The sequence below is a fragment of the Rhizocola hellebori genome, from assembly GCF_016862955.1.
Classification (GTDB): Bacteria; Actinomycetota; Actinomycetes; order Mycobacteriales; family Micromonosporaceae; genus Rhizocola; species Rhizocola hellebori.
Window position 1 is genome coordinate 1 of the sequence record NZ_BONY01000068.1, and the last position, 50,060, is coordinate 50,060.

The 50,060-nt window shown below is 65.8% G+C and carries 45 protein-coding genes; 32 read left to right on the forward strand and 13 right to left on the reverse strand.

The window, feature by feature from the left end:
• Positions 1-993: serine/threonine-protein kinase (locus Rhe02_RS37170; RefSeq protein ID WP_203913163.1), on the reverse strand; the 993-nt coding region annotated here is incomplete at its 3' end.
• A 137-nt stretch (positions 994-1,130) separates the two neighbouring features.
• On the opposite strand from Rhe02_RS37170, the gene Rhe02_RS37175 reads away from it, so the two are divergent.
• Both Rhe02_RS37175 and Rhe02_RS37180 read left to right on the forward strand, forming a co-directional pair.
• Positions 1,131-1,442: a hypothetical protein gene (locus Rhe02_RS37175; protein WP_203913164.1), complete on the forward strand. Its 312-nt coding sequence runs from the start codon at positions 1,131-1,133 to the stop codon at positions 1,440-1,442.
• Between the two features lie 2 nt (positions 1,443-1,444).
• Complete coding sequence (locus tag Rhe02_RS37180; RefSeq protein ID WP_203913165.1) at positions 1,445-2,527, forward strand: WXG100-like domain-containing protein; 1,083 nt, start codon at positions 1,445-1,447, stop codon at positions 2,525-2,527.
• A gap of 8 nt (positions 2,528-2,535) precedes the next feature.
• Here Rhe02_RS37180 and Rhe02_RS37185 read toward each other — a convergent pair whose 3' ends face one another.
• A complete protein-coding gene (locus Rhe02_RS37185) occupies positions 2,536-4,335 on the reverse strand; it encodes a multicopper oxidase family protein (RefSeq protein WP_203913166.1) in 1,800 nt (599 codons plus the stop codon).
• Positions 4,332-4,772 carry a DUF6220 domain-containing protein gene (locus Rhe02_RS37190; protein WP_203913167.1) on the reverse strand — a complete coding sequence of 147 codons (441 nt, stop codon included), beginning with the start codon at positions 4,770-4,772 and terminating at the stop codon, positions 4,332-4,334. The genes Rhe02_RS37185 and Rhe02_RS37190 overlap by 4 nt, the downstream gene beginning before the upstream one ends.
• A 164-nt stretch (positions 4,773-4,936) precedes the next feature.
• Here Rhe02_RS37190 and Rhe02_RS37195 point away from each other — a divergent pair, with 164 nt between their 5' ends.
• The 18 genes from Rhe02_RS37195 to Rhe02_RS37280 all read left to right on the forward strand — a co-directional run bounded on the left by Rhe02_RS37195 (position 4,937) and on the right by Rhe02_RS37280 (position 31,771).
• Positions 4,937-6,136: a sensor histidine kinase gene (locus Rhe02_RS37195; protein ID WP_203913168.1), complete on the forward strand. Its 1,200-nt coding sequence runs from the start codon at positions 4,937-4,939 to the stop codon at positions 6,134-6,136.
• A complete protein-coding gene (locus Rhe02_RS37200; protein ID WP_203913169.1) occupies positions 6,133-6,789 on the forward strand; it encodes a response regulator transcription factor in 657 nt (218 codons plus the stop codon). Before Rhe02_RS37195 ends, Rhe02_RS37200 begins: the two co-directional genes overlap by 4 nt.
• Before the next feature lie 95 nt (positions 6,790-6,884).
• The gene (locus tag Rhe02_RS37205; RefSeq protein ID WP_203913170.1) at positions 6,885-8,903 is read left to right on the forward strand and encodes a discoidin domain-containing protein; all 2,019 of its coding nucleotides are present in this window, start codon (positions 6,885-6,887) and stop codon (positions 8,901-8,903) included.
• 101 nt (positions 8,904-9,004) lie between these two features.
• Positions 9,005-9,331: an ArsR/SmtB family transcription factor gene (locus Rhe02_RS37210; RefSeq protein WP_203913171.1), complete on the forward strand. Its 327-nt coding sequence runs from the start codon at positions 9,005-9,007 to the stop codon at positions 9,329-9,331.
• Entirely contained in the window at positions 9,328-9,795 is a 468-nt protein-coding gene (locus Rhe02_RS37215) for an SRPBCC family protein (protein ID WP_203913172.1), read from the forward strand. Before Rhe02_RS37210 ends, Rhe02_RS37215 begins: the two co-directional genes overlap by 4 nt.
• Entirely contained in the window at positions 9,795-10,424 is a 630-nt protein-coding gene (locus Rhe02_RS37220; RefSeq protein ID WP_203913173.1) for a dihydrofolate reductase family protein, read from the forward strand. The genes Rhe02_RS37215 and Rhe02_RS37220 overlap by 1 nt, the downstream gene beginning before the upstream one ends.
• Positions 10,425-10,522: 98 nt before the next feature.
• Complete coding sequence (locus Rhe02_RS37225) at positions 10,523-10,918, forward strand: DUF7144 family membrane protein (protein WP_203913174.1); 396 nt, start codon at positions 10,523-10,525, stop codon at positions 10,916-10,918.
• A gap of 680 nt (positions 10,919-11,598) precedes the next feature.
• Positions 11,599-12,447, forward strand: coding sequence for an FHA domain-containing protein (locus tag Rhe02_RS37230; protein WP_203913175.1), 849 nt, complete (start codon positions 11,599-11,601; stop codon positions 12,445-12,447).
• Positions 12,444-14,027 (forward strand): serine/threonine-protein kinase, encoded by a 1,584-nt coding sequence (locus Rhe02_RS37235; RefSeq protein ID WP_203913176.1) that lies wholly within the window; start codon positions 12,444-12,446, stop codon positions 14,025-14,027. Before Rhe02_RS37230 ends, Rhe02_RS37235 begins: the two co-directional genes overlap by 4 nt.
• On the forward strand, positions 14,024-14,746 hold the full coding sequence (locus tag Rhe02_RS37240; protein WP_203913177.1) for a hypothetical protein: 723 nt from the start codon (positions 14,024-14,026) through the stop codon (positions 14,744-14,746). The genes Rhe02_RS37235 and Rhe02_RS37240 overlap by 4 nt, the downstream gene beginning before the upstream one ends.
• Positions 14,743-20,760 carry an Ig-like domain-containing protein gene (locus Rhe02_RS37245; RefSeq protein WP_203913178.1) on the forward strand — a complete coding sequence of 2,006 codons (6,018 nt, stop codon included), beginning with the start codon at positions 14,743-14,745 and terminating at the stop codon, positions 20,758-20,760. The genes Rhe02_RS37240 and Rhe02_RS37245 overlap by 4 nt, the downstream gene beginning before the upstream one ends.
• Positions 20,761-20,807: 47 nt before the next feature.
• Entirely contained in the window at positions 20,808-21,776 is a 969-nt protein-coding gene (locus tag Rhe02_RS37250; protein ID WP_239124300.1) for an AAA family ATPase, read from the forward strand.
• Positions 21,773-23,077, forward strand: a complete 1,305-nt coding sequence (locus tag Rhe02_RS37255; RefSeq protein ID WP_203913179.1) for a DUF58 domain-containing protein — start codon at positions 21,773-21,775, stop codon at positions 23,075-23,077. The genes Rhe02_RS37250 and Rhe02_RS37255 overlap by 4 nt, the downstream gene beginning before the upstream one ends.
• Positions 23,074-25,389 (forward strand): transglutaminase-like domain-containing protein, encoded by a 2,316-nt coding sequence (locus Rhe02_RS37260; protein ID WP_203913180.1) that lies wholly within the window; start codon positions 23,074-23,076, stop codon positions 25,387-25,389. Before Rhe02_RS37255 ends, Rhe02_RS37260 begins: the two co-directional genes overlap by 4 nt.
• Positions 25,386-29,699 carry a type VII secretion EssC family protein gene (locus tag Rhe02_RS37265; RefSeq protein ID WP_203913181.1) on the forward strand — a complete coding sequence of 1,438 codons (4,314 nt, stop codon included), beginning with the start codon at positions 25,386-25,388 and terminating at the stop codon, positions 29,697-29,699. The genes Rhe02_RS37260 and Rhe02_RS37265 overlap by 4 nt, the downstream gene beginning before the upstream one ends.
• 129 nt (positions 29,700-29,828) lie before the next feature.
• Complete coding sequence (locus Rhe02_RS37270) at positions 29,829-30,098, forward strand: WXG100 family type VII secretion target (protein WP_203913182.1); 270 nt, start codon at positions 29,829-29,831, stop codon at positions 30,096-30,098.
• Positions 30,099-30,191: 93 nt separating this feature from the next.
• On the forward strand, positions 30,192-31,112 hold the full coding sequence (locus Rhe02_RS37275; RefSeq protein ID WP_203913183.1) for a hypothetical protein: 921 nt from the start codon (positions 30,192-30,194) through the stop codon (positions 31,110-31,112).
• 14 nt (positions 31,113-31,126) lie between these two features.
• Positions 31,127-31,771: a hypothetical protein gene (locus Rhe02_RS37280; protein ID WP_203913184.1), complete on the forward strand. Its 645-nt coding sequence runs from the start codon at positions 31,127-31,129 to the stop codon at positions 31,769-31,771.
• On the opposite strand, the gene Rhe02_RS37285 is transcribed toward Rhe02_RS37280, so the two are convergent.
• Genes Rhe02_RS37285 through Rhe02_RS37310 form a run of 6 tightly spaced genes read right to left on the reverse strand, consistent with a single transcriptional unit; the run spans position 31,772 to position 38,049 of the window.
• Positions 31,772-32,647, reverse strand: a complete 876-nt coding sequence (locus Rhe02_RS37285; RefSeq protein WP_203913185.1) for a class I SAM-dependent methyltransferase — start codon at positions 32,645-32,647, stop codon at positions 31,772-31,774. It abuts the gene before it with no gap.
• A gap of 37 nt (positions 32,648-32,684) precedes the next feature.
• On the reverse strand, positions 32,685-33,617 hold the full coding sequence (locus tag Rhe02_RS37290) for a hypothetical protein (protein ID WP_203913186.1): 933 nt from the start codon (positions 33,615-33,617) through the stop codon (positions 32,685-32,687).
• Entirely contained in the window at positions 33,614-34,282 is a 669-nt protein-coding gene (locus tag Rhe02_RS37295; RefSeq protein WP_203913187.1) for a hypothetical protein, read from the reverse strand. The genes Rhe02_RS37290 and Rhe02_RS37295 overlap by 4 nt, the downstream gene beginning before the upstream one ends.
• Before the next feature lie 59 nt (positions 34,283-34,341).
• Positions 34,342-34,884 (reverse strand): AAA family ATPase, encoded by a 543-nt coding sequence (locus Rhe02_RS37300; protein ID WP_203913188.1) that lies wholly within the window; start codon positions 34,882-34,884, stop codon positions 34,342-34,344.
• A 4-nt stretch (positions 34,885-34,888) separates the two neighbouring features.
• Positions 34,889-36,304, reverse strand: a complete 1,416-nt coding sequence (locus Rhe02_RS37305) for a phytoene desaturase family protein (RefSeq protein ID WP_203913189.1) — start codon at positions 36,302-36,304, stop codon at positions 34,889-34,891.
• On the reverse strand, positions 36,301-38,049 hold the full coding sequence (locus Rhe02_RS37310) for a DUF3556 domain-containing protein (protein WP_203913190.1): 1,749 nt from the start codon (positions 38,047-38,049) through the stop codon (positions 36,301-36,303). The genes Rhe02_RS37305 and Rhe02_RS37310 overlap by 4 nt, the downstream gene beginning before the upstream one ends.
• A 166-nt stretch (positions 38,050-38,215) precedes the next feature.
• Between Rhe02_RS37310 and Rhe02_RS37315 the strand changes: the two genes are divergently transcribed.
• The 5 genes from Rhe02_RS37315 to Rhe02_RS37335 all read left to right on the forward strand — a co-directional run bounded on the left by Rhe02_RS37315 (position 38,216) and on the right by Rhe02_RS37335 (position 41,101).
• Complete coding sequence (locus Rhe02_RS37315; RefSeq protein WP_203913191.1) at positions 38,216-39,196, forward strand: AraC family transcriptional regulator; 981 nt, start codon at positions 38,216-38,218, stop codon at positions 39,194-39,196.
• Positions 39,197-39,199: 3 nt separating this feature from the next.
• The gene (locus tag Rhe02_RS37320; RefSeq protein WP_203913192.1) at positions 39,200-39,391 is read left to right on the forward strand and encodes a hypothetical protein; all 192 of its coding nucleotides are present in this window, start codon (positions 39,200-39,202) and stop codon (positions 39,389-39,391) included.
• A 34-nt stretch (positions 39,392-39,425) separates the two neighbouring features.
• Entirely contained in the window at positions 39,426-39,764 is a 339-nt protein-coding gene (locus tag Rhe02_RS37325) for a helix-turn-helix domain-containing protein (RefSeq protein ID WP_239124301.1), read from the forward strand.
• A 14-nt stretch (positions 39,765-39,778) separates the two neighbouring features.
• Positions 39,779-40,339, forward strand: a complete 561-nt coding sequence (locus Rhe02_RS37330) for an ImmA/IrrE family metallo-endopeptidase (RefSeq protein WP_203913194.1) — start codon at positions 39,779-39,781, stop codon at positions 40,337-40,339.
• A gap of 96 nt (positions 40,340-40,435) precedes the next feature.
• A complete protein-coding gene (locus Rhe02_RS37335) occupies positions 40,436-41,101 on the forward strand; it encodes a DNA alkylation repair protein (protein WP_203913195.1) in 666 nt (221 codons plus the stop codon).
• 64 nt (positions 41,102-41,165) lie between these two features.
• On the opposite strand, the gene Rhe02_RS37340 is transcribed toward Rhe02_RS37335, so the two are convergent.
• Positions 41,166-41,657 (reverse strand): hypothetical protein, encoded by a 492-nt coding sequence (locus Rhe02_RS37340; protein WP_203913196.1) that lies wholly within the window; start codon positions 41,655-41,657, stop codon positions 41,166-41,168.
• 216 nt (positions 41,658-41,873) lie between these two features.
• Here Rhe02_RS37340 and Rhe02_RS37345 point away from each other — a divergent pair, with 216 nt between their 5' ends.
• Positions 41,874-42,314, forward strand: coding sequence for an NUDIX hydrolase (locus Rhe02_RS37345; RefSeq protein ID WP_203913197.1), 441 nt, complete (start codon positions 41,874-41,876; stop codon positions 42,312-42,314).
• 7 nt (positions 42,315-42,321) lie between these two features.
• Here the strand turns inward: Rhe02_RS37345 and Rhe02_RS37350 are convergent, their stop codons facing one another.
• Together Rhe02_RS37350 and Rhe02_RS37355 are read right to left on the reverse strand one after the other, a co-directional pair.
• A complete protein-coding gene (locus tag Rhe02_RS37350) occupies positions 42,322-42,921 on the reverse strand; it encodes a histidine phosphatase family protein (RefSeq protein WP_203913198.1) in 600 nt (199 codons plus the stop codon).
• A gap of 10 nt (positions 42,922-42,931) precedes the next feature.
• A complete protein-coding gene (locus Rhe02_RS37355) occupies positions 42,932-44,134 on the reverse strand; it encodes a PEP/pyruvate-binding domain-containing protein (protein WP_203913199.1) in 1,203 nt (400 codons plus the stop codon).
• A gap of 59 nt (positions 44,135-44,193) precedes the next feature.
• Between Rhe02_RS37355 and Rhe02_RS37360 the strand changes: the two genes are divergently transcribed.
• Together Rhe02_RS37360 and Rhe02_RS37365 are read left to right on the forward strand one after the other, a co-directional pair.
• Positions 44,194-44,577: an SANT/Myb-like DNA-binding domain-containing protein gene (locus tag Rhe02_RS37360; protein WP_239124298.1), complete on the forward strand. Its 384-nt coding sequence runs from the start codon at positions 44,194-44,196 to the stop codon at positions 44,575-44,577.
• Complete coding sequence (locus Rhe02_RS37365) at positions 44,574-45,203, forward strand: transcriptional regulator (RefSeq protein WP_203913200.1); 630 nt, start codon at positions 44,574-44,576, stop codon at positions 45,201-45,203. Before Rhe02_RS37360 ends, Rhe02_RS37365 begins: the two co-directional genes overlap by 4 nt.
• On the opposite strand, the gene Rhe02_RS37370 is transcribed toward Rhe02_RS37365, so the two are convergent.
• Positions 45,190-45,729 carry a dihydrofolate reductase family protein gene (locus Rhe02_RS37370; RefSeq protein ID WP_203913201.1) on the reverse strand — a complete coding sequence of 180 codons (540 nt, stop codon included), beginning with the start codon at positions 45,727-45,729 and terminating at the stop codon, positions 45,190-45,192. The two genes, Rhe02_RS37365 and Rhe02_RS37370, sit on opposite strands and share 14 nt — an antisense overlap.
• Before the next feature lie 660 nt (positions 45,730-46,389).
• On the opposite strand from Rhe02_RS37370, the gene Rhe02_RS37375 reads away from it, so the two are divergent.
• From Rhe02_RS37375 to Rhe02_RS50195, 4 genes are all read left to right on the forward strand, one after another.
• Positions 46,390-47,094 (forward strand): hypothetical protein, encoded by a 705-nt coding sequence (locus tag Rhe02_RS37375; protein WP_203913202.1) that lies wholly within the window; start codon positions 46,390-46,392, stop codon positions 47,092-47,094.
• Between the two features lie 157 nt (positions 47,095-47,251).
• Positions 47,252-47,803, forward strand: a complete 552-nt coding sequence (locus tag Rhe02_RS37380; RefSeq protein WP_203913203.1) for a carboxymuconolactone decarboxylase family protein — start codon at positions 47,252-47,254, stop codon at positions 47,801-47,803.
• A 7-nt stretch (positions 47,804-47,810) separates the two neighbouring features.
• Positions 47,811-48,611 (forward strand): helix-turn-helix domain-containing protein, encoded by an 801-nt coding sequence (locus tag Rhe02_RS37385; RefSeq protein WP_203913204.1) that lies wholly within the window; start codon positions 47,811-47,813, stop codon positions 48,609-48,611.
• 78 nt (positions 48,612-48,689) lie between these two features.
• Positions 48,690-49,841 carry an RICIN domain-containing protein gene (locus tag Rhe02_RS50195; RefSeq protein ID WP_239124299.1) on the forward strand — a complete coding sequence of 384 codons (1,152 nt, stop codon included), beginning with the start codon at positions 48,690-48,692 and terminating at the stop codon, positions 49,839-49,841.
• Positions 49,842-50,060: the final 219 nt, after the last annotated feature.

Sequence of the window (50,060 nt, forward strand, 5' to 3'; positions counted from 1 at the left end):
GGCGGCGGGGGATGGTGGCGTGGCTTGGGAGGGCTGGGGAGGCGGCGTGGTCTGGAATGGCTCGGGGGCCGGGGGAGCCGGTGTGGCAAGGAAGGGGTCGGGTGGGGTGGCGAGGGGTGGGGTGGGGGTTGGCGATGAGGGAGGACCTGGGGTTGCCGGAGGCGGTATCGGTGGCGCGGGGTGGGCAGTGGTGGGGAGGCCGAGCAGGTTGGCCGCGTCGGCGGGGGTTAGGCGTTTGCGTGGGTCCTTCTCCAGCAGGCCGTCGAGGAGGGGGGTCAGCACGGGGCCGGCGTGCTGGGGTCGTGGGTGGGGGTGGATGGCTGCGGCGAAGGCGCCTGCCATCGCATCCTCGTGGGCGAACGGGCCCACCCCCTCGGCGGCGAAGTAGAGCGTTGCCCCGAGGCCGAATAGGTCGGCTTCTGGGCCAGCGACGCCGGTGACGACCCTTTCCGGGGCTATGTAGCCGGGCGAGCCCACGATCAGGCCGGTGTTGGTGGCGGTGCCCTGGCCGATGGCCCTGGCGATGGAGAAGTCGGTCAGCATCGGCTCGCCGTCTTCGGCGATGAGCACGTTCGACGGCTTGATATCGCGATGCAGGACGCCGCCGCGATGCGAAGCCGCGATCGCCTCAAGCAGGCCGCGGGCGAGCCGCAGCACGTCGGCCGGGGCCAGCCGCCCGTCCGCGACGATCTGCTGTTCCAGCGATCGGCCTGCGATGTAGCGCATGACGATCCACGGCCGTGCGTCGTGGATCACCACGTCATAGATGGGGACGATGCGCGGGTGCTCGAGGCGCGCGGCATGCCGCGCCTCGGCGACGGCTCGCGTCGTCTGCGCGTTCCTTTCGGCGTCGGACAGCTGCGCGGAGTATCGAACCTCCTTGATCGCCACTTGTCGATCAAGGAGCATGTCGTGAGCCCGCCACACGGTCCCCATGCCACCTGAACCGACGACGGTCTCCAGCTGGTATCGCTCCGCCAGCAAGCCTTCCAAAACAGCTCCTTAGGCCGGGCCGAAGGCAGTCTATGTCCCGAGTGGACCAAGCGGAAGCAGCGATCTGACACACAGGCGGCGCGATGGCAGGGATTTCCCTTGGGACAGGCCCATCGGCCGAATTCATAATGGATCCCGTGGTTGCTCCCGACGACGGGTTCGTGGTCAAACCCGACGAGCTGATCGAGATGATGTCGTCCGTTGCCCGGGCGGGCTCGGATCTCTCCAACGGTCTGGACAAGGTCCGTGACGGCCTGATGCTTCCGTCCACGGTGGGCGCTGGATGGGAGGTCGACGCACCGCTGGCCCGCTGTGCCAATGACTGGCTGCAGCAGATGCTGGCACTCAAGGCCGCCACTTCACGCGCTTCGGAAAATCTGGCCAAAAGCGCTCAGTCCTATATGGACACTGAAGGCGATGTCTGTGTACTTCCTGAAGAGGAGCAGTAGTCGTGGTCACCTACCGGCGGTTGCAGGGGATCGACCCGGGGGAGTTCCGGGCGGTGGCAAGACAATGGGCGACCGGTGCGCAGACGGCTCAGGCGGCGCAGCAGGAACTGACCCGGGTCACGGTTCATCTGCCGGACAACTGGCAGGGGGTCGCCGGGGACGCGGCCGCACAGCACTTCATCCAGCTGCGTGAGGAGCTGACCGAGGCCGGTGCGAAGGCGGCGCACGTCGCCGCAGTGCTCGATCATCTTGCCGATGAGGTGGCGGCGGCGAAGACCAAACTGGCCGATGCGGTACAGATCGCGCGCTCGCGGTCGCTTGACGTTAGCGATGCTGGGGTTGTGTCCGCGCCCAACGCGGACAATCAGGTCGAGGTTTCGCCTGCTCAGGCGCGGATCAATCACGCCGTCTCCGAAGCGTCGATGGCCGACCACCGCGCGGCGAAGAGCCTTAGCGATCCACAGCCGCTCCGGTCCATCTTCCTTGAGTCCGACACCGATTTGGGAAAGTTTTCCCACGGCAACTTCGACTACAACTACGACCCGAATGAGCCATCGGTCACCATCGTGGTCCGGGTGAAGTACGACTTCGAAGAGGGCATCAGCGAGGAAGAGAAGCTCAAGTTCAAGGCGATGACCGAGGCTGCGGTCCGGGACGGCTGGAACGAGCGGGCCGAGCTGGTGCCGGCCGACGGCACCGGCCCGTCGATCCCGGTACGGGTGGTGGTGCAGGAGAACAACGACAGCTACCACAAGGTGATCGACGTCGAGCAGCATCGCTCCCGCCCGTGGGTGGGCATGGACCTCAACACCGGCATCGACGACGGTGAAGGCAACCGGCACACCAAGGCCACCATGGTGCACGAGTTCGGCCACGTGCTTGGTAACTACGACGAATACGACGGCGGTTTCTTCGAGAATCGCGCCTGGTGGCACGACAACGACCACCATGACGAGGAGAACTACTCGCTCATGGGCGGTGGCTCACAATTGCATCCGCGCTATTTCGACCACATCGCCAATCAGACCTCGACCGTGGCGGGCGAGCGTTACGAGCCAAGGATCGTGGCCCAGCCGAGCATGTGAACCGAAGGTCATCTGGCAATTCCCTGGTACACAAGATGTAGAGCCATTCCCTGGTCGGCGTGGGCGAGGTTGTGGCAGTGGTTCATCCACACGCCAGGGTTGGAAGCGCGGAACGCCACTCGCCATACCTCACCGGGCCGCACGTCGAAGGTGTCCAGCAGCAGCGGACTCCCGGTCACCAGCCGGCCGTTCTTGGCCAGCACCAGCACCCGGTGACCGTGCAGGTGCCAGGGGTGCGTTTCGAGCCCTCGGTTGACCACGGTGAAGGCGACGAGATCGCCTTCCGCGACCACCTGGTCCGGGATGTTGGGATGGGCTTTCCCGTTCACGGTTTGCGCGTAGGCGGGCTTTCCGTCCACCAAAGCCAATCCACGATCCAGCACCAGCGTGAAGTCTTTGTCGGGCCGGGCTTGCAGATCGCTGCCACCGGTGGGTGTCCCATAGGAGGTCAGGTCCAGCTCGGGCCAGGCCGAGGTGTCCGGGTGCGGGCCGGGGGAGAGGGCCAGGCCCACCGCGCGGTCGTCGATCCGGAGTGCCACGGGGCCGGACGGCATGGTGAAGGCGAGATCATAGCGGGCGCCGGCGGCGATCCGCAGCGCCACCTCACGAACCTCGCCCGGCCCGTTCAGGTCGTTGCCGTCCGCCGCGACGACTCGAAAACTGGTTCCACTCAAGGTAAACCGATGCGGAGTGTTGTCGGTGTTGATGAGCCGCAACCTCACCGATGCACCAGGTGGCTGCGGATTGTCCGCCATGCCGTCGTGGGTACCAATCGCCAGCGCCCCGCCAAAGGTGTGCACCGGCACGGTAAGGTCGGTGCCCGAAAGCGGCGAACGCGGCTGCACGATCAGGGTGCCATACAGGCCAAGGCGCACACCGCGATCGGATACCTGATGCGTGTGGTACCAGTAGGTGCCGACCTGATCGGCACGGAACCGGTAGACGAACTCCTCGCCGGGCCGGACCGCGTCCTGCGTCACGCCCGGCGCGCCATCCTCGCCGTTGCGTACGTCGTAACCGTGCCAGTGCAGGGTCACCCCGTCCGGGATGTCCACATTGGTCAAACGAACCTCCACCAGATCGCCCTCGGTGGCGGTGAGTGCGGGTCCGGGCACCTGACCGTCAAAGGTCCACGCCGCCACCTTGCGGCCGGAGGCGAGCGTTATCTCGGCCTGCCGTGCGGAGAGCGCATAACGTTTCACGGTGCCGCCGGGTGCGGGCTCGGTCGGGCCGCGCAGATCGGCGACGGAAACGGTGTGGTGCGGCGGTGTGGCGGTCGCCGATGGTCCGGCGGGCAGAAATCCCAGCGTGGCGGCACCCAGCCCGGCGGCGAGGGACACCGCGCCGGCGACGGTCGCTGCCCGCTTGGCCGCCGGGTGCCTGAGCCACCAGGTCACCGCCGTCGCCACGCCGACGAGCGCGACGCTTGCCATGGCTTGGGCGGGGCTGGCCGGGTACCCAAAAAGAAAAAGAAATAGTAATCCACAGATGCCTGCGTATCCGGTCATGAACAGCGGCACCACCGCCCGGGAAAGCCCACGAGCCATTGCGGTCACGCCGGCCGCGGCCGCGGCCAAGCCCAGCAGCGGCAGGGCGAGAGTCACCTTGTCCTGAACGAACCACCATCCCTGGTCGGCCAGCGCGACGACGGTCCCGACCCGCGCAAGCGTGGCGACCCCTGCGGCGATCAGCGCCGCCAGAGCTATCCGGCCTCGTCCGGAAGCCACCGCGATCGCAGTGCCCAGCCAGGCGGCAGCGCTCACCGCCGCCGCCAGAAGGTCGACGGCGATGAGCTGTTGGGCATTCATCGGGCTGGCTCGGCTGTGGCGGCAGGAGCGATCGTGGCATGGGCGCGAGCCCGCATCAGCACCCTGCTCGCGACGCCGAGGATGGCCAGGCCGTTGAGCGCGTGCAAGCCAATGATGGCAAGGGAAACGCCGGTGGTTTGCTGCTCGGTGGAGCCGCCGATGACGTTGCCCAGCACGACAATCAGCGTCTGCACGATGGTCAGGCCAAGTGTCAGTGCGGTCAGCCCGATCAGCCGGCCGGGTGCGCGGGCAAGGGCGGCGGCCAGCGTGGCCACCAGAGCCAGCAGGGCGAAGATCCGGCCGTTCATGACGTGCAGGGCGAAGGAGTCATCGGTCTGCGGTCGGCTGAACGCCCCGATGGCGGCGAAATAGAACTGCAACGCGCCTGAGGCGAGCAGAAGTCCCACGATTGCTACGTAGATCCGGCGCATCATCATGGGATTGATCCTCTGCCGCGGTGCGGTGTTACGCGTCGCCTGTGGGGCGGCAGTTGGCTACGCCCCGGCGAGCGAAGCTTGCCTGGTCGATTACGTTTGATGACGTAGCCGGGTGCGCCTTGCGCAGGATTCGGGCGGTTCTGAGCTGCGGATATCATCTGCGCATGAACCCCGTGTTGGGCCGCCTGGTCCGGTTGCCGCTGTGGGCGCAGGACACCGCGCTTGCGATCTTCGTCGCGCTGATGCAGTGGCAGGGGACCAAGCAGGTCGCGACCCATCGGGGGGAGGTCTTTGACCCGGGGCAGACCGTGTTCCCCGCGGTGGTGCTGCTGGGCGGCGGTCTGCTGCTCGCTGTCCGCCGCCGCTGGCCGGTCGCCACCTTCGTGGTCATCGGCGGGATGAGCGTGTGCTACTACGCGGCAGGCTATCCGGACGGCCCGGGGTGGGTGGCGTTTTTCGTTGCGGCCTATACGCTGACGGCCTATGGCGACGGAGTCCGCTCGATGCGGATCGCGGTGGGAGGCCTCGCTGCCTTGACAGTCGGCTGGATTCTCACCGCCGACATCTCCGAGGGCGGACAGATGGGCTGGCTCATGTTCCGGATAGGCACCGCCATCATGGCCACCATCCTGGGCGAGTCGGTCCGGATGCGCCGAGTCCTTGCGGCGCAAGCACAGGAGCGAGCAGAGCGAGCGGAGCGCACCCGCGAGGAGGAGGCCCGCCGGCGCGTGGACGCCGAACGGATGCGCATCGCGCGGGAGGTCCACGATACGGTCGCGCACGCGATCGCCATCATCAATGTGCAAGCCGGCGTCACCGCACACGTGCTCGACAGGCGCCCCGAGCAGGCACGCGAGACGCTGACCACGATCGAGCGCACCAGCGCGCGGGCGTTGCACGAGCTGCGGGCCACGCTCGGGGTGCTGACCGACGGCTCAGATGATTCCAAAGCGCCCGTGCCCGGGATGGCACAGGTCAACGATCTGGTCCGGATGGCTCGGGAGGCCGGTCTGTCGGTCAGCGTCGAGCTTTCGCCGGAGGGAAGCCAGGACCTGCCCAGCGCGCTGGACAGCGCGGCCTACCGGATCCTGCAGGAGTCGCTGACAAACGTCATCCGGCACGCCGGTCCCGGAGTCACCGTCCGTGCGTCGGTCGAGCGAAGCGAGGACGAGCTTGTGGTCGAGGTCAGCGACGATGGGCTGGGCTCGCCCTGCCCCGAGGTGGGCAGCGGGCGCGGCATAGTGGGCATGCGCGAAAGATGCGAGCTGCTGGGCGGTTCGCTGACGGCCGGGCCACGGCCCGGAAACGGGTTCGAGGTGCTGGCTCGGATTCCGGTGCGGGCCGGTTTGGCGCCCGCCCGATGATCAAGGTCGTGCTCGCCGATGATCAAGCCCTCGTCCGCGCCGGATTCCGCATGCTGCTTGACATCGAGGAGGATATCGAGGTCGTCGGCGAGGCCGCGACCGGTGCCGAAGCGTTGGCGCTGGCGCACTCGCAGCGGCCCGAGGTGGTGCTCATGGACATCCGGATGCCCGTTCTCGACGGAATCCAGGCCACCCGGCGGATCAGTCAAACCGCTGGGCTCGACCGGGTGAGGGTCATCATTCTCACCACCTATGACACAGATACCTACGTGTTCGAGGCATTGCAGGCCGGTGCGAGCGGCTTTCTGCTCAAAGACTGCGGCCCGGCCGAGCTGCTGCACGGCATCCGTGTGGTGGCGGCCGGAGATGCTTTGCTGGCGCCCAAAATCACGCGCCGCCTGATCGGCAGGTTCGCCGCGGCCGGGAATACGGCGAGACTGGCCGAGGACCAGCTGTCCGTCCTGACCACCCGGGAAAGGGAGATCGTGGCGCTGGTCGGGCAGGGATTGTCCAATGAGGAGATCGCCGCCAAGCTGGTACTCAGCCCGGCGACGGCGCGCACGCATGTGAGCCGGGCGATGACCAAACTGCGCGCCCGTGACCGCGCCCAGCTGGTGGTCATCGCCTATCAGACCGGCCTCGTCACCGTGTAGAAAACGGTGCCCCGCGCCGTCGGCGGACCTCGGCTAGCATCATGCTTCCGACGTTCATGTTCCGGCGTCGATTTACGGGGAAAGGAACGAAATCCATGGCAAGGTATCGCATTTTTGCGATCTACTCTGTTCTGGCATTGCTGAGCGCCGGCCTGGTAGTGGCCGACCCGAGCCCAGCGATGGCCGACTACACGACCACGGTGGTCAACTTCAATACCGCCGGCAATCAGGTCACCCGCTATGACACCGAAGGCAACGCGGTCGACGCCCACGACGGTGACCTGGCGCTCTTCGGTGAGACCTACTACCTGTACGGAACGAGTTACGACTGCGGTTACACGCTGACCACCGCCGGCACGAAGTTCTGTGGCTTCAAGGTCTACAGCTCACCGGATCTGGTCCACTGGACCGATCGTGGGCAGCTGTTCGAGGCCTCCGGGGCGCTGTGGCAGGGCCGGTGCGCCCCGCCTCAGTACGGCTGCTACCGGCCGCACGTGGTTTACAACCAGAGCACCTCGAAGTATGTGCTGTGGATCAACGGGTACGACAATGCCAGCGGCTATCACGTGTTCACCTCCGATTTCCCGACCGGGCCGTTCGCCGAGCTGGCCGCGCCGACTCTGGCTGTGCAGGGCACCGGCGCTGGATTCAACAACGGGGACATGGACGTGTTCGTCGACGACGACCTCGCCAAGACGGCGTACCTGGCCTATACCGACATCCGTGGCGGGCACGACCAGATCGTGGAAAAGCTCAACGCCTCCTACACGAGCGGCACGGGACAGTACACGAGGCTCAATATCAACTCGACCGAAGCGCCGTCGCTGTTCAAGCGCGGCCTCATCTATTACCACCTCAGTGGACCCAACTGTCCATATTGCACAGGAACGGCCACGCAATACCGCTATGCGGGCGGCCCGTTGGGTCCGTGGTCGGCGCCCACCACTATCAACACCAACTCGTGTGGCGGTCAGCCTTCCTTCGTCTCGGCGATCCCCACCGCCTCCGGCACCACCTACCTGTACGGCAGCGACCTGTGGAACGGCGAGTTCAACGAGGCGCTGGCCAACTATCACTGGGCGCCACTGACCTTCGCCGGCAACGGCTCGATCTCCTCCTTCAGCTGTCTCGCCAGCGTCTCCATCGCGCTGACGACCGGCTCGGCGGGCAGCCAAATCGTGCCGGCCGACCGCGATCAGGCCGACGGCGTCGACGGCTTCCGGCACTGGTGTGACATTCATTCGACCGGGTTCCGCCGGATGCAAACCTTCGTCGCCTCCCGCACCGGGACGCTGACCAGCGCTTCCTACACCAGCTTCCGCAAAGGCAACCCGAACGCCGGGCTGACTTTCAGCATCGTGGCGGTCAACGCCTCGCTGCAGCCGGTAGGCACGCCGCTGTTCACCACGACGGTGCCGGCCGATGCGGTGGGCTGGTCTCCGCGTAACGTGACAGTGCGGCCGCACATCCCGGTCACGGCCGGAATCCGTTACGGCATACAGGTTCAGTCGACCACCACGGCCGGCTGCTATGGACTGACCTATAACGACACTGCCCCTTACCCGGGTGGTGGCGAGGCTTACAGCACCAACGGCACCACCTACATTGCGGAGACAAACCGTTCGTCCAAGTTCGAGACCACGATCGGGGCACCCAATTTCGCCGCCGTGGCCACCAGCACTGCCAGCAGCAGTGTGGAGGCGTGGGGCTGGGGCCGGGTCAAAGCCCATGACGGACAACGCATCACCAGTCCGTCGGCCGCGGGCTGGTCGACCGACAGCAACCTGGGTGCAGACCATCCCGAATGGATTCTTCTTGATCTGGGTACGAGCCGGTTGGTGCAGCGAGTCGATCTGTACCCGCGCAACGACCCCGGCAACGTCGGCCAGGGCTTCCCGAAGGCACTGAAGATCGAGGTCTCAGTCGACGCCGTGACGTGGACTGAGGTGCGTAACGAAACCGGGCTGGGGCTGCCCAGCGCGGCGGTGCAGAGCTTCCCCTTCGCCACTGGCCACAACGCCCGGTACATCCGTGTCACCGGCACCAGTCTGCGCAACAGCAACCCCAACGACGCAAGCTATCGGCTGCAGCTCGCCGAGGTCGAGGTCTACTGAACCGCAGAGCCGGGGCGGCCATCCGCCCCGGCTCCTTTATTTGGTGGCGAATGTTTACTTAGCCCTTGCGCTAAGTGTTCTGGCTCGCAATACTAAGCCTTATGGATAACCATCCTGCGCTGGATGACGCCTTCCTCGCACTCGCCGATTCGACGAGACGCAGCGTGCTGACACGGCTTGCCCGTGGCCCGGCAAGCGTGTCCGAGCTTGCGGCGCCGAGTTCCATGGCGCTGCCTTCCTTCATGAAACACATCCGCTTGCTTGAGCGCAGCGGCTGGATCCGCACGCACAAGTCGGGCCGCACGCGCACCTGTGTCTTCGAGCCGAGCAAATTGCCGGTTGTGGACGACTGGCTGGCCCAGCAGCGGGCACTCTGGGAGGCGAGGACCGACCGTCTCGAGCGATTCATCGACCTGGAGACCGAATGAACCCCGAGTTGGATCTTGAGATTTCCCGAGTCATCCGGGCGCCACGCATACGGGTGTGGCGGGCGTGGGCCGACCCGAAGCGGCTCGAGCAATGGTGGGTGCCGGCTCCCGCGCAGTGCCGGGTGGAGAAGCTGGAGCTTTCGCCGGGCGGCTCCTTCCGCACGAGCATCCGCGAGGGTGCTGCGGAGTTCCAGCCGCACCTGAACGCTTGCGTGCTGGCGGTAGACGAGGAACGTCGGATCGTCTTCACCGACGCCCTGCTCGCCGGTTGGCGGCCGAGTGACTCCCCGTTCATGACCGCAGTGATCACGATGCGTGACCACCCCGACGGGACCGAGTACGTCGCCTGTGCGATGCATCGGGATCGCACCGCCCGCGACACCCATGAGCGCCTTGGATTCTTCGACGGCTGGGCCACCGTCACCGCGCAACTGGCCGAGCTGACCGAGCAGGAGGAGTGGTAATGAGGCTTACCCTGACCCAATTCGTGACGCTGGACGGCGTATATCAGGGTCCCGGATCGGCCGACGAGGACACCAGCGACGGCTTCGCCCGAGGCGGATGGATGGTCCCGCACATGGACCAGGCCTTCATCGAGCTGGCCGCGGGCTGGCTCGCGCAGGCCGATGCGCTGCTGCTGGGCCGCCGCACCTACCAGGCCTTCGCTCGCGACTGGCCGCAAATCACCGATCCGGACGACCCATTCACCAAAAGCATGAATGGATTGCCGAAGTATGTCGCCTCGAACACGCTCACTGAGGCGACCTGGGCTCCGACGACGATCCTACGCGGGGATGTGGTGCAGGAGGTGGCCAAGCTCAAAGCTGGACCGGGACGAGAGTGGCAGGTGCACGGTTCCGCGCGGCTCGCGCAGAGCCTGCTCGCCGCGGGTCTTATAGACGAGGTTCGGATGGTCATCACGCCCACCGTGCTCGGGCAGGGACGGCGTCTCTTCCCCGACCACGGGCCGGCCATCGGCATGCGCGTCACCGGCCACTCCACTACACCAGGCGGCCTCACGATCTTGATTCTTGAGGCCACCAGCGCGCCCCAATTTGCCACCTACGAAGGTGTGGGCGCCGTGCCGCGGTGAGACGGTCTTGGCACAGCGAGATCGACCATAGTGCCTGCGTCGCCACCCGCGGTCGTGTAAGACGGAGCTGAGACCATCGACAGGCGGGGGGTTTGACGGTGACGAGTGATACCAGCAAGGCGGTGGCGCGAAGCGGGATGGTGCTGGCCGCGTTCTTGATGATGCTGGCCGGAGCGTTCCAGTTCTTCCAGGGCATCTCGGCCGTGGTGAAGGACGACATCTACCTCAACGCGCCCAACTACATATACAAATTCGACACCACCACGTGGGGCTGGATCCACCTGATCCTCGGCGCGATCGTGGCGATCAGCGGCTTCTTCCTTTACCAGGGCAAGGACTGGGCCCGCGGTGTCGCGATCGTCCTGGCCGGTCTGGCTGCCTTGAGCCAGTTCTTCTTCATTCCGTACTACCCGCTGTGGGCGATTCTGATCATCGCCCTTGACATATTCATCATATGGGCGATCGTGAAAGCGCCAGCGGGAAACAACTTTTAGCCGATAGGAAATCCGCGAGTCCGGCTCGGCCACAGTTTGGCCGGGCCGGACTCTTCCATACCTGATCCAAAAAGCTCGCAAGGGGAACATCGCAAATCTGACACTTTGGCGACCCCGTCGTGGTCGGCCGTCCGGCCACGGTGTTCCGATGGTGAGAGTGTCGGGTGCCGGTGTATTGGCGAATGCATCGATGCGTTTGGCCCGAAGCTCGCTCTTTTTGCCGACTCTGTCCGCGGGCCCCTGCGGGCTAGCCTGGCTTCGCGACAAAGGACGACTAAGTTGCGACTCTGCTCGCTTCGGGACAGACGCAGGATGTTGGATTGGGTGGGAAAGTGGCGGATGCTGCTACGGCTGCCTACTCAGGGCACGGGAGTACAGGGCTAGTCGGGGCGCAGGTGGTGGCACTCTTTCGGTGCGATCCAGCCGACGATTTGGTGACAATGTTGTGGCCGGGTGTGGCTCAATCGGACCTGCCCACACTCCTCATAGTTCTCAGTTCGCGTTTCGCGTCACTACCCGATTTCGGTCTGGTGTGGGTGGGTGAGGGCAGCGTCACGGTATTCGCCAGGGGATCGGTTCATATCGAGGTCTTTCAGGGCGGCCGGTCACTGGCGTCGATCACGGCTGGGCCGCGCGCCACCTGGCACGAAGAATCGTTCGAAAGAGCGGATCGTGTCGTATTGTCCACATCGGACAGTGGCGGCGAGATCGGACTGCCGTTGCAGGGCGGCATCGTGCGGGCGGGGCGAATCGAATGCGGCGCAGCGGCGCTGACCGCACAGCCATCGGCCCGGCCGAGGGTGTCGCACTCGGTGGTGCCCGTCATGCCGGCCAACATTCCGCCGGTACGGCCCGAGGTTTCGTCAACACAGCAATGGGCTGATCCCGAGGAGCCGCTCAAGAAGGCGGAACCGTTCAAGATTCCGGATCAGCTACGCGAGCAGTTGCTGCCGCCGCCAGATGCGCCCAATGTGCGGCCAGCGCCCAGGGCGGAACCTTTCCGGCTACCAGACCTCAATATCTCTCCGCACGGTGGTGACACCGAGAGGTCGTCGCGGTCGAAGCCGGAGGGAAAACGCTTTGTCGCCATACAGTGCCCAAAGCTGCATCTCAACGAGCCGGCCGCGCCCGCGTGCCGCATCTGCTATCTGCCGCTTGAGCTCGATGCGCCGCAGCTGGAGACTCTGCAGCCCGCACTGGGCTGGCTGCAGCGCGCCGGAACCAGCGAACGCTGGGAGGTCGTGAACCCGGTCATCCTGATTGGGCGAGCACCGGGCTTCAGCGCGGTGGACAGACTGGCACTCACCCTCTCCGGTGTGTCGGCCGCAATCGCCGACCTCCACGTGGAAGCGCGGTTGAGTGGCTTCCGCATGGAGGTCATGGACCGCTCCGGGCGGCGCGGTACCCATGTGATCAATCCTGATGGGCGCAAGGTGCGGCTGGAACCGGGCGCGCCGATACGGCTGCGCGAGACGGGAAGCATCGTGCTGGCCGACGAGGTCACCCTCACCTTCGAGGTGGACCGATGACCGCGCCCGGCGGCGAGCCACCAATAATCGGTGGCTTCGCGCACATGAGGTATCTCGGCTCGGGTGGGTTTGGCGAGGTGCATCAGTATGTGCGGGAGGCGTCGGGCGCCTCGGTCGCGATCAAGGTGCTGCGTGTAGACAGGCTCACCGGTGGCGGCATAGAAGACGTGATGCGGGAGGCGCAGGCGCTAGGCCGTCCCTCGGACCGGGGTGCTCATCCGAATATCGTTGCCGTTCAAGAGGTCGGGCTCACCGAGAAGTCGCGACGGCCATTTCTGGTGATGGAGTATTGCCCCGGCGGCAGCTGGGCGCAGCACATCGAAAAGGCCGGCCTGGTCGATCCCTGGGCGGTGCTCAATGTGGGCATCCAGATCGCTGGTGCGCTCTACACACTCCATCAGCGTGGGATAGTGCATCGCGATGTCAAGCCGGGCAACATTCTCTTCGGGCGGCAGGCGGTTCCGAAGCTCGCCGACCTCGGTATCGCGACACTGACCCGCGACGAGGTAAACCGCGGATCCGCCTGGCTGTCAAGGGACTACGCGGCCGCCGAGGTGGTCGTCTCCCGGGTCTCCAACGAGCTTTCGGACCTGTTCTCGTTGGCAGCCACGCTTTACCATGCGCTGGCCGGCCGGTCGTGGGTGCGCCTGCCCAAGGGCGACAACTCGCCCGAGGCCATCGATGAACGGATCATCGCCGGCCGGGTACCGGAAATAGCAGGAAACGACATTCCGGATCGGCTGAAACGGCTCATCATCGGCGCGATGCATCCCGACGCCCGGACCCGCGCTGGAAACGTGGGTCTGGCCAACCCCAACGGCGATCGGCGCGTGGAGGCGCTCAAGCTGTTCGCCTTCCGGCTGCGAGACATTCAGGAAGAGCAGAACTACACTACCCTGACCCGGGTACCCATCGACGACCTCGATGACTGGACAGAGCCCGCCGAGCCGGCCGTAGCGCCGATCCTCCCGCCGGAACCAAATTCTATTTGGGCGCCTCCGGTCAGCGACCCGGCGGAAGCCACCTTCGACTCCGACCTTATCGGCGGATGGGATCTGCCCAAGGGCGACACCGAGCACGCCGGTCCTATCGGGCGAAGCGCGGTGCGGCAGCGGGATCCGGAAGCGACCCGCACCGAGGAAACCTCGCTGGTGGTGCAGATACGGAATCGTCGGCCACGCAACAAAAAGGTGTGGCTGGCGATCGCCGGGGCGGCGGCGGTGGTGGCGGCCGTGGTCGGGATCAACGTTCTGGTGAAGCCGGTCGACGGCAGCCCCGGTGGCGGGCAAAGCCAGCGACCACAAGGGGAGGACGCCATCCCCGATCGGATGGCTCTGCCGGTGCCGGTGGTGACCGGTAAACGCGACAGCGAGGGGACCGTCACGTTTCAGTGGACTTACGCCAATCAGGAGACGGGCGACAAGTTCAACGTGCAGCGGTCGGGTCAGGAAAAAAGCGAGCTGGCTGATCGTCCCCAATGGACATTGGCCGGGGCCGCTCCCGGCGTCGAGGTGTGCCTACGAGTCAGCCTCATTCGCCAGAATCTGGTTGGTTCGCCGAGTGTGCAGGTCTGTGCATGAGTGCTGTTCGGGTGCGGTTGTGTGGTGAGGAGTTCATAGCCACCGAGCGCCAGCCCCTGTTGATCGGGCGTGAAGCCGACATCAGCGTGGACGACAATAGATATCTGCATCGCCGTTTCCTTCAGGTGGCCTGTGTGGAGGGACTGTGGGTGCTGCGCAACGTGGGCGCCCAGCTGACGGCCACCGTCTCCGATCTGCAAGGGCTGTTCCAGGCCTGGCTCGCGCCGGGCGCACAGGTGCCTTTGCTGAGCACCCACACCATCGTGTACTTCACAGCCGGGCCGACCACCTACGAGATTGACATCCTGCTCGACGAACCGCCGTTCACCGTCACCCCGGTCATCTCCGATCCCGATTCCAGCGACGGCGGCCCGGTGACCATGGGCGGCATGTCGTTGACGACCAAGCAGAAGCTGGTGTTGCTCGCGCTCACCGAACGGGCGTTGCGGCGAGGCGACCGGGGTGCCACCTCCATTCCCAGCTCCAAGGTAGCGGCCCAGCGTCTGCGCTGGACCCTGGTGGCGTTCAACCGTCAGCTGGACAACATCTGCCAAAAGCTCGCCGCCTTCGGGGTGCGCGGGTTGCACGGCGACAGCGAAAATCTGGCAGCCAACCGGCGTGCCCGTCTTGCCGAGTACGCGTTGGCAGCGCGCCTGGTTACCCGTGCCGATCTGGCATTGCTGGAAGGCGTCGAAGCCGATGGAGAGGAACTGGCGTGATCAATCCGTCGAAATGGCTGGGCCTTGCCGGCCGGCTCAACCGCAGGAACGTTTCCTGGACGGCGTTGATAGCCGTGCTGGCTGGGCTCGTGGTGTCTGTGCTGTCGTCGGAGGGTTTCCCGGCCGCAGATCTCCGGCTCAACGACGGCGGGGTGTGGGCAACCTATCGCAACCAGAACCTCTTCGGCCGGTTCAATTTGCCCGCGCAGCAACTCGATGCGTTGCTCTACCCGGGCGGGAACCAGCCGGACATCGATGTGCTGCAGGAGGCCTCCACGGTGTTCCTGGTCGACCGGACGGCCGGCCTGCTTCGCCCGATCGACGTGTCCAATCGCGACTACCAACACGAGGACGCCGCGTTGCCGGCGGTGGCGCGAGTGGCGCTGGGTGGCGGTGTCGTGGCCGTGCTTGACGAGCAGACTGGCAAACTCTGGGTGCGCACAGCCGAGTCGGCCAAAGCCTTGGACGTGTCGCAGGACGCTCCGACCGCCGAAGTCGGCAAGGCGGCCTCGATCGCGGTAGGCCTCGACGGCACGGTGCATGCGGTCTCCTCTGATACCAATAAGCTGCTTTCGGTAACCCGAAGCGGCGAGCGTGAGCAGCGTGACCTGCCCGATGTCGAGGGGGCCTCGGTCACCGCGGTGGGTTCGGTACCGGTGGTGCTGAGCAAAGGCGGCAAGCTGGTGCTGCCGGACGAGGTCGTCTCCGTTGACGGCAGTGCACGCCTGCAGCAACCCGGCCCGGAGTCCGAGTCGGTCCTGCTCGGCACGGAAAAGCAACTGCTGCAGGTCGATCTCTCCGACGGCGAAAGCGCTTCGCTTTCCGAAGTTGGCAAGGGTGGGCCGGCCGCGCCGGTGCGCTTGGGCGACTGCGTCCACGCGGCCTGGGCGGGATCGGCACCAACCTACATTCGCTTGTGCGGCCCGGGCAAGGCCGACCAGCCGGTACCGCTGGAAGGGCTGTCACCCAATGCGGAGCTGGTATTCAGGGTGAACCGGGACGCGATTGTGCTGAACGACGCGGCCGAGGGCAACATCTATCTGTTCGAACGCGGCGGAGCCGATCTGGGCAACTGGCAGGAGCTCATCGAGCGGCTCAAGGAGAACCCGACCAAGCCGCCGGAGAACTCACAACCCAACAGGCTGGTCAACAACAAACCCGAAGCGATCGATGACACCTTCGGCGCCCGTCCCGGACAGGCGGCGCTGTTGCACGTGCTGGACAACGACACCGACCCGGACGGCGACGTGCTCACCATTGTCGCCACGACCGCGGTCAAACCGGCCGGTGCGGGGCGGCTATCGGTCATCGCCAACGGGCAGGCGCTGCAGTTCGTGCCCTCACCGGGTGACTACCGGCAGGCGGTGACTTTTCAATACACCATCAGCGACGGCAATGGCGGCACAGATCCGGCCGGAGTGACGGTCAACGTCAAACCGGATGGCAATGCGCCACCGTATGCGCGGCCGTCAAATCGCGTCCTCGAACTGGAACGCGGAGGCACGCTGACTTTCAACGCGCTGCGGGACTGGCGCGATGCCGATGGCGATGCGCTGCTGCTCGCACAGGCGACCGTCCCGCTGCCGGACAAGGTGCGTTTCACGCCGGGGGGAGAACTGACCTTCACCGCCGCGCCGAATTCCTCGCCCGGCCCAAAACTGGTGTCCCTGAAGGTTTCTGACGGAACAGTCCTACAGGACGGTTCCGTCACCGTCAACGTCGTAGACCGCGACCGGCCACCGGTGGCGGAGAACGACCTGGTGACCGCCGTGGCCGGGCAGAAGGTGACGATCCGCCCGCTGGACAACGACTCCGATCCGAACACCACGGTCCCGGGCAGCGAGCAGCGGCTGCGGCTCAGCTTCGTCGGGCCGTCGAAGGCGGGTTCGTCCGCGACACCCGATTATGTGGCCGGTACCATCACCTTCAAGGCCGATCTGGTGGACGCCTATTATCTCGACTATCGGGTGACCGATGGCAAGGCGGAAGCGGCCGGCCGGATCCGGATAGACGTGCGCAAGCCGACGTCTGCCTACGCGCCGGTGGCAGTCGCGGACCAGGTCGCCCTCAGAAGCGGGACCCCTTCGGTAGCCGACGTTCTTGCCAACGACGTCGACCTCGATGGCGACGTTCTGGTCGTGCGTTCGGTGGAAGTGCCGGAAAACTCGGGCCTGAGCGTTTCGGTCATTGAGCACCGCTGGCTTCGGGTCAGTGCGACTCGCTCCGACGTCGGATCGCCCCGCTACACCGTGCGTTACGTCGTCTCCGACGGCGAACGCGACGACATCGGCGTGCTGACGGTAACGAGATTGGAAAGTGGCGATCAGAATCAGCCGCCCGTCACCGTGGCCGACATCGCGACCGTGCGCGCGGGTGACATCGTCGACATCGATGTGCTGGCCAACGACTCGGATCCGGAAGGCGCCGCGCTTGGGCTCAAACCCAAGGTGGTGGACGACAACGAGGCGAGCAAGCGCGGTTTGTGGCTGGTCTCGGCGGGCCGGGTGCGATTCCACGCGCTTGACAAGCCCGGCACCTCCACCGCCAGCTACACCGCGCTGGACGAACGCGGGCAGTCGGCGGTCGGCCAGATCACCGTCACCGTCATCGCCTCCACCGCGGCCAACCAGATCCCGCAGCCAAAGCCGGTGCAGGCCAGGGCTTTCGCCGGTGGGAAGGTGCGCATCCCGATTCCGTTGACCGGGGTGGACCCGGACGGTGATTCGGTTTTGCTTCTCGGCCCGATGCTGGCTCCGCAACTGGGCCGTATCGTCGACCAGGGCATCGACTACTTTGACTACGAGGCGTATCCCGGCGCGGGTGGCACCGATGAGTTCACCTATCGGGTGCTCGACGGGTTTGGTGGTCTGGGTACGGGCAGCGTCCGGATCGGCGTGGTGGCGTTCCCGGATCGGGACACGGCACCGGTTGCCGTGGACGACGAGTTCGTCGTGGCGCCCGGCGCGACGGTTCGCGTTCCGGTGCTGACAAACGATTCCGATGTGGATGGCGATCCGCTGACCGTCGAGGATCTGAAGCTGCTGAATCCGAGACTGCCCGAGGGCACGTCGCTCAATGGCAGCGTGGTGGTCGTCAAGGCGGGCCCGAACGAGCGGGACGTGGTTTCGGTCCGATACGGGATCTCCGATGGCCGCGGTCAGCGGGCCACTGCCACGGTGCGAATCACGTCGCGTGCGGGCGCGAACCTGCCGCCGATCGCCCGCGATGACATCGCCGGCCCGGTGGCCGCCGGAGCGACCAGCGTCGAAGTCGAGGTGCTGCTCAACGATGACGACCTCGACGGCCCCAAGTCCGAGCTGACCGTCGAGCCGATCAACGTTGGGGACGCCGCGCCGGTCACGGTTTCCGGCTCCAAGTTGCGCATCCCGTTGACGAAAAACGCGAGGCAGGTGTCCTACCAACTCAAGGATGCCCATAACGGGGTGGCCGTGGCCTTTGTGCGGGTCCCCGGGACCGGCCCGCAGCCGCCACGGCTCAAGGACAACCCGGAGCTGGTCGTCACGAGCGGCGCCGACCTTACCGTCAATGTCGCCGAGCTTGTCGTCGATCCGCAAGGCCTGCCGGTGCGCCTGATTGACACCCTGAGCATCTCCACTTCTCCGTCTGGGAGCCTTTCCTTGGTACCAGGGACAAGCACCCCGACCTCATTCACCTTGCATGCCGCGGCCGAGTTCTCCGGACGGGCGGCGGTGGTGTTCGCGGTAGAGGACGGCCAGGCATCCGCATCGCTGAGCCTTCGGGTGAAGGTGGTCCCGTCAGGCAAACAGCCGCCGGTGTTTTCCTGCCCACCGGTCGAGCCGGCGGCCGGTGCGCCACCGGTGACCGTCGAGTTGCAGCGGTGCGTCCGGTCGAACGCCGGTGAAGGCCTGTTGTTCAGTCTCGACAGCAAGGCCCCAGCCGGGCTGACCGTCGAGCTGGCCGGCTCCAAGCTGAAGATCTCGGCCGCGCCCGACGCGGAGATCGGCGACCGAGGCAAACTGAAACTCACCGTCACCGATGAGGCGAAAGCGTCGGCGCAAGGCGAGCTCGCCATTGTGGTTCGCCCCTCGGGTCTAGCCGTGGCCAACACCGATTACGCCAACGCGAAAGTGGGCGAAGAGGTCCATGTCAATGTCATAGGCAACGACGTCAACCCGTTCCCGAACTCCCCATTGAAGCTGGTGTCGCTGGAGGCGCCGGGCGCTCCCGGCGCGCGCATCGACGAGGGTAAGGGTGAGGTGATTTTCACCCCGGCAAAACACGGGAAGGTGGCGTTGCAATACACCGTCCAGGACGCGACCGGCAAGCCGGACCGCCGGGTCAACGGCTCGGTCGAGGTGACGGTCATCGACAAGCCGCTCGCGCCGGGTCAGCCGATCGCCCGCAGCGAGGGGGACAAGTTCGCCGTTCTGGTCTGGTCCGAGCCGGACAATCAAGGCTCGCCTGTCGACCGGTACACGGTGACCGGCAACGACGGGTTCTCCCAGACCTGCGCGGAAACCGTCTGCCGATTGGACGGCCTGACCAACGGAAAGACCTATCGGTTCAAGGTTCGGGCGATCAACGCGGCGGGAAATGGGCCGGAAAGCCCGGAGTCGGCGGACGTGCACCCGGACGCCAAACCTGACCAGCCACAGGCGCCGACGACCACGTTCGGCGACTCGAAGATCACGCTTTCCTGGGCGGCACCGAACGGCAACGGCGGATCGTCGATCCAGGGGTACGAGGTTGAGATCTCCCCGGGCGGGATATCGCATCCGGTCAACGGCACCTCGTATGTGTGGAGCGGACTAGACAATGGTGCCGCCTACACATTCCGGCTCAGGGCACGCAACAGCAACCTTTTCAGCGAGTGGAGCGCATCGTCGGCCCCGGAGATTCCGGCGAGGCAACCCGAAGCACCGCAAGCGCCAACGGCGGCCGGGGTGGCCGATGGGATAGGCCAGCAGATCGTCGTCAATTGGATCGAGCCTGTCGTGAACGGGGCGGCGGTCACCGAGTACCAGTTGACGGTGATAAGGGCAGGCGTCACCGAGCGCACCATCACCGTGCCGGGCGACACCACCGGCGCAACTGTCAACGTGGACAACGGTGTGGACTATCGCTTCACCGTGGTGGCGGTGAACAAAGCCGGCCCGTCGCAGGCGAGCCCGGCGTCGGCGGCCACCATCGCCCACGGCAAGCCGTTCCCGGTGCTGACCCACAGCTACTCCGACAACAGCGGTGGCACCGGCTATGACGGCCGGGTCAGCTATTCGCTGTCGCCTCCGGGCGACAACGGCCTGGCCATTTCGTCCTACGAGTTCGATGTGGACGGCAACGGGTCGACCGACTTCGGCAGCGGAAGCGCCTCCGGCTATGTGACCGGCCTTGCCAATGGCACGGATTACCAGATCCGGGTCAGGGCTTGCAATGACATGTGCGGTGACTGGTCGGGCGCGGGCAACGTGGTGCGTCCCTATGGCCCGGTTCGCCAGCCGAACGCGGGCGCGGCCAAGAGCGGCGCGACGAGCGTGACTCTTTCCTGGAGTTCGGCCGGTGAGAACGGGCGGCCGCTGGACCGGATCGAGATTCGGGTCAACGGCGGCGGCTGGGAGAACGTGGGGACCGGGGCGGGCAGCCGCGGCTGTGGCAACGGCTATGACCAGACCTGCAGTATCGACGTGAGAGCGTTCGACATCGCGGGCCAGGTATCCCCGACCGCTTCTGCCTCTGCCCGTACCGATCCGCCGCCGGGCGTGGTTACCGTCGCCAAGGGGGCAAGCGCTCAAGGGCAGCCCGGTTGCAGCAGCCCGCCCTGCGCCTACGTCGTGGTGACCCTGTCGAATTTCTCGCCGAACACCGCCTATGCCTGCGACATCAACTCCGCCCACGGCGACCTGTTCGATGTCACGGTGACCACGAACGGCAGCGGGAACGGCAGCAGGCAAGCCCTTAGCTATTACGGCTACCCGACCGGTTGGGTCTCGGCGACCTGCAACGGCATCACTGGTACCAGAAATCCTTGGAACTAGGCCCCTTCAGTTCCGGACCGACCACAATGGAGAGACACGTGACGATCATGACCACGCCAGAGGATGCGCAGCGTTTCCACAAGGATTTCGCTCAGCTGGTGGCCAACATCGAGCAGGCCGTGCTGGGCAAGCAGGACTGCGTCAAACTCGCTCTGGCCTGTCTGTTCACCGGGGGACATCTGCTGCTTGAGGACAAGCCTGGAACGGGAAAGACGTTGCTGGCCAAGGCGCTGGCGCGCAGTGTCGAGGGCCGCACCAAGCGGGTGCAGTTCACCCCGGACCTGCTGCCCGGCGACATCACCGGCGGCATGATCTTCGACTTAGAAAAGCAAGAGCTGCAGTTACGGCGAGGCCCGGTCTTCACCAACATCCTGCTCGCCGATGAGATCAACCGTGCCTCGCCCAAGACACAGTCGGCTCTGCTGCAGGCGATGGAGGAGGGGCAGGTATCCATCGACGGCGAGAACCATGTGCTCGATCAGCCCTTCATGGTGATCGCCACGCAGAACCCGATCGAACAGGCGGGCACCTATCCCTTGCCGGAGGCGCAGCTGGACCGCTTCCTGGTGCGGACCGAGCTGGGCGACCCCGCTCCGCGCTATGCCATTCAGCTGATGCACGAGGCGTTCCGGATGGACAGATCGGAATTGGTGCAGGAGCTGATCGGGGTAAGGGGTGTGGTGGACCGCAAGCACATCGCGGCCGGCGTTCACGTCGAGACGGAGGTGTTGCAATACGTCAACGACATCGCGGTGAAGACACGCGCGGACAACCAGGTCCAGGTCGGGGTCAGCATGCGGGGCTGTCTGGCGCTGGTGCGGCTGGCGAAGACGTGGGCGGCAGCCGAGGGACGGCATTTCGTCATCGGGGACGACATCAAAGAGCTTGCCGTCGAGGCGCTGGCACATCGGCTCGTGCTCACGGTGGAAGCGGAATTCCGTGATGTCAAGGCGGTAAGCGTGATCCAGCGCATCGTGGACTCGCTGCCTGTCCCCAACGGTGGTCCGCGGCGATGACCGCCATCGCCAACGCGGCACAGGATCCCGGCGCGACACGAATAGTGTCGGTGTCGGGCATGGCTGGTTCGCTGGTGCGATCCGTGGTTCATTCGACGGTTCTGCGCCGGACCCGCATCGCGTTGCGGGTGCCGACCCAGCTCGGGTGGACGGTGATGGGCACCGGCGCGGCCGCCGGAGTGCTGGGCTGGTTCCTGGCCTGGACCGAGCTGAGGATGATCGCTCTGTTCTGTGTCGTCCTCATGGTTTATGCCGGGCTCTACACGTTCGGCAAAGCCGATCTCGAGGTGGATGTCGACGTCGAGACACCGTGGGTGGATCGGAAGGAGAAGGCCACCGTCAAGGTCGATGTCGTCGCCAAGAACAGGCTGCGCGGTGGCGCATCGCTCGAGGTGCCGATCGCGGTGGGAAGGCAGCGGCCCGAAGTGAAGACTCCGCCGCTTGGCTCCCTGTCCCGGGGCGCGCTGAAAACCGTGGATCTGAGCGAATTTATCCCCACCGCGAAGCGTGGTGTGGTGGCGATCGGCCCGGTGCAGACGGTACGCGGCGATCCCATCGGGCTGCTGCGCCGCCCAATGTCCCTGGCCGAACGGAAAGAACTGGTCGTCAAGCCGGATACCGTCGTCATCGCCAGTCTCGGTGCGGGCATGTTGAAGGACCTGGAAGGCAAAGCCACCAACGAGCGCTCGGCCAGCGATGTGTCCTTCCACTCGCTGCGCGACTATGTTCCGGGCGACGACCTGCGGCACGTACACGCGGTGACTTCAGCCCGTTTCGGCAAACCGATGGTGCGTCAGTTCGTTGACACTCGCACCGCCCATTTGTCCATTGTGGTCAGTGGGGCGGAAGCGGAATACGGCAGCGAGCAGGAGTTCGAAGACGCCATCTCGATCGCCGGGTCGATCGCGGTTAGAGGCGTAGACGACGACCAGCGCGTCGCGGTGCTCGCCGCGGGACAGCACACTCCAACGAGATCCCGGCAGTCGCGTTCGCTGATCCTCGACCCGTTCGCCCGCGCCGAATTCGGGGCCGGCCTGGCCTTGGTGGCCGGGTCCCGGCGAATGAAACGGCTCGTCCCGGATACGAGCATCGCCGTTCTGGTCACCGGCGGCCGGGCGGGGGAGATGGAATTGCGCAAAGGGGCTCGGGTGTTCGGGCCCGACGTGCGCTGCATCGCCATACAGGTCAAGGCGGGAAGTGACATCGACGTGGCCCGCGCCCGGCGGCTGCTCGTGGTCAGTGTGCCGTCGCTCGGCGGATTCGGCACGATCGGCTCGATTTTCGGGAAAGGCTGGTCATGAAACGCGACAGCTATCCAACCGCAGTCTGGGATGTCGCCACGATCGCCGTCACCACTGTGGTCGCGCTGACGGCGCTGGACTCGGTCTACGCCGGACGCCGGTACCTGCTGACCGGGGCGATCGGGTTGGGTCTGGGCCTCGGTCTCGGGTGGCTGGCCAACCGGCTGCGCTGGATGCCGCCGACTGCCATCCTGGCGGGCCTGGCGCCGGTTACGGTAGCCGCCGGACTGCTCGCGCTTCCGGAGACGATGCTGTTTTTCGTGGTACCCAGTCTGCGTACCCTGGACGGGCTTTGGGCGGGTGCGGTCGACGGCTGGCGCGGGCTGCTGACCACGGTGCCGCCGGTGGTCGACGACGGACCCCTGCTGCTGGTGCCCTACCTCGGCGGGTTTGCGGCAGCGTTGAGCGCGGTGCTGCTGGCCGGCCGGGTGAAGCTGCTCGTCGCCCCGGTGCTGCCCGGAGCGCTGCTGCTCGTGGCGGGGCTGTTGCTCGGGACCCGAGAGCCGGTGTCTGTCCTGCTGAACGGAACAGCTTTCGCGGCCCTGGCGCTGGTGGCGGTCACGGTGCGGGATCGCCGCCGTAGCGGAACGAAGGTGCCGGGCCGCAGTCAGGTGGCGAGGCAGCTGGGTCAGTCCACCACCATGGTGGCGGTGGCGGCCGGGGCGGCGTGGATGCTGGCCCTGCCCCCGGCTGTGTCCGGGGTGGATGATCGCTATGTCTTGCGCGAGCACATCGAGCTGCCCTTCGACGCGAACGTCTACCCGAGTCCGCTCGCAGGATTCCGCCGGTACGAAGTCCTGCAGAAAGACAAGGTGCTGTTCAACATCGTGGGGCTGCCCAACGACGCCCGCCTGCGGTTGGCGGTGATGGACAACTACGACGGTCTCGTTTGGACAGTCGCGCAAGGTGGCGGACGCCGGGCGGCTTCCGGGGTCTTCGAGCGCATAGGTGCCCGGATTCCGGCCACGGTCAAGGGCACCGAGGCAAGATTGCAGATCACCATCCGGGAGCTGGGCGGCGTGTGGGTGCCCATCGCGGGCGAGCCGACCGCCATCACGTTTCCCGGTCAGCGCGGCGGTGAGCTGACCGACGCGTTCCGCCTCAACCGCGCGAGCCAAACCGGGGTGATGGCGGGACATTCCCTGCTGCGCGACGGCGACACCATCGCGATGGATGTCGTCGTGCCTCCGGCAATGGACTGGCAGTCGAAAGGCAAAAGCCTCGCCGGACAAGCGGTACAGGCGGTGTCGCTGCCGACGTTGGAGGGCGTGCCCGATCGGGTCGGCGCCGTGGTGGCCGAGCGCACCAGCGGCATGACCGGTGCCTACGAGATGCTCGACAGCCTGTACAAGGCGCTCCAAGGCGGGGACTTCAGCGATGGCACCGGTCTGGCCGGTACCGGGCTGACAGTTCTTCCGGGGCACTCCGCGGGACGCATGCGCGAGTTCCTCACCGGCCCCAGACCGGTTGGCGATCCGGAGCAGTACGCGGCCGCGTTCGGCCTGTTGGCCCGCGAGCTTGACCTGCCCGCTCGGGTGGTCCTGGGGGTGCGCCCCAAAGAGCGTAACGGTGCCACCGACATCACCGGGGGCATGGTGACCGCCTGGGTGGAAGTCAAATTCGCCGAAGCCGGCTGGGTGGCTATCGATCCCACACCCGAGGTGCACAACAAGCCGAAGCCGCCGGACCCGCCTGCGCGCCACGAAGGCAACGCCCAGCTGATCCAGCCGCCGATCGTGCCCGAGATGCCGCCGGCGCAGATGCCGCCGCCGGGCGAGGAGGGAATCGACCCCCCACCGGAGCCACCGTGCGGGTTGTGCGATGCGGCGCTTCAGTTCCTGAAGTATGCCGGCCCACCGCTGCTGTTCATCGGGTTGCTCGCCGGGCTGATCCTGGGTCTGAAGGCCTGGCGCAGGCGTCGCAGGCGTCGTTACCCGACCGTGCGCCTTCGGGTCGCGGGTGGCTGGCTGGAGCTGCTGGACCGGTTGCGCGATCATCGTGTGCCGGTCCCGGCCGACCTGAGCCGACGGGAGACGGTGACTGCGCTCTATCGCATGAGCGACAAGGATTTGGGCCCGGCGCACAAGCGGGCCATCCGGGAGCTCGCGCATCTGGCTGACAGATGTGTCTTCGCCCCTGACCAGTTCGAGCCCCCGGAGCAGGACCAGAAGTTCTGGTCCACTATGGACGACGCCTTGCGTGCGCTCTCCCGGGAAACGTCATTCTGGCAGCGGCTAGCCGCCAGGCTCAATCCGACCACTCTCCTGCCCGCGGCTGCCATCGCCGCACTGCCTTTCGGGATTCGGCCATGACCGGTATGAAACTCACCCTTGCCACCCCCGGCCAGGGCCGGGTGGATCTTGCGATCACCGCGCCGTCCGGCGTGACCGTGGGCGCGCTCGCCCAGGCGATGGCAGATCGCGATCCCGACCGCAGTAGGCGGTTGCCCGCGCCGGTGACGCTCGCGGTGCACGAAGCGGACGGGTCACGGATTCTCGATCCCGGCCACGAGCTGGACCAAGCCGGGCTCAGCTCAGGAATGTCGGTGAGTCTGCGCTCGGCCGACCCCAGAGCCGGCAGTGCCGCCGCGCTCGTCCAGGTGGGTGTTCTCCAGGTGCTGGAGGGCCCGGACAAGGGCCGCAGCTATCCGCTGCACAGCGGCAGCAATCTGGTCGGCCGTGACTCCTCGTGTACAGTCGCCCTTTCCGACAGCCAGGTGTCCAAAGTGCACGCGGTGGTCCATATCGGCTCGACGGTTCAGATCCGGGACATGAACTCCACCAATGGCGTGCGGTTCGGCGGCGGCCTGGTGACCCGAGCGGTGGTGCGTCCGGACGACCGGGTGGAGCTGGGCGACAAGACCGTGGTCTCGATCAGCGCCTCGGTGCGGGCGGCCGGGCCGGGCAGCGGGACCTATCAACACAATCGTTCGCCGCGCCTGGACCCTGCCTACGAGGGAATCACCTTGGAAGCGCCCACCGCGCCGAAAGAGGCCGCGCGCAGGCGCTTTCCGCTGATTCCGATGCTCACCCCACTCATCATGGGAAGCGCGCTTTTTCTTCTGACCAGATCGCCCTTCTCACTGATCTTCATCTTCATGAGCCCGCTTATGGTTGGCGGCGCGTATGCCGAAGACTTGATTTCTCGGCGGCGTGAGTACAAGGCGGCACTGGCCGTGTTTCGGGAAGCGCTGCGGGCACTGGACCGCGACTTGCGTGCCGCGGCTGCGGCCGAGCACGCGCAGCGGTGCGCGTCGCACCCGTCCACGGGAGAGCTGGTGACTTCCGCGCATGCGTTTGGCCCACTGCTGTGGACGCGGCGACCCGAGCACCCAAGCTTCCTGGAGCTGCGCGCCGGCCTGGCGACATTGCCTTCGCACAACAAAGTCAAGCTGCCCACCCGCGGCGAGACCAAGCAGGATGTCTGGGACGAGCTGAAGGCAACAATCACGCCGTTCGCCACCGTGGAGCTGGTGCCGGTCGTGGCCAGCCTGCGTGACTCCGGCGCCCTGGGCGTGGCCGGCGCCCCGGACGCGGCGCGCCGAGTGGCCCGCGGCCTGATCGGGCAGCTGATCACCTTGCATTCACCGGCCGAGGTGGTGCTCTGCGCCATCATGTCGACCGCCAGCGCCGAGAAGTGGCAGTGGCTCAAATGGCTGCCGCACTCGTCTGCCTACCCGCTTTCGCCGCATACACCGTTGAGATCTGAGCAGCTGAGTGCTGGCGGTGCCTCGGCTGCAACATTGATGGCTGAACTGGACGACCTGATTCAGCTGCGTTCAGCGGACAAGTCGCGAATTCTCCCCAACATCGTGGTCCTTGTCAGCGACGACACCAATGCGGACAGGGGTCGCTTGGTGGACTTGGCCGAACGCGGGCCGGAGTGCGGCATCCACATCATCTGGCTGGCGGATCGGGTGGCCGGCCTTCCCGCCACCTGCCGCACTTTTGTCGAAGTGGTGAACGAGGGCACCGTCGGCGAGGTGGGATTTGTTCGCACCGGCGACCGCGCGGAAAAGGTTCGCCTTGAGCCGCTTAGCAACCGGCAGGCGGAGGCGCTCGCGATGCGGCTGGCCCCGGTGGAGGATGCGGGCGCCAGGGTCGCCGACGAAAGCGACCTGCCCCGCATGGCTTCGTTTGTGTCGCTTGAGGGATCTGATGTGGACAGCGATCCCTACGCGGTGATCGACCGGTGGAAGGAAGCCAAACCGGGCTTGCATGCGCTGATCGGTGCGGTCGGCGCCAATCAGGCCTTCCCCTTGGACCTGGTGGCAGTGGGCCCACACGCGTTGTTGGGTGGCACCACCGGCGCAGGCAAAAGCGAGTTGCTGCAAACCTGGCTGTTGGGAATGGCGGTCGCCCATGACCCGCGGCGGGCGAATTTCCTGCTCGTGGATTACAAGGGCGGGTCGGCTTTCGGGCAGATCAGCACGTTGCCGCACGCCGTGGGCATGGTGACCGATCTGGATCCGCATCTGGTCCGCCGGGTGCTGACCTCGCTGCGGGCCGAAGTGACGGCGCGGGAGAAGACTCTGGAGAAGTTCAAAGCGAAAGACCTGGCGGATCTGGAGCGTCACCATCTGGAACACGCCCCACCCCGCCTGGTCATCGTCGTGGATGAATTCGCCGCATTGAAGACCGAGATTCCTGAGTTCGTCGACGGCATGGTGGACATCGCTCAGCGCGGCAGATCCCTTGGGCTGCACCTGATCCTGGCCACCCAACGGCCGACGGGCGTGATCAACGATCAGCTCAAGGCCAACACCAACCTGCGGATCGCGTTGCGCATGGCCGATGCGGGCGACAGCATTGATGTTTTGGGTACACCACAAGCCGCAGGATTTCCGTTAGACGTTCCCGGAAGAGCGGCTGCCCGCACCGGCCCGGGACGGGTCGTCAACTTCCAGGCCGCCTACGCGGGCGGCTGGACAAACGCCGACACCGCAAGCCAGGCTGTCCAGATCCGGCCGATGCCGTTCGGCCGTGAGGATCCCTGGCTTGCCGACTACATCGAGCCCGATCACGCGCTGACCGATATCGCACGGGTGGTCAAAGCGGTAATAAAGGCGGACAGCCTGTTGAGCCTGCCCCCGCGAAACGTGCCATGGCTGCCGGAACTCAAAGCCGCCGTAGACATCCCGCGCCGCGATGAAATCAAAGACAGTCCAGGGCTTGTTTTCGGGGTACGAGATCTGCCCAAGGAACAGGCCCAGCCGCACGCCGTTTTCGACCTCGACGCTGGTAACCTTCTCGTCTTCGGGACCGGCGGCAGTGGCAAAAGCACGTTGCTGCGCACGCTGGCGATCGCCGCCGTACGCGGGGATGCCGGGCCGTGCCACGTATACGGCATCGACTTCGGCAACCGCAGTCTGGACGCGCTCGAACTGCTCGGGCAGGTGGCGCCGATCATTCGCGGCGACGACACCGAACGCCTGACCCGGTTACTGGACCGCCTGATCGGGCTCATCAAGTACCGGGCCACCCAGTTCGGCGGGGTCACTTCGCTCGCCGCGCATTGGCGTCGCCTGCCCACCGCCGAGCCCTGGCAGGTGCCGCGGATACTCCTGCTGGTCGACGGAGCGGGCACGTTCTCGCAGCAGTACGCGCCGGGTACCTCGGCCGGCCTATACGAGAAGCTGGTCGAAGTCGCGACCCGCGGACGTCAGGTCGGTGTTCATCTCGCGATGACGAGCGATCGCCCGAACGCCGTCCCGGGCGGCCTTTCGGGAACGGCCCAGCTGCGGGTGGTGCTGCGTCTGGCGGCTGAGGGCGACTACAACCTGGTCGGGGTGCGCAGCTCCGAGGCGTTGGCACCGGACGCGCCGCCCGGGCGCGGCCTGCTCGAGCGTGCAGAGCTTCAAGTCGCCGTCGCGGGCGGCGGCGACCTCGACGCGGAGCAGCATGCGATCAAGCTGCTGGCGGACAGCACCCGAAATCTGCCACCGGCCGCGCCGGTTCGGAGCATGCCCGCTCAGGTGCACCTGTCGCAGCTCCCCTCCGCATCGGACCAGCCGCCGATCGGCTTGGCGTATGACACGCTGGAACCGGTGGGGTTCCACCCAAGCGGATTCTTCATCGTGACCGGGCAGGCCACCTCGGGCCGCACTACCACCGTGCGCACCATCGCCGGCGCGCTGAGCCGCTGTCGTCCCGAGATGCCCTTGATCTTGTTGGGGCCACGAGCGAACCCTGAGCTGCGGCATGCGGCAAAGTGGTCCGATCATGCTCTCGACCCGGCCACCGCGGCCACCCTAATGGAATCCCTGGCCGCCAAACTGATTGGGGTCGCACCGCATGCGGTCATCATCGACGGCTTCCCCGAGCTGGCCGAGATGCGCGATCTTTCCTCCAAACTGGAGGCCATGCTCAAGGTCTGCCGGGAGCATAAACACTTCGTGGTGGTGGAGGGCGATTCCACCCGCATGATGAAGGGCGACAACCTGTTCAGCATGGTCCGTACCCGAAACGGTGTGGGCATGCAGAACGCGCCCGCGCTGCAGTTCTCCACCCTGCTTGGTTTTGATCAGGCCAAGGCGCCCAAAATCACGGCGCCCCCACCGGGCCGCGCGCTCTTGGTTGTCCATGGACAACCGCGAGTCGTGCAGATTGCGTTGCCAACATGAACCTTCGGCTCGAACCGGACGGTGGTCACATATGTTCACCTGGTCAGTGAAGTAGGGGAGTTGTCCCCATGTACCGAACCCAAATAGCGCCATATGGTCTTTGAAGACCGTCTACGACAGGAGTGAGAGATGACTGGCCCTTACCTTGGTATGGACCCGGAGCAGGTGCGCACGATGGCGTCCCAGCTAACCGCTGGGGCGCAACAGGTTCGCGACCTCGCCAGCAGCCTTGGGGCCCAGATTGAGGCCACCCCATGGACAGGTGCCGACCGGGACCAGTTCCTCAGCGATTGGCAGAGCTACCACGTGAATTCGCTCCTTCACGTGGCGGACGCGATCGACCAGGCGTCGCAGAAAGCTGTTTCCAATGCGGAACAGCAGGAGCAGGCCTCCGCGTAAACGCAGGACCGCCGCAACGGCCCATGTTTTCGTGGGCCGCCGGCGGCGCGAAACCCGCAATCGCGCGAAACTGCGAAGGGAAGAATTGGTTCGATGTCAAGTCATGCTGGCGTGGGATTCATTGGCTCCGACCCCCATCGGGTCGAGCAACTCGGCGCGGCCTTGCTGGCCGGCGCGGAGTTGCTGGACGATGTCCGGTCTCAGCTGACCAGTCTGCTGTATCACTCGACGTGGGAGGGCCGCGATTCGGTTGAGGCGCGGGAGGACTGGTCCAGTTCCTCCGCCCCCGCCCTGGGTATCACAGCCGAATTGCTGCGCACGATGAGTCAGGTGGCCTACGCCAACGCTCGCCAGCAAGTCGAGACAAGCCTGGGCGACGGATCCGGCGTCATCGGCCACGGAACGGGCTCAGGCCACGGGCACCAGGAGGGCGGGCATGATGGCCACGATCGCGGCCTGTTTGGCCTCCTTGGTCCACTACACATCCTCGTCGATCTCGGTGAGATTGGCATCCACGTCATGCGTGAGGTGCCGCCGTGGCTCAAGATGGGCGGAAAGCTGCTTGGCCCCATCGGGCTGGGCATATCGGCCTTGGACTTCTACGACTATTTCATGAAAGGCGACACCGGTGGTGCTGTTCTCAGCGCGGCAAGCTTCATCGTGGGCGGCATTGGCGTCGGCTTGACGGTGGCTGCCGCGATCGCGTCCGCGCCGGTGTCCGTGCCGGCGATAGTGCTGCTGAGCGTGGCTGGGGTCGGCTTGGCCTTCGCCGCTGAATTCCCGTCGGCTCGGGAGTGGGTCGGCGACCGCTGGGACGACATGATGGAGTTTGGCGGGGACGTTGTCGAATTCAGTGGCGGCGTGATCAATGAGCTGGCCACCGATGCGCACGCCGCCTGGGATGCGACCGCCGAATTCACCGGCAACGTGGTCGAGGGCGTGGTTGACGGCGCACAGAATCTCGCCTCCGGCGCGGTTGACTTCGGCAAGGGTGTTTACGACTTTGTCTTCTGAGGGAGCCCCACATCATGCCTGACACCCAAGACCAGGTCGTCCTGACCGCGGCCGAGCTGTCGTATTTGATTGCCAGCAGCCCGAGCACCACCCAGCTGGGCAGCCGAGCCGCCGAAGTCGTTGGCCTCACGTCTGATGAACGTCACGAGGCATCGGTTTCGGCGGGATTCAGCTCGCTTATCGCGCGGGGGCTGGCGATCAGCGACGGCAACCAGGTGACACTGGCGCCCTCCACGTCCGCGGTCAGCGACGCGCTCAGCCAATCCCAGGTGAACATCCAAATTGGCCTGGTGGCAGCCGAGCGAGCCGACGGAGCGATACTTTTCAAATCCGAGCGGGTGCGCCTCCTGCTCTCGCCACGGCGGCACCGCTGTTTCGACCTCGTCGGCCTCGACCCGCGAGGCGACCTGCCCGGGCAGCTGCTCGCCATCACCCGTGACTTCCTCGGGCGGTATCGGCCCGGTGTAGTAACCATTGTGGTGGACACAGCCGGTCGTGGTACCCCCAGCGACTTGGGATGGACCACAGTCGCCGCCGATACCGACGCTCAAAGCTGGTCGGTCGTTTTCGGCCGGGAGCCTTCGGACATAGACCGGGGGGTCGGCGAGGAACAGGCCGTCCACCGGATGCGTGGCCGGCTGCAGGAGCTGCTCGCCTGATCAGCGGCGCACGGCGACGGTTATCCGGCCGTTTCGCAACGAGCCGTTGCTTTCCGCGGGCAGGTCAAGGCCTGCCGAGAGGGTGAGCAGATCGCTGTCCGAGTTGACGTCGAAACCGTTGTTGCTCAACATACTTCGCATGTGCTCGGGTCGCCACTGCGAGCGCCACGGCTCACCCGCCAGCGGGTCAGGCTGCCGCGACAGTCGCAGCACGAGACGCATGACGGCTCGCATTACGGTCGCCGGCAACGACTTGGCCTGGTAGTTGATGATGAGCCGGCTGGCCGGTGCGGAAAGCTGCGCGATCTGGCCGACTGTCGCCCGCACCGCGCTGGCGGTCAGGTAGGGCACCACCCCTTCCCATACCCAGGTGGTGACGCGGCCGCGATCGAAGCCTACCTGTTCGAGCGGAGGACCAAGGCGCTCGCTGGCCAAATCGGTGGCCGCCATGACAAGCCGCCCGGCCGTGGGGGCGAGGCCGTCGATCCGCCGCAGCTTGTCCTGCTGCGAGGCGGGGTGGTCGACCTCGAACACGGTGGCCCGACCCAGCTCGGGCATTCGCCAGGCCCGTGCGTCGAGCCCCGCGCCGAGGATGACGACCTGTTCGGCGGCGTGGTCGCGGATCGCGTCGTCGATCGCGATGGTCCGCGGCACCATGGTCAGCCCGGTCCGCCGACGCATTTCGTACGCCATCCGGTCTGCGCCATCGGTGGGCACCTGGCCGGCGCGCACGCGATCCACGATGACCCGTTCCGCGGGCTCCAGCAATTGCGAGGCAATAGGGTCAGCGAACCGGCCGACGGCGAAGCGGCCGTCGGCGATCGCCCGCCCCTGACAGACGAGGACCGCGGTCGAGCTGGCAGCACGCAAGGTCATGCGTCCAGTCTGCCAGCACGGCGCGAGACCCGGCCAGTTAGATAGCGTTGCAGGGACCCGAGTATTTCGCCGGGTCGCTTTCTCCCATGGTCGCGATGCCGACACGCACCCGCACGTTCTTGAACTGCTGATTTTTCATCCAGGCGATGTCTTCCGGCTTCATCTGAGTGCGCTGTGTCGCGCTGGGACACAGCGATGGCGCGAACCGGAAGGGCACCCCCGCGTTGCTTATCAGCTGCACTCCCTGCTGACCGCCCACCGTGGTGTCGATAGCGATGGTGAATGAGTGTGGGCGCCGCAGACTGCCGACCATCACGTTAATCACCTTGGACTCGCCCGGTGCGATCGTGACCGTTTTGCCGGAGAAGTAGGGCACGTTCGGGGGGATCTGCGCCGGGTCGGCGCCCCTATCGTGTTCGTAGGCGATCGGGGAATCCGCATCGATGTTGAAGCGCAGATTGATGTCCTCGTCGCTGCTTCCTCCACCCTCGTTTCCCAGCTTGTAAGCCAGGCCCAGGGGCATGCATTCCTCGACGATGTTCACGAGCCGAACGCTGGAGATGGTGATCGGATCGCGGCCCTGGTTCCTGGCGGCTATCGGAACGTGCGCGCCACCGAGAAGGAACAGGCCGTCCTGCCAAGCCTTGCTGACCGACCAATCCGGCGCTTTTCCAGTGGAAAGCAGGGCTGGGTACTTCGCGAGTGTCTCATCTGACAGCGCATAGTTGAAGCCGAATCCGTCGGTGAGCCTTGACGAGACGGCGATCGTGAGTGCGGTCGAGGTCTGCTTCTCAACATTTCTGGGCGGCAACGGGCAAGAGCCGGAAACCGATGCGCCAGGCGACCCGGCCGCGCCCGAGGTCGCCGCCGCGGAAGGTGGCGGCGTTGAGGAACCGCACCCGGCGAGTCCCAACACAACCAGACATCCGGCTGCCGCCCGGAAAGCAATCCCGCTCAGTGGCATTGTCATGCTCCTTCTCCGCAGTCGGCCAACGGGGCCGAGCTTTCTCGGACGACGCCGAGAATTCCGGTTGTATCCGGCACATGCTGGTCCGCTGGAATGAGGTCGAGCCCATGGCTGGTGAGCTTCCAAACGTTGACGGTCTCCGAGAAGACGACGAAGACGCCGAAGGAAGCACGTTGTTCCCGACGCTCTATCGACTGCGGTGAACGTGCGAAGACCCGATAGAAAATCTGTGTACAGGGGGGAATGTCGCCGAGATCGACGCCAACCGTGCTCGTGACCCCCGCGTTGTCGACCAGCGGAAGGAACGGTGTGACGGACCGGATCGGGACAACCGATCTGTTCGACATCTGGATGTCCAAACCACGCGGCTTCACGCTGCTCGCCTCATCGCCGACCTGAACCCAGGTGGAAACGCGCGATGCGTAAATACGCATCTGTCGCTGCCTTTCGAAATTGTTCAGCTCGATTTGCAGCATGTTCACTTTGCGCTGATCGTTCAGCGTCAGCACGGTGACGATGAGCGCGAGAACGGCCACCACCAGGGCCAAACCAGAGAAGGCGGCATTGAGATGTTCGGGCTTGCGCAGATATGCCGGTATGCGGCGGGTGGTCGGCGACGGTGCCGGAGCTAATTCAAGATCGCTTGTTGCTTCGTCGCCATCGGCCATCTAAATAGGACCCCTCAGTGACCGCATGCTCACACAATGGCGTCTGTCACTGACAACTTCTATAACTTGTCGGATAGCTGACGCGTCAGTTTGTCCGCGATCGCAGCCGAGATCTGGTTTGCGTCCATTGCTTCCGAGTCGAATGCCATATCGGCGGGGATGCCGGGCAGCAGGCGCCGGAAGCGATGGTGGGCGCGGCAATGGAACCGAGGCTCGCGGGACAGCCCGCGCCCTGGATCGGCGAGTGCTCGTGCGAACGTCACGGATACCGTGGCATCGATGACCACCCACAGCAATGCCGTGCCGGCCGGGAGCGTGTGGGTCAGCGCGGCGCGTTCCTCGGTGGTGTGGAAGGGGCCGACCGCCACGACGTAATCGACGTTGGAGCGCAGCCACTGGCCGACGAGCGCACCGTGCGCTTCGTGTGCAGCGAACCAGAGGCGAGCTTTGCCCGCGCCAGGTGGGCCTACCATCGCCGCCACCTCATCGACGTCTGCCACCACCACGGTGCGGCCCTGGTCGGTCAGGCGTTGGGTGAGTTCGTCCGCGACCGTGTTCTTGCCGGCCGCGATCGGGCCGGTGAGAATCACGAGTTGAGGCATGCGCTCAGGACCCCAGGTAGCGCAGCGCGGAACGGGCCGCGTGGTAGCCGCACATGCCGTGGACGCCGGCGCCCGGCGGCGTCGCGGCGGAGCAGAGGTAGTAACCGGGCACACCGAGCTGGTAGGGGTCGAGCGCGAAGCGGGGGCGCAGCATCACCTGTCGTGGGGTGTTGGCGCCGGTCGCGATGTCGCCGCCCACGTAGTTGAGGTTGTAGGTGGCCAGCTCGGTCGTGGTGCGCACCGCAGTGGCGACGATTCTTTGCTTGGTACCAGGTGCGAAGCGCTCGATCTGGTCAAGGATCGCCGCGCTGGCGTCGCCGGGATACCCGTTGGGCACGTGTGCGTAGGCCCAGACCGGGTGCACGTCACCGCGCGAACGGGTGGGGTCGGCGAGGTACTGCTGTCCAATCAGGACAAACGGTTGCCGCGGTAGCTCGCCCCGGCCGATCGCCCGCTCGGCCGCATCGATCTGCTCGAACGTCCCTCCTAGATGGACGGTGCCCGCGCGGCGCGCCGGCGGGTAGGTCCAAGGGATGCCGCCGGAGACGGCGAGGTCAAGCTTGAACGCGGCCGGACCGTGCCGCCACCGCCCCAGCGCTCGCCGCACGCGACCCGGCAGGCGTTCGCCCATGATGTCGACGACCGCGCGCGGGCTGAGGTCGAACATGACGATGTCGGCGGCCGGCAGATCGGCCACGGAGCGGACCGGACGCCCGGTCTGGACAACTCCACCCGCGTCGCGCAGCGTCGCGGCCAACGCGTCGGTGATGGCCCGGGAGCCGCCTTGCGCGACCGGCCAGCCGTATCGGTGTCCCGCGGCGATGAGCATCATGCCGATCGCGGCCGTCGTGGGCGTGCGCAGTGACTGGAACGCGTGTGCCGCCACACCCGCGAAAAGAGCCCGGGCGCCCTCGGTGCGCCAGCGGCGGGCGACCCATGATGCGGGCTGCAGTGCCCTCACCCCGAAATGGGCCAATCGCAAGGGATGCTTCGGCAGGTGTATGACCGGGCGGAAGACCTCGTCGGCCAGCGCCTCGAACCGGCTGGAGAGCGGTTCGAAAAGCCGTTGCCAGGCGCGCCCGTCGACGCCGAGATCGGCCTGTGTCTGGGCCAGCGAGCGCCACATTGAGGCACCGGCGCCGCCGTCGAGCGGGTGTGCCAGATCGACCTCCGGCTGCCGCCAGACCAGGCCATGCCGTTCCAGTTTCAGCGACTGCAGCACCGGCGAGCCGGCCCCCATCGGGTGCACTGCCGAGCAGTGGTCGTGCAGCAGACCGGGCAAGGTCAGCTCGCTGGTCCTGGTGCCGCCGCCGATCTCGCTGGCCGCTTCGAGAACGGTGACTTTCACGCCGGCCTGAGCCAGGAGCACCGCCGCGGTCAGCCCGTTCGGGCCGGCGCCGACGACAATCGCCTCGGTCATCGGCTCAGTGTCACAGCGGTCGGGTCGCGACGCAGCTGGCGGACAGGAAACGCGCCGTCGCTGTCCAGCCAAGGCTGGCGCGAAACCATGTCGGCGACATCGACATAGCCCTCTTCGACGAGCCCCGTTGCCGCGTCGACGATCCGGTAGTGCTGGCACTGCCGGTGGATCGGCTGCGACTCGAGGATGAGAACCCGAAGCTCGCCTTCGGCGAACCCGCACCTCTCCTGTACCGCCCGCAGCAGCGACTCGTTGTGCAGGTGCCCGTCGCCGAAGTTCCAGCCCAGCACCATGCCGGCGACCGCCTCGCCCTCGCGGATCGTTGCCCCGTTGAGGTCGGGCACCGTGCGAGGCAACAGGCCCATCAGGGCCCGGCCGTGCGTGTGCATCGCGCGCCAGGCCAAACCCTTGTACAGCAACATATCTGCCACGTCTTGACCGTACAGTCTGGACAGCTGGGTCACCGGAAGCCCGCTCGCCTTGCGGATCCGGCGATCGAGCACCTCCTCGGCACCCTCCTGGAAACACCACAGGCTGGTCGCCCAGTTGCCGGCGTAGTAACGCATGGAGGGCAGGAACGAGACAAGCCGTGGCATGACGTTTCCGAGCATGAGGACAGCGGCCAACCCGGCGGCCAACAGCGCCACAAGCAATGGCGCGCTGGCGTCGCTGAACCCGATTCCGCTGTAGTGGCCGAACAGGACGAGCGCGGAGTAGACGAAGAAGACGTTCCACTCCAGCGGCACGCCCATCGGGAACGTCGAGAAGATGTGGGTGTGGAACAGCACCATGATCGCCAGCGCCGCCATCGTCACTGTGCCGCCATTGGAGAAAAGCAGCACTGTCGGCACGGTGAATTCGATGACCGTGCCGGTGTGCGCGGCGAACCCCGCCAATCGCGATGGACGCAAGTCTTCGGGGAAGTTGCGATAGAACTTGCGTTTGAGCCATTTGACGCGCTGCAACGGACTGTTGCTGATCATGACTGCGACCACGAATGGGAAGTGCCGGTTGAGCTTCGAGGTGGCGGCACCCCACCAGAGCGCGACCATGATGAGCTTCAGCCCGAGCACCATGTCCAGGTAGGGCAACGCAAATACCAGCAACGTCACCCAGTAATGCTCGCCGCGCGCGGCCAGAAAGATTGTCTTGTCGCGCAAACCCAGCACCGCTAGCGCGACGACGAGGGGCACCATTCTCACGGGATCAATAAGGCCGACCGTGTTCCCCGGCGGGATGCTGCTGGGATCGCCGGGGGAGAGCAGCAGCCAGACCGCGGACGCCAGCACGGCGAGGTAAAGCGCAACATCGAGCGGGCCACGCCGGGTCCCGCCGGTCAACGGAATCCGCGGCCACGGTGCCAGCCGCACTGTGCCCGGCCGCAGCCAATAAAGCAAACCACCCAGCGGCGGCAGGAAACGCAGGGTCAATGGACCCGACCCGCAACCGAGCCCGAGCACCTCCCACAGCAGTGTCCAGATGACAATCTTCTGGTAGACAACGAGCTCGAACCACCAGCTGCTGACATTGCCCAGCGAACCGATGCCCGGGGTGGCGGCGGCGACCGCCAGGCCGCCGATGGCATATCCGGCCACCTTCGCCACGTACAACAAATGAATGGCATATGGGGTCCCGAAGCCATGGTCAACCCAGTGCTGTGCCAGCGGCTTGATGCGCTGCAGATGCGGACGCGAGCGCCATTCCGCCACGTCCAGGTCGGGCAGCGACGGTTTGATCCATCCCATGACTCACCTACACAGACCGTAGTCGAATTGGTGGCACCCTATGCTGCCGGGCGCGCGTTCGGCTAGTGCCCTGTCCCGAGGTTGTGCGCTCATAGTCAACCCGGTTGCTGCCGGCCGGCCTGACAATTGGTAGGCCTCAATGGCGTCGGAGTATCAGGAGACGGCTATGCGCGTGTTGTATGACACCAGAACAGTGCACCCGCTTGATCGCTACGACTACGCCCGAGCCGGTGCCGCCGCCGAGCTGGCCCCGGTGGTGATCCGTGGACGTGCGCCGGGCGACCTGCTGGCGGTGATGTCGGTCGCCCAGGTCGGCGACTTCGCGGTCGAGACCGTGACTTGGGGCGCGGACTCGGAAATCGTGGCGTACCGAACTGAGCGCCTGATCAGGGCCTGCGATCCCGAATGCTACCGAATATTTTTAAGCATCAATGGTGGGGTACGGATGGAGCAGGCCGGCAATCGGATATCGTTTCGTGCTTCGGACATCGCGCTTTACGACCTGTCCCGCCCTTGGCAGGCGACGCATACGACCGGGCCGATCCCGATGCAGCTGGTGATGCTGACCTTCCCGCGCACCTCGGTGCCGATCGCCCGCGCCACGGTCGCGCCGCTAATCGGCAGCGTCATGCCCAGGAACCTGCCCGGGCGCAGCCTGATCGCCCAGTTCCTCGCCGGGCTCAGCGACCCTCGCACCGCCGCCGAACAAGCCGCCCTTACCGAGGTTCTGCGCGAATGCATAGCCGGGCTGATCCGCCAGCGGCTCGGCCAACCGAGCGGGTTCACCCCGCACACCCGCCGGCTGCTGCATCTGGCACACGTCCGCGGGATAGTCCGCCGTCATCTCGGCAACCCGGCGCTGGGCCCAGCGCAGATCGCCCAAGCGGCGAACATCTCGCCGCGCTATCTGCACAAGCTGTTCCAGGGCACGCAGCTCACGCCGATGGAGCTGCTCAAACAGCTACGGCTCGAGGAGTGCCGCCGCAGCCTAGAAGATCCCGCGTTGGCCGCCATGCCGGTGAAGGACATCATCTCCGCGCACGGATACCTTCGCCCCGACCAGTTCGCCCGGGACTTCAAACAGCTCTTCGGCATTTCCGCCACCCAGGTCCGCAGGCAGGCCCGGCAACCCTGGCGCGAGGGGTGAACCGTGGACCGGCCAAGCCCCCCGCCGCAACTCGATCAGCCGCCCAACCGGCTCATCCAGATCGATGTCACCGTCACCCTGCCCCGGCGCCTGGTGTGGCTGCTGACCGGCATCGCCGTCGGCAACCTCGGCCTACCCGATCGTCTGCTGGAGACAGCAGCCTTCCTCCTAAAAGCCCTCAACCAGTCCGAATGAACCACACTCCAGACCTCCCGCCCGGCTCGTGACCATGATGAGCACGCACGCAGGCGCGTTGATTGAGCGTGCCCGCTTGGCTGCCGGCCTTAGCCAGCGTGCCCTTGCGGACGCGACCGGTATCTCACAGTCCACGTTGTCGCGGATCATCTCTGGCGATCGTGTCGCGAAGATTCCCGAGATCGTGGCCATTGCGCGGGCAACCGGGCACACCATCGCCCAGCTCACCGGAGCCGGGACGGTGGCTGATCGGGTTCTGTGCGTTGCCAGGGCTACCAACGACTCGGGGATGGATGACATGCGGCGTGCGCTCTTGCACTTCCTGGAGCTGAACGACTACCTGGATGAGCAGGCGATCCCTGCCACGATCTGAGGCGGATGGGGTAGATGAGCGCTGAGATCGAGGGGCGTACTGCTGCTGCGCGATTTCGCGAGGAGCACCGGCTGGGTTTGCAGCCGATGGGTGACCTGATTGCTCTCATTGAACAGGCGACCGGGATCGACGTGGCTGTGCTCGACGCCGGACCGGACGAGCATGGCATGACAATGAGGGATCCACGACGCAACACCGTCGTCATTGGCGTTGCTCGCACCCAATATCCGATGCGGCAGCGCAGCACCCTCGCCCACGAGCTCGGCCACGTGATCTTTGAGGACTGGGCCGCCAAGGACGCAGGCAACTTGAGCGAGCGGACCCACGAGGAGGTCCGGGCCGACGCATTCGCACGGCACGTCCTTGTCCCGGTGGATGGCGTAAGCGAGTTCCTTGGCAGCCGAACTTCCGTCACTCAGGCGGCCCTGTCGGTGATCGTCCAGCGTTTTCTGGTATCACCCGCGATTGCCGCCATCGCCTTGCATCAGGCCGGCTATATCGATGTCGCCACCAAAAAGGATTGGATGGCGCTGTCTGCGCTTGATGACGGCATGCCTCCCTATCGAGAAGACTGATCTCCTCTCGCCCGTCCACTGGTCGTGACAACGGTTGAGGGGCGGTAGGGTCGACGCCGTGCGCGGAGGCTCGCACGTGAGGAACGGGAGGCTGAGGTGGCCGAGACGACGGTGGCCGAGGTGATGGCCGAGCTGGCCGCGCTTGAGGACCCGAAGGCGCGCGAGGTGAACGAGCGACATGGTGACGATCACGGGGTGAACCTCGGCAAGCTGCGCGAGCTGGCGAAGCGGCTGAAGACGCAGCAGGAACTCGCGCGCCAGCTCTGGCAGACCGATGACACCGCGGCGAGACTGCTGGCGATCCTGATCTGCCGCCCTAAGCCTTTCCAGCGTGACGAGCTGGACCTCATGTTGCGCCAGGCCCGCACCCCCAAGGTGCACGACTGGCTCGTGAACTATGTGGTGAAGAAGAACCAGCACTCCGAGCAGCTGCGCCTGATCTGGTCGGCCGATGCCGATCCGGTGGTGGCGAGTGCCGGCTGGGCGCTGACCACCGAACGCGTGGCGAAGAACCCCGAAGGACTCGACCTGGGCGAGCTGCTCGACACCATCGAGGCGCAAATGAAAGGCGCCCCGGACAGGTTGCAGTGGGCGATGAACCACTGCCTGGCTCAGATCGGCATCGAGCACGCCGAGCACCGCACCCGCGCCATCGACATAGGTGAGCGCCTGGAGGTGCTCAAGGACTACCCGACCCCGCCGAACTGCACCTCTCCTTTCGCGCCCATCTGGATCACCGAGATGGTGCGCCGACAGAGCTAGGGCATGGACGAGCCGCTACCGCGACAGCTGCGTCGCGGTAGCGGCCGTTTGCTTGATGGCTCGGTCAGCAGGGCTTGAAGTACCACCACGGACTGACGTTCACCGAACCGGAACCCTTAGCGGTGTGGGTGAACACGACCGTCGTTCCGTTCTGGCCGTAGGCCACGGCGGTGGTGTTTGTGCTCTGGTTGTTGTTGTACGGCGCCAGGTCCCACCAGTTGTACAGCGGGTACGTTCCACACTGCCAGAAGTCGAACCGCGTGCCGCGCACGATGATGCAGAATTTCCACTCCGGGCACGAGATGGCGTTGATCGTGCTACGCGACTTTTCCGAGTAGTACGGGTCGACGGTGACGTTGTAGCCGTTGTACTTGATTTCGGTGGCAGAGACCTGCGTCCCGCCGGGGTAGGTGGCGAGGACCTCGTCAACACGCTTCTGCAGATCAGCGGCGCCTGCTGGCGCGCTGTAGGCAGCCGAATCGGCAGCGACGGACGCTTGCGCGGGTGCCGACGCCATCAGGGCGATGACGCCAGCGAGCGCGAGGATTGCGGACATACGTCTCTTCATGATCGTGCATTCCCTCCGCTTGGGTTCCATGGTTTGCTGTGGCGGCGGGCGGAATCGACGCTCCTATTAGGATGAATCATATTTGCCCCCGCCAATGTGAGCGTATGAGCGTGGCGGAAGCCCGGATAACCTATGAGGTTGCAGGGTGACCGATCGGCAAGCCGCCGTTAGCCTGCGTGCTGAGAGGCGGCTAGCATCGGGCGGATGCGGATGGTTGAGAAGGTGATCGCCTACATTGTTCGCGACGGCAGGATCGTGGTGTTCCTGCACCCCGACGATGCCAGTTTTGACGAGTCGGGTCTTCAGGTCCCGGCAGGGACCGTGGAGCCAAACGAGTTGCCGGCCGATGCGGTGCTGCGCGAGGCCCGCGAGGAGACCGGCCTGGCTGGCCTGCGCATCGTGCGTTACCTCGGTGCCGCCGAGTACGACATGCGCCCGAGTCAAGACGCCGTCCACATTAGACATTTCTTTCAGCTCGCGGTCGATGGCGAGGTGCCCGAGCGCTGGGAAGAGTATGAGCGCGGCGACGGCACCGCTGACCCGATCAGATTTGAGCTCTACTGGCTGCCGCTGCGCCAGGTGCATGTGGTCGGTGCGGGCATGGCCGCGATGGCGGCCCGCATCATCGCGGAACACCAGGGTTGAAAAGCGCTCACGGCCAGGTGGTCTTGGGGAAGCCGGTCCAGCGCAGGTCGGGCGGGAGGTGGCTCTGGTCGTTGAACATGACGATGGCCGGGGGCGACGCGGTGCGGTACTCGATGACGGTCAGGGCCGTGTTGGCGCTGTTGAGGCCAAGCCAGCGGGATGAGGGCGCGTCCAGCGCGTGGCGAACCAGCCACGCGATCTGGTAGGCGTGGGTGATCAGGACTTCATGCGTATCGAGAGCGGCGCCGGGGGCGGTGGCGAAACGGGTGGTCAAAGACTCGGCCAGGCTGTGGCCGGAGGCGGCTTCGGCGGCATCGAATCCGTCGAAGAAACCGGCCCAAGCCGCTGGCGTTTCAGCGGGGCTCGGGACGTATGGCACATGATCGATGAGTTCGGCAGCCTCAAGGACGGGCGCGCCGGGCAGATGCCGGGCGATCTCGTGCGCGCTCGCGGCGGCGCGCGGCAACGGGGAATGCCAGATGGCGTCGACGGGCAGGCCGGCCAGCCGCTCGCCAAGCAGATTCGATTGCCGGCGCCCGATATCGGTCAGCGTTCCGAACGGGTCGGCCGCGCCGTGCCGGGCTAGATAGAGGCGTCGAATTCCCATGGTTTGAGCCTCAATTCTTTGGGTCAGCTGTGATGACAAGGCCGGTGGCCCCATCGATGGTGATGGTGGCGGCGTCGGGAATTCGTGTCGTGGCATTGGGGACACCCAGGACCGCGGGGATGCGCAGCTCGCGGGCAACAATCGCGGCGTGGGAGAGTACCCCACCGGTTTCGGTGACGACTCCGGCGGCGATTCGCAGCAAAGGCGTCCAGCTCGGGTCGGTGTAGGGGCACACCAGGATGTCGCCCGGTTTCACATGGGCGAAGTCGTCGGGGCCGCGGACGATCCGCGCGGTGCCGGTCACGATTCCGTGGCTGCCCGCAGTTCCTTCCAGCGAACCGGATGGCCGGGCCGCGTCCTCTGCCGCCGTCGGCAGCGCGGCGGTGACCGGACGTGCTTGGAGGAGCCAAACCCGGCCGTCGGCGATCGCCCATTCGATGTCCAGCGCACGGCCGAGCACCTCGGCGGCCTTCAGCCCGAGCCGGGCCAGCCCGACGGCGACCGGATCGTCGATTGTCGGCCGATTTTGGCTTTCCTGCGGCACTTCCCGGGTGATCAGCTCTGCGCCCCGCCGATCCAGCCGGGTTCGCTTGGCGGAAATGGTGCGGTGCACCGATCCGTCGGCATTGACCCGGAAGGAGTCCGGGGTGACCGTGCCACCGACGACGCTGGGTCCCAGACCCCAGGAGGCCTCGATTTCGGTCGGGCCGCCGGGATTCGGCGCAGTGAACAGGACACCCGAAATCTCCGCATCCACGTGACGCTGAATGAGGACAGCCATCTCCGGCATATTGACTGTTTGCCGGTACTCGACGGCCCGCTCCGAATGCAATGAAGCCCAACAGACGCGGATTGCTTCGGCGACCTGATCGAGGCCGTGCGCCGCGAGCACGGTCTCGTACTGCCCGGCGGCTGAGGCGCTTTCCGTGTCCTCGCCCGCCGCCGACGAACGTACCGCCACGGGCGGGTTTCCTAGCCCGTCCAACCCGGCGGCGATGGCGGCGAGCAGCCCGGTATCCAGTGGCCGGCTCACTACCGCCTGCCGCAACACGTCCGGTGACGCGAGTTCCAGTCCGCGGACGGCTTCCCGGTAGGCGCGGAAAGGGACAACGAAGCCATCCGGCACCGGCAGCCCGGCGCGCATCAGCACACCGAGCGCGCCGGCCTTGGCGCCGCTGGTTTCCGCTCCGGCGTCCGTGAGGGACACGATCATTCGGAACGCCCCTTCAACATTTTATTGACAACGTTTCGTTGATTCTGCATATTGGTGGCATGTCGCGCAAGGACGAAGCCGCACGGGCCGATCAAGCGCAAGCGCGCCGCGAGCGGGAGGCACAGAAACGCCTGCTGCGGCTGGGCGCGGCGCAGCTGGATGCCCGGCCATGGCGGCCTGCCCCGGTACCCCCATCGGCAATAGACCTCGCCCACTTCGCGCTTTGGCGTTCCACCGCGCTGGCACCCGAAGACATGCTGAGCGCGTTGATTCTGCTGCCCGCCGCGCGGGCCGAGATCGACGGGCTCGAATCAGGCCTGCTCTTTGCCGCCCGCAGCGCGGGCCTTACCTGGGCTCAGATAGCCGAGGCGATGGGCTTCAAATCCCCGCAGGCATGCCAGCAGCACTACACCCGGCTGACGGCACGGCAGGGCGCCGAATGACGGCGCACGAGTCCACCTCCAGCCTCCTGGCCCTGCATGCGGTTCGCCTCATAGGTTTCGCCGACGCCGCGGTGATTGCCCAGCGCTTCGGCCTCGATGTCGCCGAAACCAGCGAGTTCCTCGGCGACGCCGAGGCCTACGGCTGGGCGAGTTACGCCGCCTTCGCCGGTCTGGGCGGCTGGTCCCTGACCGAGCGGGGCAGGGCCGAGAACGAGCGCCAGCTGGCCGCCGAGCTCGTCGCCTCCGGCGGAACCGATGAGGTCCATGCGACACACCATGACTTCCTGCCGCTGAATGCGCGTCTGCTGCAAGCCTGTACCAGCTGGCAACTGCGTCCGACCGGCGATAGCCGGCTCGCGCCCAACGACCATTCCGATCCAGCCTGGGACGCCGGCATCCTCAATGAGCTTTTCGCCATCGGCCACGCCCTCACGCCGCTGATTCATCGGCTCAGCGGCATCCTCAGCCGTTTTTCTGGGTACGACACCCGCTTCGCCGAAGCGCTGCGCCGCGTCCGCGCGGGAGACGGTGGCTGGGTCGACGGCACGAGCGTCGATTCCTGCCACCGTGTCTGGTTCGAGCTTCACGAAGATCTAATCGCCACTCTCGGCCTCAGCCGCCAATAACGCGATAGTCGACGAGCAGATGACCGGTTGGTGAGGTCTCGCTTCGGATCGATTCGAGCCGTATCGACGGCAAACCGTCGAGGAGCCGCCGTCCACGGCCGGCGATCCGCGGCGCTATCACGAGCCTGATTTCATCCGCAACACCACCGGCGAGCAGCGCCTGCGCGACCGAGATGCTTGCGTGGACACCGATGTCGCCTCCGTCCTTCTGCTTGAGATCCCGAGCGAATTCGACGAGCTCGCCGTCGAGCACCTTGGTGTGAGCCCAATCCTGGTCAAGCGGCGTCGATGTGGCGACATACTTCGTGACCCCGTTGATAAAGGTGGCGAATGGCTCGATCTGGCTGCTCGGCCAGTAGGGCGCCCACTCGGTGTAGCTGCGGCGACCCAGAATGACGGCGTCCTGGGTCGCGATAACGGCCGCCAGGTTGGCATCCATCGCGTCGTCCCAGTCGGTGAAGAAACCATCCGGGGCTTCGGCAACCCCATCGAGGGATAACAACTCGTATATGACAATTTTTCGCATGCCCATACCTCCAACGGCTAGGTCTCGTTGCCAGTAGAGACCGATCGGGCCACCGAAACTCATCGGTCGCCATAAGGAGACTTGGCGTGACGGGATAGGCACTCTGCGCCATGTATTTGCTAATTGCGCAGAGATTGGTAACCCAAAAGTGGGTGAGTGAGTGGCCTGAACGGGAAATGGCATAGGGCAAGCCGACTTATCTCGAGCAACTGAGTTGGCATAGCGCTAGATTGACCAACGCAGTCACTACAATCAATCCCAAAGGATCACAAGATGCGAAATAATCGCAGACGCCGAGCCGCGCTCGCGGCCACGCTCTCAGCTGCAGTGATAGCCGTTGTGGCGACATCCATCTCTGGCACCGCCAGGACAAGCAAGGCCGCATCGCTCGACGACCAGCCGGCCATCGCCGCAGCATGCGACGCCCGGCTGGCCGACCAGCGGCCCCTCACCCCGGAACAGCGAACATGGCTGGACACCTGCCGGTCCGCATTCAACACGCCACCGAGCGCAAGCCCTTCGTCTGGAACCACACCTAGCCCAGTGCCTTCGACAAAACCGAGCCTGTCAGCAAGCCCTGTCCCGCCACCTGCGGCAGGAGCCTGCCGGGCCTGGCCCGCGTTTCCTGACGGTAGCTGCACCGGATGGCGACATACGGGCGTGACCCTGCGGTCGTGCCCCACCAAACTGTCCACCGCAGGGGCAACCTACGACTCGTGCCGGTTCACCGGGGCCGTCGTCATTGCCGCGGACAACATCACCATCCGCCGCTCCCACGTGGAGGGCGGCCACGTCGAAGGCGCATCAGACGCTGACCTGCGCGGACTGCAACTGGTCGACGTTGAAATCTCCGGGCCGGTGGGCGGCAGCGATTCCTATGCCGCTGTGGGCAACAGCCGGTACTCCTGCGTGCGCTGCGACATTCACGGCGGGCTGCGTGGTCTGGCGCTGGGCAGCAACGTGACGATCGTCGACAGCTATGTGCACGACCTGCGGGTCCAACCCGGATCCCACCAGACCGCCGCGTCCACACACGGTGGTGCCCATGTCCGCATCGAACACTCCACGCTGCGCTGCAACTCGGATCGTTTCGCCTGTTCCAACGGCGTCAGCTTCTACTCCGAGGACGCCCCCGGCATCGATGACGTGCTGATCACCCGCAGCCACCTCAGCACCGACGCCGGGTTCTGCGTCGGCTTCTACAGCCTGCAGGCCGGTAAGCCCTACGGCATCACCAATGTCCGAATGGTGGACAACGTCCTCGGCGCCAGCGAATTCGGACCGGTAGCCAACTGGCCCGCGGCGCAGAAGGGCAACACCTGGTCCGGCAACACCACACCCGGCGGCGGGCCCATAAAGCCGTAGCGGCTGGGGCCACTAGGCCCTGTGCCACAACGGATAGCCCTGCATGGGCGTCACGGGGAATTCAATTGGGTCAAGTCCGTTGTGGCACAGGGTGTTGCACATCCATTTACCTGTGAGGGAATTGGTTCTCGGTCGCCGCAGGCGCATTGTCGATCACATGACCAGTTTTCCCGTTCTCACCATTGACACCGCGCCCGACGCCGCCAAGCCCGCGTTGCAGGGCTTAAAGCAGGCATTCGGGGTGGTACCCAACCTGGCCGCGACGATGGCGAGCTCCCCACCGCTGGTGAACTCCTTCGTGGCCGCGGTCGGCCAGTTCACCTCGGGCTCATTTACCGGCGGCGAACGCCAGGTTCTGCTGCTGTCCAACGCGGTGGCCAACACGTGCCAGTGGGCGGTGGCCTTCCACTCCACGATGGCCTCGACGGAGGGCGTCGACGAGAAGGATGTCAGCGCGATCCGGCGCGGTGAAACCCCGGACACGCCAAGGCTGGGCGCGTTGTCGACGCTGACCCGGACGCTGATCGAGCGCCGCGGCCACCTGCGCGAGGCTGACATCCAGGCCTTCCTGGAGGCGGGCTTCGGCAGCGACCAGCTGCTCGAGGTGATCACCGGCGTAGCGATCTCCGCGCTGGCCAACTATGCGGGCAACGTAACGCATCCGCCGCTGGAGCCGGCGTTCCAGCCGCAGGCATGGACAGCCGGATAATGAGCTGATGTCCGACGTCGGCGTATTGCTCAAACAATGGCGCCGGTCTCGGCGGCTGAGCCAGCTGGCCCTGTCCGCCGAGGCCGCCGTTTCCTTGCGCCACCTGTGTTTCATCGAGACCGGGCGGGCCCGGCCGAGCCGGGTCATGGTGCTGCGCCTGGCCGACGCCCTCGACGTGCCGCTGCGCGAACGCAACGCGCTGCTGCTGGCCGCCGGATTCGCACCCGCATACCAGGAGTCGCCGATGGACGCGCCGGTGCTGACCGCGATCCGCCGCGCGCTGGACGCGATCCTGGCCCAGCAGGAGCCGTACCCGGCCGTGGTGATGGATCGGGGGTGGAACATCCAGCACACCAACGACGCCGCGACCCGGCTATTCAACCTGCTCAACGCCGGGCACAAGACCGGGCCGCCAGGCCCACCCAACGTGCTGCGCACCATGCTGCACCCGGACGGGGTAATGCGGTATGTCGCCAACTGGCCCGAGGTGGCCGCGACCCTGCTGCGCCGCATCCGTCGAGAGGCCGTCGGGGGCAGCACCGACGAGCGCGCGCAGGCCCTGCTGGCCGAGGTGCTGGCCTACCCGGGGATGCCGCAGCCGCCCGCCGGCCCGGACGAAGGCCCACAACTGCCGATCATCCCGGTCCAGTTCGAAGGCGACGGTTATTCATTTACCTACTTCTCTACGGTAACCACCCTCGGCACGGCCCAGGACGTCACCCTGGAGGAGCTGCGCATCGAGCTGTTCCACCCCGCCGACCAGCAGACCCGGCACGCCGCGGAAGCCCTGCGCGACACCGCGCCGTGAGGTGTTGCCAAAGACGGGTATCACTGGGTTTAATCATCTGTACGACGGGCAATCGTTTCACACCACGAAGGATGTGACATGCGAAAGCCTGGACGTATTTTGGTGCTCGCGCTCGCGACCGCACTTGCTTCATCCGCTGTTGCCGTGTTGACCGGAGCTGAACCCGCATTCGCTGCGGTGAGCTTCGCGTCGACGGCGGTGAACCAGAACGGCGGCAACTGTGCGGATCTGCCCAACAGCAGCACTGTCAACGGTACCCAGATAAGGCAATTGACCTGCAACGGCGCGGGGAACCAAAGCTTCGCGTTCACCCCGGTGAGCGGGACAACGGATCAGTTCACCATCGCCACCGTTGCGGCGGGCAAGTGCGTGGATGTGTTCGGCGCATCCACCGCCGACAATGCCACGATCATCCAATGGTCCTGCAACAACGGCAACAACCAGAGATTCCGCCTGGTGCCGGTGGCGATCACGGGTGCCGACAAGACATTTAATCTGCAGGCCGTGCACTCGTCCAAGTGCGTGGTGCCGTCTGGGGGATCGGCGGCGACGAACATCGGCTTGGTCCAGCTGCCCTGCAATACGACGACCTCTCGCGTTTGGCGGCTTCCCAATTACACCAGCGGTGGGAACCCAACCCTGCCGCCGGAGAAGACCGTCCGCGTCTATTGGCTCAAGCCTTCGGACGTGGCTTTCGACCAGCGCTGGCCCGACGGCATAGCCAATGTGATGCGGGAGGCCCAGCGGTATTACCGTCAGGAACTCGGCAAGACGTTCACCCTGAACAATCCGGTGGTCGAGGTCGTCAACGGCGACCAGGTGAAGTCCTGGTACGAGAACACCCCCAACGGCGCCGATCGCTATTGGTGGTCGGTGTTCAATATGCAGGCCGAACTGCGGCGCAAACTCGCCCTGAACGCACCCGATCGAAGGTGGATCAATGTCGGCGAGATCAGTGCTGAGGGCCCGGGTGCGGGCGGTGGCGGTGGCGGCGGCTGGGTAATCCTGTGCCAGCACGACGCGGATGGTGCGGCGGGGGTCAACGGCCCTATGAACCGCTGGTACGGCGGGATGGTGCACGAGCTCGGCCATGCGTTCGGCCTGCCCGACTCCACCTCGACCGACGGAACCCCGATGTCGGCCTCGTTCTACAGCTACCCGAATACCCACTTCAGCCAGGCACAGAAGACCGCGATCCTCAACGGTCCCTACGGCACCTTCCTCTCGTAGGTTGGCTTGGGAAGCGGCGACGGTGTTCACTGTGCCGGAAGGGGATGAGGCCTGGATGGACTGGCCCAGCGGCACATCCGAGCGCGCAGATGGATTGGGTTTGTGTCACCACTTAGCTGTTACGGCGATCGATGGGTAGCGCCGCCTGGCGCTACCCATCGCGCAGCTGGTTAGGCGGAGGTAACTGCGAATCCGTCGAGGACCGCGTAGGTGCCGGTT

Coding starts and splice junctions, on each gene's coding strand:
- Rhe02_RS37185 (WP_203913166.1), bottom strand. CDS start 4,335: ATGAATGCCCAACAGCTCATCGCCGTCGACCTTCTGGCGGCGGCGGTG.
- Rhe02_RS37190 (WP_203913167.1), bottom strand. CDS start 4,772: ATGATGATGCGCCGGATCTACGTAGCAATCGTGGGACTTCTGCTCGCC.
- Rhe02_RS37195 (WP_203913168.1), top strand. CDS start 4,937: ATGAACCCCGTGTTGGGCCGCCTGGTCCGGTTGCCGCTGTGGGCGCAG.
- Rhe02_RS37200 (WP_203913169.1), top strand. CDS start 6,133: ATGATCAAGGTCGTGCTCGCCGATGATCAAGCCCTCGTCCGCGCCGGA.
- Rhe02_RS37205 (WP_203913170.1), top strand. CDS start 6,885: ATGGCAAGGTATCGCATTTTTGCGATCTACTCTGTTCTGGCATTGCTG.
- Rhe02_RS37210 (WP_203913171.1), top strand. CDS start 9,005: ATGGATAACCATCCTGCGCTGGATGACGCCTTCCTCGCACTCGCCGAT.
- Rhe02_RS37215 (WP_203913172.1), top strand. CDS start 9,328: ATGAACCCCGAGTTGGATCTTGAGATTTCCCGAGTCATCCGGGCGCCA.
- Rhe02_RS37220 (WP_203913173.1), top strand. CDS start 9,795: ATGAGGCTTACCCTGACCCAATTCGTGACGCTGGACGGCGTATATCAG.
- Rhe02_RS37235 (WP_203913176.1), top strand. CDS start 12,444: ATGACCGCGCCCGGCGGCGAGCCACCAATAATCGGTGGCTTCGCGCAC.
- Rhe02_RS37240 (WP_203913177.1), top strand. CDS start 14,024: ATGAGTGCTGTTCGGGTGCGGTTGTGTGGTGAGGAGTTCATAGCCACC.
- Rhe02_RS37250 (WP_239124300.1), top strand. CDS start 20,808: ATGACCACGCCAGAGGATGCGCAGCGTTTCCACAAGGATTTCGCTCAG.
- Rhe02_RS37255 (WP_203913179.1), top strand. CDS start 21,773: ATGACCGCCATCGCCAACGCGGCACAGGATCCCGGCGCGACACGAATA.
- Rhe02_RS37260 (WP_203913180.1), top strand. CDS start 23,074: ATGAAACGCGACAGCTATCCAACCGCAGTCTGGGATGTCGCCACGATC.
- Rhe02_RS37265 (WP_203913181.1), top strand. CDS start 25,386: ATGACCGGTATGAAACTCACCCTTGCCACCCCCGGCCAGGGCCGGGTG.
- Rhe02_RS37270 (WP_203913182.1), top strand. CDS start 29,829: ATGACTGGCCCTTACCTTGGTATGGACCCGGAGCAGGTGCGCACGATG.
- Rhe02_RS37275 (WP_203913183.1), top strand. CDS start 30,192: ATGTCAAGTCATGCTGGCGTGGGATTCATTGGCTCCGACCCCCATCGG.
- Rhe02_RS37280 (WP_203913184.1), top strand. CDS start 31,127: ATGCCTGACACCCAAGACCAGGTCGTCCTGACCGCGGCCGAGCTGTCG.
- Rhe02_RS37285 (WP_203913185.1), bottom strand. CDS start 32,647: ATGACCTTGCGTGCTGCCAGCTCGACCGCGGTCCTCGTCTGTCAGGGG.
- Rhe02_RS37290 (WP_203913186.1), bottom strand. CDS start 33,617: ATGACAATGCCACTGAGCGGGATTGCTTTCCGGGCGGCAGCCGGATGT.
- Rhe02_RS37295 (WP_203913187.1), bottom strand. CDS start 34,282: ATGGCCGATGGCGACGAAGCAACAAGCGATCTTGAATTAGCTCCGGCA.
- Rhe02_RS37300 (WP_203913188.1), bottom strand. CDS start 34,884: ATGCCTCAACTCGTGATTCTCACCGGCCCGATCGCGGCCGGCAAGAAC.
- Rhe02_RS37305 (WP_203913189.1), bottom strand. CDS start 36,304: ATGACCGAGGCGATTGTCGTCGGCGCCGGCCCGAACGGGCTGACCGCG.
- Rhe02_RS37310 (WP_203913190.1), bottom strand. CDS start 38,049: ATGGGATGGATCAAACCGTCGCTGCCCGACCTGGACGTGGCGGAATGG.
- Rhe02_RS37315 (WP_203913191.1), top strand. CDS start 38,216: ATGCGCGTGTTGTATGACACCAGAACAGTGCACCCGCTTGATCGCTAC.
- Rhe02_RS37325 (WP_239124301.1), top strand. CDS start 39,426: ATGATGAGCACGCACGCAGGCGCGTTGATTGAGCGTGCCCGCTTGGCT.
- Rhe02_RS37330 (WP_203913194.1), top strand. CDS start 39,779: ATGAGCGCTGAGATCGAGGGGCGTACTGCTGCTGCGCGATTTCGCGAG.
- Rhe02_RS37340 (WP_203913196.1), bottom strand. CDS start 41,657: ATGTCCGCAATCCTCGCGCTCGCTGGCGTCATCGCCCTGATGGCGTCG.
- Rhe02_RS37345 (WP_203913197.1), top strand. CDS start 41,874: ATGCGGATGGTTGAGAAGGTGATCGCCTACATTGTTCGCGACGGCAGG.
- Rhe02_RS37350 (WP_203913198.1), bottom strand. CDS start 42,921: ATGGGAATTCGACGCCTCTATCTAGCCCGGCACGGCGCGGCCGACCCG.
- Rhe02_RS37355 (WP_203913199.1), bottom strand. CDS start 44,134: ATGATCGTGTCCCTCACGGACGCCGGAGCGGAAACCAGCGGCGCCAAG.
- Rhe02_RS37360 (WP_239124298.1), top strand. CDS start 44,194: ATGTCGCGCAAGGACGAAGCCGCACGGGCCGATCAAGCGCAAGCGCGC.
- Rhe02_RS37365 (WP_203913200.1), top strand. CDS start 44,574: ATGACGGCGCACGAGTCCACCTCCAGCCTCCTGGCCCTGCATGCGGTT.
- Rhe02_RS37370 (WP_203913201.1), bottom strand. CDS start 45,729: ATGCGAAAAATTGTCATATACGAGTTGTTATCCCTCGATGGGGTTGCC.
- Rhe02_RS37380 (WP_203913203.1), top strand. CDS start 47,252: ATGACCAGTTTTCCCGTTCTCACCATTGACACCGCGCCCGACGCCGCC.
- Rhe02_RS37385 (WP_203913204.1), top strand. CDS start 47,811: ATGTCCGACGTCGGCGTATTGCTCAAACAATGGCGCCGGTCTCGGCGG.
- Rhe02_RS50195 (WP_239124299.1), top strand. CDS start 48,690: ATGCGAAAGCCTGGACGTATTTTGGTGCTCGCGCTCGCGACCGCACTT.